Source organism: Streptomyces sp. NPDC048352 (genome assembly GCF_040651895.1).
Lineage (GTDB): Bacteria > Actinomycetota > Actinomycetes > Streptomycetales > Streptomycetaceae > Streptomyces.
Genome location: NZ_JBEZKZ010000001.1, coordinates 198,410 through 244,639 on the forward strand (window position 1 = coordinate 198,410; position 46,230 = coordinate 244,639).

Annotated in this window: 46 protein-coding genes (1 of these 46 running past the window's edge); 24 read left to right on the plus strand and 22 right to left on the minus strand. The window is 72.9% G+C overall.

Going from position 1 to position 46,230, the window contains the following annotated elements:
• From AB0D45_RS00945 to AB0D45_RS00960, 4 genes are all read left to right on the plus strand, one after another.
• Positions 1-255, plus strand: the 3' end of a protein-coding gene (locus AB0D45_RS00945; protein ID WP_362454666.1) for a histidine kinase. Its footprint begins 1,326 nt before the window's first position; 255 of the gene's 1,581 nt are visible here — the last part of the coding sequence; the start codon falls outside the window, past its left edge; it ends in the stop codon at positions 253-255.
• Positions 252-929 (plus strand): response regulator transcription factor, encoded by a 678-nt coding sequence (locus tag AB0D45_RS00950; RefSeq protein ID WP_362454668.1) that lies wholly within the window; start codon positions 252-254, stop codon positions 927-929. The genes AB0D45_RS00945 and AB0D45_RS00950 overlap by 4 nt, the downstream gene beginning before the upstream one ends.
• 276 nt (positions 930-1,205) lie before the next feature.
• The gene (locus AB0D45_RS00955) at positions 1,206-1,982 is read left to right on the plus strand and encodes an ABC transporter ATP-binding protein (protein ID WP_362454670.1); all 777 of its coding nucleotides are present in this window, start codon (positions 1,206-1,208) and stop codon (positions 1,980-1,982) included.
• A 49-nt stretch (positions 1,983-2,031) separates the two neighbouring features.
• Positions 2,032-4,599 (plus strand): FtsX-like permease family protein, encoded by a 2,568-nt coding sequence (locus AB0D45_RS00960; protein ID WP_362454672.1) that lies wholly within the window; start codon positions 2,032-2,034, stop codon positions 4,597-4,599.
• A 128-nt stretch (positions 4,600-4,727) separates the two neighbouring features.
• Here the strand turns inward: AB0D45_RS00960 and AB0D45_RS00965 are convergent, their stop codons facing one another.
• The 3 genes from AB0D45_RS00965 to AB0D45_RS00975 all read right to left on the minus strand — a co-directional run bounded on the left by AB0D45_RS00965 (position 4,728) and on the right by AB0D45_RS00975 (position 7,001).
• The gene (locus tag AB0D45_RS00965) at positions 4,728-5,576 is read right to left on the minus strand and encodes a hypothetical protein (protein ID WP_362454674.1); all 849 of its coding nucleotides are present in this window, start codon (positions 5,574-5,576) and stop codon (positions 4,728-4,730) included.
• 98 nt (positions 5,577-5,674) lie between these two features.
• On the minus strand, positions 5,675-6,346 hold the full coding sequence (locus tag AB0D45_RS00970; RefSeq protein WP_362454676.1) for a hypothetical protein: 672 nt from the start codon (positions 6,344-6,346) through the stop codon (positions 5,675-5,677).
• Positions 6,347-6,545: 199 nt separating this feature from the next.
• On the minus strand, positions 6,546-7,001 hold the full coding sequence (locus AB0D45_RS00975) for a MarR family transcriptional regulator (RefSeq protein ID WP_362454755.1): 456 nt from the start codon (positions 6,999-7,001) through the stop codon (positions 6,546-6,548).
• A gap of 220 nt (positions 7,002-7,221) precedes the next feature.
• Here AB0D45_RS00975 and AB0D45_RS00980 point away from each other — a divergent pair, with 220 nt between their 5' ends.
• Positions 7,222-8,352 carry an NADH:flavin oxidoreductase gene (locus AB0D45_RS00980; RefSeq protein ID WP_362454677.1) on the plus strand — a complete coding sequence of 377 codons (1,131 nt, stop codon included), beginning with the start codon at positions 7,222-7,224 and terminating at the stop codon, positions 8,350-8,352.
• 150 nt (positions 8,353-8,502) lie between these two features.
• Here the strand turns inward: AB0D45_RS00980 and AB0D45_RS00985 are convergent, their stop codons facing one another.
• Positions 8,503-9,066, minus strand: a complete 564-nt coding sequence (locus AB0D45_RS00985; protein WP_362454679.1) for a hypothetical protein — start codon at positions 9,064-9,066, stop codon at positions 8,503-8,505.
• A gap of 125 nt (positions 9,067-9,191) precedes the next feature.
• Here AB0D45_RS00985 and AB0D45_RS00990 point away from each other — a divergent pair, with 125 nt between their 5' ends.
• The gene (locus AB0D45_RS00990; RefSeq protein WP_362454681.1) at positions 9,192-9,728 is read left to right on the plus strand and encodes a class I SAM-dependent methyltransferase; all 537 of its coding nucleotides are present in this window, start codon (positions 9,192-9,194) and stop codon (positions 9,726-9,728) included.
• Between the two features lie 157 nt (positions 9,729-9,885).
• Positions 9,886-10,845, plus strand: a complete 960-nt coding sequence (locus tag AB0D45_RS00995; protein WP_362454683.1) for a helix-turn-helix transcriptional regulator — start codon at positions 9,886-9,888, stop codon at positions 10,843-10,845.
• A gap of 54 nt (positions 10,846-10,899) precedes the next feature.
• On the opposite strand, the gene AB0D45_RS01000 is transcribed toward AB0D45_RS00995, so the two are convergent.
• From AB0D45_RS01000 to AB0D45_RS01025, 6 genes are all read right to left on the minus strand, one after another.
• Positions 10,900-11,205 carry an STAS domain-containing protein gene (locus AB0D45_RS01000; protein WP_361605808.1) on the minus strand — a complete coding sequence of 102 codons (306 nt, stop codon included), beginning with the start codon at positions 11,203-11,205 and terminating at the stop codon, positions 10,900-10,902.
• 120 nt (positions 11,206-11,325) lie between these two features.
• Positions 11,326-12,513 (minus strand): phospholipase D-like domain-containing protein, encoded by a 1,188-nt coding sequence (locus tag AB0D45_RS01005; protein WP_362454685.1) that lies wholly within the window; start codon positions 12,511-12,513, stop codon positions 11,326-11,328.
• Positions 12,514-12,679: 166 nt separating this feature from the next.
• On the minus strand, positions 12,680-13,837 hold the full coding sequence (locus AB0D45_RS01010) for an acyltransferase (protein ID WP_362454687.1): 1,158 nt from the start codon (positions 13,835-13,837) through the stop codon (positions 12,680-12,682).
• Positions 13,838-14,026: 189 nt separating this feature from the next.
• Positions 14,027-14,536 carry a RidA family protein gene (locus AB0D45_RS01015; protein WP_361605799.1) on the minus strand — a complete coding sequence of 170 codons (510 nt, stop codon included), beginning with the start codon at positions 14,534-14,536 and terminating at the stop codon, positions 14,027-14,029.
• On the minus strand, positions 14,533-16,647 hold the full coding sequence (locus AB0D45_RS01020) for a SpoIIE family protein phosphatase (RefSeq protein ID WP_362454757.1): 2,115 nt from the start codon (positions 16,645-16,647) through the stop codon (positions 14,533-14,535). Before AB0D45_RS01020 ends, AB0D45_RS01015 begins: the two co-directional genes overlap by 4 nt.
• Positions 16,648-17,152: 505 nt before the next feature.
• Positions 17,153-17,836 carry a maleylpyruvate isomerase N-terminal domain-containing protein gene (locus tag AB0D45_RS01025; protein WP_362454689.1) on the minus strand — a complete coding sequence of 228 codons (684 nt, stop codon included), beginning with the start codon at positions 17,834-17,836 and terminating at the stop codon, positions 17,153-17,155.
• Between the two features lie 317 nt (positions 17,837-18,153).
• Between AB0D45_RS01025 and AB0D45_RS01030 the strand changes: the two genes are divergently transcribed.
• The 4 genes from AB0D45_RS01030 (at position 18,154) to AB0D45_RS01045 (ending at position 21,946) form a co-directional block, all read left to right on the plus strand.
• The gene (locus AB0D45_RS01030; protein ID WP_362454691.1) at positions 18,154-19,128 is read left to right on the plus strand and encodes a cytochrome c oxidase subunit II; all 975 of its coding nucleotides are present in this window, start codon (positions 18,154-18,156) and stop codon (positions 19,126-19,128) included.
• A 284-nt stretch (positions 19,129-19,412) separates the two neighbouring features.
• Entirely contained in the window at positions 19,413-20,609 is a 1,197-nt protein-coding gene (locus AB0D45_RS01035) for a hypothetical protein (RefSeq protein ID WP_362454759.1), read from the plus strand.
• 53 nt (positions 20,610-20,662) lie between these two features.
• Positions 20,663-21,256 (plus strand): hemerythrin domain-containing protein, encoded by a 594-nt coding sequence (locus AB0D45_RS01040; RefSeq protein ID WP_362454693.1) that lies wholly within the window; start codon positions 20,663-20,665, stop codon positions 21,254-21,256.
• A gap of 168 nt (positions 21,257-21,424) precedes the next feature.
• Entirely contained in the window at positions 21,425-21,946 is a 522-nt protein-coding gene (locus tag AB0D45_RS01045) for a DUF6328 family protein (protein WP_362454694.1), read from the plus strand.
• On the opposite strand, the gene AB0D45_RS01050 is transcribed toward AB0D45_RS01045, so the two are convergent.
• Positions 21,902-22,093 (minus strand): hypothetical protein, encoded by a 192-nt coding sequence (locus AB0D45_RS01050; RefSeq protein WP_362454696.1) that lies wholly within the window; start codon positions 22,091-22,093, stop codon positions 21,902-21,904. The genes AB0D45_RS01045 and AB0D45_RS01050 overlap by 45 nt on opposite strands.
• A gap of 386 nt (positions 22,094-22,479) precedes the next feature.
• On the opposite strand from AB0D45_RS01050, the gene AB0D45_RS01055 reads away from it, so the two are divergent.
• From AB0D45_RS01055 to AB0D45_RS01065, 3 genes are all read left to right on the plus strand, one after another.
• Entirely contained in the window at positions 22,480-22,854 is a 375-nt protein-coding gene (locus tag AB0D45_RS01055; protein WP_362454697.1) for an STAS domain-containing protein, read from the plus strand.
• 100 nt (positions 22,855-22,954) lie between these two features.
• Complete coding sequence (locus AB0D45_RS01060) at positions 22,955-23,509, plus strand: phosphatase PAP2 family protein (RefSeq protein ID WP_362454699.1); 555 nt, start codon at positions 22,955-22,957, stop codon at positions 23,507-23,509.
• A 318-nt stretch (positions 23,510-23,827) separates the two neighbouring features.
• Positions 23,828-24,934, plus strand: coding sequence for a DUF1360 domain-containing protein (locus AB0D45_RS01065; RefSeq protein WP_362454701.1), 1,107 nt, complete (start codon positions 23,828-23,830; stop codon positions 24,932-24,934).
• 8 nt (positions 24,935-24,942) lie between these two features.
• Here AB0D45_RS01065 and AB0D45_RS01070 read toward each other — a convergent pair whose 3' ends face one another.
• The 3 genes from AB0D45_RS01070 to AB0D45_RS01080 form a co-directional block, all read right to left on the minus strand.
• Entirely contained in the window at positions 24,943-25,290 is a 348-nt protein-coding gene (locus AB0D45_RS01070; protein WP_361609688.1) for a hypothetical protein, read from the minus strand.
• A gap of 4 nt (positions 25,291-25,294) precedes the next feature.
• Positions 25,295-27,034, minus strand: a complete 1,740-nt coding sequence (gene ctaD / locus AB0D45_RS01075; protein WP_362454703.1) for a cytochrome c oxidase subunit I — start codon at positions 27,032-27,034, stop codon at positions 25,295-25,297.
• 208 nt (positions 27,035-27,242) lie between these two features.
• Positions 27,243-28,589: a serine/threonine-protein kinase gene (locus tag AB0D45_RS01080; protein ID WP_362454705.1), complete on the minus strand. Its 1,347-nt coding sequence runs from the start codon at positions 28,587-28,589 to the stop codon at positions 27,243-27,245.
• A gap of 236 nt (positions 28,590-28,825) precedes the next feature.
• On the opposite strand from AB0D45_RS01080, the gene AB0D45_RS01085 reads away from it, so the two are divergent.
• A complete protein-coding gene (locus tag AB0D45_RS01085) occupies positions 28,826-29,995 on the plus strand; it encodes a glutamate--cysteine ligase (protein WP_362454707.1) in 1,170 nt (389 codons plus the stop codon).
• A gap of 14 nt (positions 29,996-30,009) precedes the next feature.
• Here the strand turns inward: AB0D45_RS01085 and AB0D45_RS01090 are convergent, their stop codons facing one another.
• Both AB0D45_RS01090 and AB0D45_RS01095 read right to left on the minus strand, forming a co-directional pair.
• Positions 30,010-30,912, minus strand: coding sequence for a PaaX family transcriptional regulator C-terminal domain-containing protein (locus AB0D45_RS01090; RefSeq protein ID WP_362454708.1), 903 nt, complete (start codon positions 30,910-30,912; stop codon positions 30,010-30,012).
• The gene (locus tag AB0D45_RS01095; RefSeq protein ID WP_362454710.1) at positions 30,909-31,553 is read right to left on the minus strand and encodes a GNAT family N-acetyltransferase; all 645 of its coding nucleotides are present in this window, start codon (positions 31,551-31,553) and stop codon (positions 30,909-30,911) included. The genes AB0D45_RS01090 and AB0D45_RS01095 overlap by 4 nt, the downstream gene beginning before the upstream one ends.
• Positions 31,554-31,663: 110 nt before the next feature.
• Between AB0D45_RS01095 and AB0D45_RS01100 the strand changes: the two genes are divergently transcribed.
• The 3 genes from AB0D45_RS01100 (at position 31,664) to AB0D45_RS01110 (ending at position 35,007) form a co-directional block, all read left to right on the plus strand.
• Entirely contained in the window at positions 31,664-32,728 is a 1,065-nt protein-coding gene (locus AB0D45_RS01100) for an alpha/beta hydrolase (RefSeq protein WP_362454711.1), read from the plus strand.
• Positions 32,729-32,839: 111 nt separating this feature from the next.
• Positions 32,840-33,634 carry a DUF4239 domain-containing protein gene (locus tag AB0D45_RS01105; RefSeq protein WP_362454713.1) on the plus strand — a complete coding sequence of 265 codons (795 nt, stop codon included), beginning with the start codon at positions 32,840-32,842 and terminating at the stop codon, positions 33,632-33,634.
• A 119-nt stretch (positions 33,635-33,753) separates the two neighbouring features.
• Positions 33,754-35,007 carry an NAD(P)/FAD-dependent oxidoreductase gene (locus AB0D45_RS01110; RefSeq protein WP_362454714.1) on the plus strand — a complete coding sequence of 418 codons (1,254 nt, stop codon included), beginning with the start codon at positions 33,754-33,756 and terminating at the stop codon, positions 35,005-35,007.
• A gap of 9 nt (positions 35,008-35,016) precedes the next feature.
• Here AB0D45_RS01110 and AB0D45_RS01115 read toward each other — a convergent pair whose 3' ends face one another.
• Entirely contained in the window at positions 35,017-35,736 is a 720-nt protein-coding gene (locus tag AB0D45_RS01115; RefSeq protein ID WP_362454716.1) for an NAD(P)-binding domain-containing protein, read from the minus strand.
• 93 nt (positions 35,737-35,829) lie between these two features.
• On the opposite strand from AB0D45_RS01115, the gene AB0D45_RS01120 reads away from it, so the two are divergent.
• The 4 genes from AB0D45_RS01120 to AB0D45_RS01135 all read left to right on the plus strand — a co-directional run bounded on the left by AB0D45_RS01120 (position 35,830) and on the right by AB0D45_RS01135 (position 39,771).
• Entirely contained in the window at positions 35,830-36,786 is a 957-nt protein-coding gene (locus AB0D45_RS01120) for a WYL domain-containing protein (RefSeq protein WP_362454718.1), read from the plus strand.
• Between the two features lie 293 nt (positions 36,787-37,079).
• Positions 37,080-37,739 (plus strand): ECF RNA polymerase sigma factor SigK, encoded by a 660-nt coding sequence (sigK, locus tag AB0D45_RS01125; RefSeq protein WP_362454720.1) that lies wholly within the window; start codon positions 37,080-37,082, stop codon positions 37,737-37,739.
• Positions 37,736-38,485 (plus strand): anti-sigma factor, encoded by a 750-nt coding sequence (locus AB0D45_RS01130; RefSeq protein ID WP_362454722.1) that lies wholly within the window; start codon positions 37,736-37,738, stop codon positions 38,483-38,485. The genes sigK and AB0D45_RS01130 overlap by 4 nt, the downstream gene beginning before the upstream one ends.
• Positions 38,486-38,649: 164 nt before the next feature.
• Positions 38,650-39,771: an aromatic acid exporter family protein gene (locus AB0D45_RS01135; RefSeq protein ID WP_362454723.1), complete on the plus strand. Its 1,122-nt coding sequence runs from the start codon at positions 38,650-38,652 to the stop codon at positions 39,769-39,771.
• A 14-nt stretch (positions 39,772-39,785) separates the two neighbouring features.
• On the opposite strand, the gene AB0D45_RS01140 is transcribed toward AB0D45_RS01135, so the two are convergent.
• The 3 genes from AB0D45_RS01140 to AB0D45_RS01150 all read right to left on the minus strand — a co-directional run bounded on the left by AB0D45_RS01140 (position 39,786) and on the right by AB0D45_RS01150 (position 41,156).
• The gene (locus tag AB0D45_RS01140; protein WP_362454725.1) at positions 39,786-39,932 is read right to left on the minus strand and encodes a hypothetical protein; all 147 of its coding nucleotides are present in this window, start codon (positions 39,930-39,932) and stop codon (positions 39,786-39,788) included.
• 12 nt (positions 39,933-39,944) lie between these two features.
• Positions 39,945-40,196, minus strand: coding sequence for a hypothetical protein (locus AB0D45_RS01145; RefSeq protein ID WP_362454727.1), 252 nt, complete (start codon positions 40,194-40,196; stop codon positions 39,945-39,947).
• Positions 40,197-40,301: 105 nt separating this feature from the next.
• Complete coding sequence (locus AB0D45_RS01150) at positions 40,302-41,156, minus strand: helix-turn-helix transcriptional regulator (RefSeq protein ID WP_362454728.1); 855 nt, start codon at positions 41,154-41,156, stop codon at positions 40,302-40,304.
• 138 nt (positions 41,157-41,294) lie between these two features.
• Between AB0D45_RS01150 and AB0D45_RS01155 the strand changes: the two genes are divergently transcribed.
• Positions 41,295-42,074 carry an NAD(P)H-dependent oxidoreductase gene (locus tag AB0D45_RS01155; RefSeq protein WP_362454730.1) on the plus strand — a complete coding sequence of 260 codons (780 nt, stop codon included), beginning with the start codon at positions 41,295-41,297 and terminating at the stop codon, positions 42,072-42,074.
• A 94-nt stretch (positions 42,075-42,168) separates the two neighbouring features.
• On the opposite strand, the gene AB0D45_RS01160 is transcribed toward AB0D45_RS01155, so the two are convergent.
• Positions 42,169-43,170, minus strand: a complete 1,002-nt coding sequence (locus AB0D45_RS01160; protein ID WP_361610770.1) for a LuxR C-terminal-related transcriptional regulator — start codon at positions 43,168-43,170, stop codon at positions 42,169-42,171.
• A 168-nt stretch (positions 43,171-43,338) separates the two neighbouring features.
• On the opposite strand from AB0D45_RS01160, the gene AB0D45_RS01165 reads away from it, so the two are divergent.
• Positions 43,339-43,542 (plus strand): hypothetical protein, encoded by a 204-nt coding sequence (locus tag AB0D45_RS01165; RefSeq protein WP_361610771.1) that lies wholly within the window; start codon positions 43,339-43,341, stop codon positions 43,540-43,542.
• Positions 43,543-43,637: 95 nt separating this feature from the next.
• On the opposite strand, the gene AB0D45_RS01170 is transcribed toward AB0D45_RS01165, so the two are convergent.
• The gene (locus AB0D45_RS01170; protein ID WP_362454733.1) at positions 43,638-45,974 is read right to left on the minus strand and encodes a bifunctional serine/threonine-protein kinase/ABC transporter substrate-binding protein; all 2,337 of its coding nucleotides are present in this window, start codon (positions 45,972-45,974) and stop codon (positions 43,638-43,640) included.
• Positions 45,975-46,230 lie beyond the last annotated feature (256 nt).

Sequence of the window (46,230 nt, forward strand, 5' to 3'; positions counted from 1 at the left end):
CCGCGCCTGGGGATGACGTACCAGGAGTTGAAGGGGGTCTTCGACAGTCCGGCCGTGCGGGCCGCGGCGACCGGGCATGAACCGCCGCGTCCGGTGGGCGCGGCGGGGTGTGTCTACCCGGCGGCCGGGCCCGGCCCCCGCCCCGGTGCCTTCGCCGTCACCCGCTACTGCTTCGACGCTGCGCAGCGTCTCATCTCCATCGACCGCTTCACCGTCGCGTCCGTACGGGACGCACCGCCCTGGGAGACCCCGTGAACCAGTCCACCGAGCCGATCCGTGTCCTGCTCGCCGATGACGAGGCGATGATCCGGCACGGGGTCCGGCTGATCCTGCGCCACGCGGAGGGCATCGAGGTGGTCGCCGAAGCCGCCGACGGACGCGCGGCGGTCGAGGAGGCCGCCGCGCACCGCCCTGACGTGGCCCTGGTCGACATCCGGATGCCGGTGTGCGACGGGCTGGCCGCGATCGCGCCGCTGCTCGCCCTCGATCCGGCGCCCCGCGTGGTGATGCTGACGACCTTCGGTGACGACGACAACGTCGTGCGGGCGCTGCGGGAGGGCGCCGCCGGGTTCCTGCTGAAGGACGAGGGGCCGCAGGAGCTGATCAGCGCGGTGAGGGCGGCCGCCGCGGGGGACGCCGTACTCTCGCCGGGCGTGACCGGGGCGGTGATCTCCCGGATGCTGCGCTCCGATGCCTCGCAGGACACGGGGGCCGTGGTCGCGGACGAGCGGATCGGCCGGCTCACCGGCCGGGAGCGGGAGGTCCTGGCGATGCTGGGCCAGGGGCTCTCGAACCAGGACGTCGCCGGGCGGCTCGGTATCGGGGTCGGCACGGTGAAGACCCATGTGGGCGCCATCCTGGACAAGACCGGTACGGCGAGCCGGGTCCAGGCCGCGCTGCTGGCCCACCGGGCCGGTCTGGCTTCCTGACGGGATCCCGCAGGCAGGCGGCCCACCCGCTGCGTCTCAGGCGGGAGCGGGTCCCGGACGCCGGCGGCACGCCTGCCGCGTCTCCGCCCCGGGAGGGAGCCCCCGCGGCCGGGTCCCTGACCTTCGGCAGAGCGGAGCCGGGGCGGGCCGGTCCTTCGGCAGAGGCCGACTCCCGCCCGTAGGACGATGTCTGCGCAGTTCAGGGCCGTGAGGATGGATGCGTCCCCCCGGCCCGCGGCGTTTGTCGCGGGCCGTCGCACCCCACGCGGAGTCCCCATGCGAGCTGCTTTCCCCTCCCCCGGCACCCCTCCCACGGAGCCGGCCGCACGTGCGTCCGGCCTGACCAAGACGTACGGGAAGGGGGAGACCCGGGTCACCGCGCTGGACGCGGTGTCCGTGGAGTTCGCGCGGGGCCGGTTCACGGCCGTGATGGGTCCCTCCGGCTCCGGCAAGTCCACGTTGATGCACTGCATGGCCGGCTTGGACCCGGTCAGCTCGGGCTCGGCCCGGATCGGCGGTGTCGAACTGTCCACCCTGAACGACCGGCAGCTCACCGAGCTGCGACGGGAGAAGATCGGCTTCGTCTTCCAGGGTTTCAACCTGCTGTCCACCCTGACCGCGCTGGAGAACATCCTGCTGCCGCTGCGGTTGGCCGGCCGCCGTCCCGAAGCGGCGTGGCTGGACACCGTCGTCGACACGGTGGGGCTCGCGGGCCGGCTCGCGCACCGCCCGTCCCAGCTCTCCGGCGGCCAGCAGCAGCGGGTCGCGGTGGCCCGTGCCCTGCTGTCCCGCCCGGAGATCGTCTTCGCCGACGAGCCGACCGGCAACCTCGACTCCCGGTCCGGAGCGGAGGTGCTGGGCTTCCTGCGCGACTCGGTGCGCGAACTGGGCCAGACCGTCGTGATGGTGACGCACGATCCGGTGGCCGCCGCCCATGCGGACCGGGTGGTGTTCCTCGCGGACGGCCGGCTGGTGGACGAGCTGCACGACCCGACCGCCGACGCCGTACTCGACCGGATGCTCGCGTTCGAAGCCCCGGGCCGCACCACCTGACGGTCTTCCCGGCCCGCCGTTCACCTCCCGCACTCCTCGAAAGCCCACCATGCTGCGAACAGCCCTGCGCAACGTCCTCGCGCACAAGGCCCGACTGACCATGACCGTGCTCGCGGTCTGTCTCGGGGTCGCGTTCATCACCGGCTCCCTGGTCTTCGCCGACTCCACCACTGCCGCCTTCCGCGCCTCCATGTCACAGGACTACGCGGACATCGACGTGAGCGTGACGCCGACATCCCGCCCGGGCGCCGAGGAGGCCGAGCAGTACGCCGCGCTCGACGACGTGCTCGTGCGGAAGCTGTCCGCCGTCGCCGGTGTCGCCTCCGTCCGCCCGGCCGCGGACGGTTCGGTCACCCTGGCCGCCAAGGACGGCACACCGATGCGGGCCACGAGCATGATGGGCAGGTTCGGTGTCGCCTACGTTCCCGGCCCCGACGGCAAGGACGGCCGCCACCCGCTGACGGCGGGGCGCGCCCCCCGCGACAGCGGTGAGGTCGCCCTCGACCGCGGGACCGCGGCCGCAGGCGGCTACGTGCTCGGCGACACCGTCACGCTCGCCAAGGACGGACCGGTCCTCAGGATGCGGCTGGTGGGCCTGGTGTCCACCGATGACAGCCGGGTCAACGCCGGCGGCACCCTGGCGGTCTTCGACAGGGGCACGGCCCAGCGGCTCTTCGCCGCGCCGGGGCACTACAACCGGATCGACCTGACCGCCACGGCCGGCACCGGTCAGCCCCTGCTGTCCCAGCGGGTCACCGCGGTGCTGCCGGCCGACCGCGCCGAGGCCACGACCGGCGCCGCGCAAGCCGCGCAGCAGGCCGTCTTCGCCAACAGCAAGATCCACAGCTACGAGCGGCTGCCCGTGCTCTTCGCCGTGGTCTCGCTGTTCATCGGCACGCTGCTCATCGTCAACACGTTCACCATGCTCGTGGCACGGCGCAGCCGTGAGATCGCGTTGCTGCGTGCCGTCGGCGCCACCCGCCGCCAGGTGGTCCTCTCCGTCCTCGCCGAGGCGGCCCTGGTCGGGCTCGCCGCGTCCGCGCTCGGATTCGCGGCGGGCCTCGGGGTGGCCGCGGTGCTGCCGGACGTCCTGGGCACCTCCGGCGACCTGCTGCCGGGGGGACCGCTGGTGATCAGCCCGGCCGCTGTCCTCGCCCCGCTCGTCGTGGGCGTCGGCGTCACCGTGTCGGCCGCCTGGCTGCCGTCGCGGCGCGCGGCGCGGATCGCTCCCGTCGAGGCGATGCGCACGGCCGAGCAGGCGCCGTCCGCCGTGGCGTCCCGCGTCCGTGCGGGCGCCGGGCTGGTCCTGGTCGCCGTCGGCGTGGGGCTGCTGTTCTCGCTCGGCGGCGCCGACAGTGCCACCGACGAGAACCTGCGGACCGCGATGTCCGGCGCCGGCCTGCTCGTACTCGGCCTCGTCCTGGCGGCACCGCTGCTCGCCGGCCCGGTGGTGCGCTTCCTGGGCCGGTTCACCACCCGTTTCGGCGTGGCGGGCGACCTCGCCCGCGAGAACACCCTGCGCGACCCGCGCCGTACCGCCGCCACGGCCGCCACCCTGCTGCTCAGCACCGCGCTGGTCACCGGGCTCGCCGTCATCGACCAGTCCACGAGCCGGGCCCTCCATGCCCAGGCCGCCGCCGGTCTGAGCGCCGACTACGTCATCAGCGCGCGCGACACCACCACGGCCATCGCCGCCGCCGACGTCCGGCGCGTCGCGGACGTGCCCGGCGTACGGACCGCCTCGGCCGTGGCGGACTCCACCATCAGCGCCGGCGGCCGCGTCCAGACCATCTCGGGGGTCGACCCGGAAACCGTGGACGACGTGATGGAGCTGCACTTCGTCAGCGGTTCCGCCGAAGCCCTGCGCCCGGGGCACATCGCCGTCTCGCAGAGCTTCGCCCGGGACCAGCACGTCACCACCGGCGACCGGATCCGGGCGGCCATCGGCCCCGGAGCCGGTGACCACGACGAGTCCTACACCGTCGTCGGCGTCTACCGGGACAACCCCACCGCCCAGGACGCCATCGGCTACCGCACCGACGTGCAGGAGCGCGGCTTCCTGCACGACTCCGTGCAGCGCGTCCTGGTCCGCACCACCGGCGGGGCGGTCTCCGCGGACCTGGAGAAGCGCCTGCGCGCCGCCGTGAGCGACAGCCCGCTGCTGAAGGTCCAAAACCGTGCGGAGCTCGTCGAGGAGCAGGCCGGCGTCGCCGGCGACCTGATGACCATGGTGTTCGGCCTGCTCGCCATCGGCGTACTGATCTCCGGGCTCGGCATGGTCAACACCCTGGCCATGTCGGTCTCGGAGCGCACCCGTGAGATCGGCGTCCTGCGGGCCATCGGCATGGACCGCTCCGGCGTCCGCCGCATGATCTGCCTGGAAGCCGTCTGCGTCGCCGCCTTCGGCACCCTGCTCGGGCTGCTGGGCGGCCTGTTCGGGGCGTGGAAGGTCAGCGGACTGGCCAACGGTGCGATCCCGCAGTACTCCTTCTCCCTGCCCTGGGGCACCCTCGCCTGCGTGGTCCTGCTCTCCCTGTGCGCCGGCGCCGCCGCGGCCGCCCTGCCCGCCCGCCGCGCGGCGGCCCTCGGCCCCCTGCGCGCCGTCACGGACAGCTGAGAGCCGACTCCGCGATGGGTTCACCGGCCCCGCCTCTGGGCGACCAGCGCCGGGACCGGCAACGAGCGACGGCCGCCACCCGTTTCCGGGTGACGGCCGTCCCGTGGGCACTCGGCGACGAGCGCCGATCAGCCCTGCGCCTTGTTCGCCTCCTTGAACGCCGCCGTGATGTCGGCCGTCTCGGCGGCGGGCGGGGCGGCGATCTCCTTGGCCGCGCCGAAGGAGAGGAAGTCCATGGAGATGGCGGTGCTCCCGAAGACCTGGCTCAGGCGGGCCGGCATGCCCTTCTCGTCCACCCACACGTCGGTCACGAGCTCGGTGCCCGCACCGCCCAGGGCTTCGTACGCCGCCCCTGCGGTCTGCTTGTCCAGCTTCTCCACGGGGATGGTGGCCTTGTAGTGGACGGAGGGCTTCCCGTTCACGTCCTCCTTGCCCACCTTGTTGACGCCCTTCGCCCACTTGAGGGTCTTCAGGCCGGCGGTGGGGTCGTTGTTCGGGCCGTTCATCGCGGCCGCGCCCTTGTCGCCCAGCACGGCCGAGGCGTCGACCTTCAGCCAGGTCTTCCCCTCGAACGGGCCGGACTCCGCCCGGTCGACCTGGTAGTAGTAGGCGCCCTGGACCAGGCGGTAGGTGACCGTGCCGTCCTTGACCAGTTCCTCCATCTGCACGTCCTTGGCCGGGAGCTCGGCCTCCATGGCCACGCCGTTGCCCCACGAGTAGACACCGGTCATCACCGTGGGCCGGCCGCCCGTCTCGGCCATGGACACCGTCATCTTGACCTCGGCCGAGCCGGCCTGCGACGCCGCGTCGGATGCCTTGGTCAGGGCCGCCAGCATCGCGTCGGCGGTGTCCGCCGCCTCCTGCTTCACGGCCTTGGCCGTGTCGGCGGCCTGCTTGCCCGACAACGAACAGCCCACGAGACCCGTGGACATGACCCCTACCGCCGCCGCGCTCGCGACGGCCTTGCCCAGCTTCATTTCCCCACCCCTGCCTGTGCTGATGACCGGAGAAATCTACCCGCTGGAATCGAACTCGTGCGCACATTTCCCGTACGACCGGAGGGCGTGGCTCGCCGTCAGAGCGCCGACGGACCGCCGCACTTCGGACGGGGGCTGGCGAACACAGTCCGCACGGCCTCCGCCACCCGGTCGAGGAACTCAGCCGGAAGTTCCTTCGAGGTCCACGGGGACCAGCCGTCCAGGCCGTCGGGGAACTGCTCGGCGACCCGCTCTGCTTCCTCGGCGGCCTGGGACGGGCTGGGGCCCGGAACCCGCAGGGCCGCCACCGTCCAGCCGGTCAGCTCGTACACCTCGATGTACTGGTACCACTCGGCGTCGTCCCAGCCGAGTCTGTCGGCCCGGGCCCAAGCCCCCTTCAGCACCTCCACCACCGCATCCGCCGCCCGCTGTGGAGCGTCGCCCGTCGCCGCCCGGGCGGCCTGTTCGGCGTGCCCGAGCATGTCCAGCGTGGCCTGGAAGCGGAATCTCGCGAAGACGTCGAGGTGCTCGCCGATCGTGCTGCGGAATGCTCTGCCCCGGCCGTGGCCGTACGAGACGTCCCTCCACGGCCGCAGCGAAGGCGGCCAGGCCCCGTTCGGGCCGGTACGCCTGGTCCCGGCACCGATCACGGCGTCGAACCAGCCCTGGTGGTAGGCATCGCACGCAACGGCGATCGCCCGCACGTCGGCGTCCCTCGCCTGCCCCTCCGGGTCCAACCGGCCCCAGAGCCCCGTGAGCGCGCGTTCCACGGCGGTCCTCACCGCGCGGTGGGGATCGTCGTCCTGGAAGCGCGCCGCCCAGGGCAGCAGCGCCCGGTGGCAGGCGGACCAAGGATCCCGATCATGTGACGCCGCCCCAACCTAGCCCAGCGCTCTTCTGCGACTCCGGCCGCTCCGGACGGAGGCGCAGGATCGGCTCGAACGCGGGCGCTTCCTGCGGTGCGGGGGTCTACGGGGCCGGCGGGCGGCAGGCGGCGCGGGCGTCGTCTTCCTCCGTGCGCGGCCAGTGGCGTCCTTCGAGGGCCTCGGCGCTGCGGTTGAGCCGGACCAGGACGTCCTCCAGCTCCTGCACCTCCTCGGGGGACCAGCCGGCGACCACCCGGGCCAGACAGGAGCGGTTGGCCTCACGGTCTGCGGCGAGCCGGCGCGCGCCTTCGGCGGTGATGCGCAGCTTGCGGGCCATGCCGCCGTCCGGGTCCGCGACGCGCTCGGCCAGTCCGCAGCGCAGCAGTGCGGCTGTCTGGCGGTTCACGGTCGAGGTGTCGAGCCCGAAGGCCTCCGCCAACTGCCCGATGGACATGGGGCCCTGGGTGTCGATCCGGCTGAGCAGCAGGTACGCCGACCGCTCCAGGCGTTCGGGGTCGCGCTCGCGCAGGGCGAGCACCTGGTGCCGCGAGAGCAGCATCAGCTCCCGCTCCAGTTTCTCCAGCACTGCGTCTCCCGCTCCTCTCGGCGCTCCATTATCGCGGACCGGTCGAACCCGTGTGCCGCGGACCTCGGGACGAGTGGCCCGCGGGCGGCTCCCACAGGGGCCGGAGCGCCGCAATATGCATGATACACAACGTGTGTATGATGCACTTCTCGTTGTCACCCGACGAGCCCCAGCCTCACACCGGAGGACCCGCATGACCGTCACCACGTCCACCGCCTCCCGCGCGGCCGAGATCCTGTCCCGGCCCGTCACGCTGAACGGCCTCACCGTCCCCAACCGCATCGCGATGGCGCCGATGACGCGGATGTTCTCCCCCGGCGGCGTGCCCGGCGAGGACGTGCAGGCGTACTACGCGAGCCGGGCCGGTGCGGGGGTGGGCCTGATCGTCACCGAGGGCACCTACGTCGGGCACGAGTCCGCGGGGCAGAGCGACCGGGTGCCCCGGTTCCACGGCGAGGACCAGCTGGCGGGGTGGGCGAAGGTCGCCGCGGCCGTCCACGAGGCGGGCGGCACGATCGTTCCCCAGCTGTGGCACATAGGCATGGTGCGCAAGCAGGGCGAGGCGCCGTACGCCGACGCGCCCGCGGTCGGCCCCTCCGGCATCCGCGTCGACGGCACCGAGGGCACCGGCAAGGCGATGACCAGCGCCGACCTCGACGACGTCATCGGCGCGTTCGCCGACGCCGCCGCGGAGGCCGAGCGGATCGGCTTCGACGGCGTCGAACTCCACGGCGCCCACGGCTACCTGCTCGACCAGTTCCTGTGGGAGCGGACCAACCGCCGCACCGACGCGTACGGCGGGGACGCGGTGGCCCGTACGAAGTTCGCCGCGGAGATCGTGGCGGCCGTCCGCGAGCGCGTCGCGGCCGACTTCCCGGTGATCTTCCGCTACTCGCAGTGGAAGCAGGAGGCCTACGACGCCCGGCTCGCGCAGACCCCGGACGAGCTGGAGGCGATCCTGGCCCCGCTGGCGGCGGCGGGCGTCGACGCGTTCCACGCCTCCACCCGGCGCTACTGGATCCCGGAGTTCGAGGGCTCCGACCTGAACCTGGCGGGCTGGACCAAGAAGCTCACCGGCCGGCCGACCATCACCGTCGGCTCGGTCGGCCTCGACGGCGACTTCCTCCGCGCCTTCGCCGGCGAGGGCGCGGCGCTCGGTGACATCGACAACCTCCTGGACCGCATGGAGCGCGACGAGTTCGACATGGTCGCCGTCGGCCGGGCGTTGCTCCAGGACCCGCAGTGGGCGGCGAAGGTCCTCGGCAACCGCTTCGACGAACTGAAGCCGTACGACGCGGCGGCACTCAAGTCGCTCAGCCGCTAGCCGCCAGCGGTGGGGGAACCCCCGTGACGTCGGTCCGCGACGCCACGGGGCCCCCGCGCTCCGACAAACCCCACTCGCGACGGCCTCGGCGTATTGCTACGACGGCAGCCGGGTGCGCGCAGGCGCCGGCCGGCCGATGCTGCCTCCGCGTCAGAGGTTCAGCAAAGGAGACGTCAGGAGCGCGTCGGCCCCCGAGACCACGACGAAGCACAGAACCGCCACCTCTCCGCGCTCCAGCCTCTCGCTCTCCCAGCAGTCGGCGCCTCGCGAGCGCGCCACCACACGTTCCTCACCACCGGCGCCCCGGACGAGGCAGCGGTGGAGGCGACGCGCGGTGAAGGACAGGGTCTGCCCGTCGCCGAGGGCGAAGTGGATGCCGCGGCGACGCGCAAGAAACGACCTGCCCTCGGCCCGGGCCGTGAAGGGAACACCCTCGAGTGTCCCGTGGACGCCGAGGCGCATCCTGGTCCGCAAGGCGTACCACGGTGCCGCGGCGTCCTGGATCTCCAGAACCGTGTCCCCGCCGAAGACGAGCTGCCACCGCTCCCACTGCTCGGCTTTCGCAGCAGGGCTCAGCCGCCTGCCGGGCCCCCGGAAGAGGGTGCAGTCGCCGTACACCGTCGGGATGACGGCGTACGGCGCGTGCCGGGGCGCCGGCTGGATCCAGGACAGCGCCGGCGCGCGCCAGGACGGTCGGATACGGGACTCGGGCACGGCAGACCCCCTTCGGCGACGCCGATCATAGGCACCCGCGTCGGGGAACGCATGACCCGTGCGGCTTCCCTCCCCGGGACGGAGGGTAGCCATCCGGCTCAAGCCACCTCTCGCCAAGGAGCTCGGTGACCGCCACGACACCGGCCGCCTACTGGGAGCCGCTCTGGGCGGATGGCCGCCGCTACCGTCCGCTGACGGGACCCGAGACCGACTTCCTCCAGAAGCACCTCGGCCCCGGTCGTGGTCGGCCCGCCCTCGACATCGGATGCGGGGACGGTGCTCTCGCACGGTACCTCCACCACCGGCTCGGCTACCGCGTCACCGGCCTCGACTGCGCCCCCAGTGCCATCGCCGCCGCCCGGGGCACCGGGCCGGGGGCCGGGCCGGCCTGGCGGCTGACGGACTTCACCGCCGACGACCTCGCCGCCCTGCCGGAGCCCGCCTACGCGGCCGTGACCTGCCGCCTGGCCTACCTGTGGGTGGACGACAAGCCCGCCTGTCTCGACCGGGTACGACGCGTACTGGCGCCCGGCGGTGTCTTCTCGGTCGTCACCGAAGTCGCCGGTCGGCGCAAGAACGCGGGCCCCCTGAGGAACCTCGCGATCAGCGCCGTACGGGTCGCCGACATCGACGTGCCCCGCTGTTACGCCCTGCGTCCCTGACCGCCTCCTCATCGACCCGGTGTCCCCCGGCGGGGCCGGGCACGGGGGCGAGATCATTTATGCTGCCCGCCGGAGAGCTGCGTACGGGCATCCCCGGCCCGGGCGCGCAGCGGGCGTCGTCGATCGGATCCGGGTACGGGTGGGGAAGGAGCCGAAGGTGGCGCGGGAAGTGGCGCGGACTTGTTTCGCCACGCGGGACCAGGAGGAGGCGAGGGGGTTCCTGGACCGTGCCTACGGGACGAGTCTGCGGGCTCGCGGTGAGCTGGCGGGCCGGTCCCTGCGCCATGAGCGGGTATCGGTCGGGGCGCTGGCGTGGGAGGAGCTCGTCGTGCCGGGCGAGTTGTCGTACGCCTGTGATCCGTTGGACCGCATCGTGTTCTCCATGCCCACCGAGGGGCTCCTCGATCTGGAGATCGCGGGGCAGGCGAACCGGGCGGGCCGCGGCGGCATCGTCCTGAACACACCCGGCGCCTCGTTCCGGGGCTCGTCGAGCGACCTGACCACCGAGGCGATCACGCTCGACCCCACGGCCGTCGAGAAGGTCGCGCTCATGCCCCTCGACGAGCACAAGGGAAAGGTCGGCTTCACCGGTACCAGGCCCGTGAACACCGGGGAGGCCCGCCGGTGGCTGGCAACCACCGCCTACGTGCGCGACGTCCTCACCGGCCCGGGCGCGGTGACCCCTCTGGTGGCGGGCGAGCTGGCGCGACTCGTCGCGGCGACCGCCCTGGCGGCCTTCCCGCACCATCGCGGTTTCCCGGCCCGGGCGGCCGACCGGAACGATGCCACCGGCGACACCTTCCGCCGCGTGCTCGAATTCATCGAGGACAACGCCCACCGCGACATCTCCATCGCCGACATCGCCGCGTCCGTCCCGATCACGCCCCGGGCGGTGCAGTACGCCTTCGCCCGGCACGCGAACACCACGCCCCTCGCGCACCTGCGCCGGGTACGCCTGGCCCGCGCGCACGCCGAACTCAGGGCTGCCGACCCGCTCACCACGACCGTCACCGCCATCGCGGCGAAATGGGGCTTCGCCCACCCCGGCCGGTTCGCCACGCTCCACCGCACGACCTACGGGGTCGCCCCCTCGACCCTCCTGCGACAGGCCGTGTGAACGAGCAGGCCGCCGCCCCCCGCTGACGCCCGCCCGCAGCGCACCGTCCGGTGATCAGGCCGTCCGCCGGCTGTTGTCGCGTACCTCGAACAGGGCGAGCGCGCCGGTCATTTCCAGGAGGCGCACCAGCTGGTGCGGCAGCGGCCCCTCAAGCAGCAGCGGGCGCGTGTTCCGCAGGTGGATCAGCAGGTTGAGGAAGGAGGAGTCGGCGAACTCCACCCCCGAGACGTCGAGCACCAGGCGCGTCGCGCCACCAGCCTCCCGTTCGCAGGCCGCCTCCAGTCTCCCGATCGTGTCCAGGTCGAACTCCCCCGAGCACACGACCACGCACACACCGTCCGCCTCAGGCCGGACCGTCACCCGCGGCGACTCCATACAGACCTCCCACCCGCGTCGTACCTCGGCGCAGACCGCCCATCACCTGCGACCGTACATCGTCGGGGCGGACCGGCGCCCCGCGCGCCCGAAGACACGTACGCCCTACAGGAACCGGCGGATGGGCAGCACCGCGGCCTCCCGGGCGCGTTGCAGGGCCGCCCGGCGCTTCCAACGGCCCGGGTCGATGGTCTCGCTGCGTTCGAGGTCGGCGTCGAAGTCACGGTCGAGGCCGGCGGTGAAGTCCTCGTCCAGGACCGCGAGCATGACCTCCTCGTCGTGGTCCATGGACCGCCGGTTGAAGTTGGTGGAGCCGATCAGCGACGCCAGCCCGTCCACCGTCATGATCTTGGCGTGCATCATGGTCGGCTGGTACTGGCGGATCGACACGCCCGCCTCCAGGAGGCGGGCGTAATGGTATTGGCCGGCCAGCTGGCAGGCCCGCTGGTCCGTGTAGGGGCCGGGGAGCAGGATCTCGACCGTCACTCCGCGCCGCGCCGTCGCGCACAGCAGGTCCACGAAGTAGGTGTCGGGAGCGAAGTAGGCGGTGGCGAGGCGGAAGCGGTGCTCGGCGGAGGTGAGCATGACGCGGATGAGTGTCTGCATGTCCTGCCAGCCGAAGCTGGCCGAGCCGCGCACCACTTGCACGACGGAGGAGCCGGGCTGCTCGTGTTCGGTGAAGCGGTCGCGGTCGTCGTAGAGCTCGTCGTGGCACTCGGCCCAGTTCTGGGCGAAGGCCGCCGCGATGCCGTCCACGGCCGGACCGCGCACCTTGACGTGGGTGTCCCGCCACTCGTGGGGGTTGCGCGCGTTGCCGCACCACTCGGCGGCGATGCCGACACCGCCGGTGAAGGCCGTGTGCTCGTCGACGACGAGCGCCTTGCGATGGCAGCGGTGGTTCTGCTTCAGGGGCGACAACCACAAGGGTTTGCGGAACCAGGCCACCTGGACACCGGCGGCGTCCATGTCGTCCAGGAGTTCCGGCTCGATCTCCCTCGCACCGAAGCCGTCCAGCAGCAGCCGTACCCGCACTCCGGCGCGGGCGCGCTCGGCGAGGGCGGCGGCGAAGTCGCAGGCTATGTCACCGCGCCAGTACACGAACGTCATCATGTCTATCGTGTGCTCGGCGTCCCGTATCGCGCCCAGCATCGCCGGGAAGATCTCATCGCCGTTGCGCAGGGCGGTGAGGTCGTTGCCCTCCGTCGCGGCTACGCCGATCAGCCGCTCCAGGCGGCGACGCAGCCGCTGGATGCCGGCCGAACGGTCGCCGCGGTGCTGTTCCGCGAGATGCATGCAGATTCCTTGTCGCCGGCTGTTGCGCGTGGTGGGACCGGAGATCCCGGGGTGGCACCGGCCGGCCCTCACATCGACGGGCCGGCCCCGGCAAGCGTACTGACGCCTCGCGCGGCCCCGGACGGCCGTCCCCCGGAGCCGTCCGTCAAGGGAGCCGCCGTCCGGCCTAGGGTCCGGCGGGGATGCGTTCCGCCTCGGGCGCACCGGGCTGGGCGGGCAGCCGGTCGAGCGGGGGCCGGGCCGGGGTTCCCGTCCGGATGTCCTGTAGCCCGCGGCGCAGTGCGGCACCGAGCCGCCGGCCCAGCGGGCGCTCGACGACCCGGTGGACGGTCCAGGCGAGCACCAGCACGCCCGCGGTGGTGGCGAGGACGAGGGGCACGGGGGCGATGCGGCCGCGGAAGTGGTGGATGGCCGTCAGCCCCACCATCATGTGGATCAGGTAGAGCGGGTAGGTGACCGCGCCGGCGTGCCGGAGCCAGCGCCACCGAATGCCGTCCAGGGCACCGAGCCCGAGGGCCGCCATGACGGCGAAGCCCAGCAGGATGATCACGTGGGCGGGCCAGGAGGGCGTCTGCGCGGTGGCGGCCTGTCCGAGGCTGGAGACCATGCGGGCGTGCACGTAGTGCTGCGCGAGGAGGAACTGCACGCCGACGACGGCCCACAGGACGGCGTTCGGCCCGAAGCGGCGCATCAGGTGGAAGGCCATGCCGGCGATGAAGTAAGGGGACGCGGACGGCATCGCGAAGAAGGACAGCACCCCGCTGTCGGCGGTGGGTGCCACCACCCCGGCGAGTGTCCAGACCCCGCAGAACAGCACGCAGTTGCGGTAGGTCACCCCGCGCAGGGCCATGAGTGCGAACAGGACGTAGAACTTGAGTTCCACGAAGAGCGTCCAGTACGCGTCGTCGATGTCCGGGACCCCGAGGCCGCCCTGGAGCATCGACAGGTTCACCACGACGTCGGTGAACCCCGCGATCGGGCGCACCTCGGGCCAGGTGAACAGCACCAGTGAGGTCAGGGCCACCGCCGCCCAGTAGGCGGGGAAGAGCCGGGCGACCCGGGACACCGCGAAGTCGCCCACGCTGCGGCCCCAGGCGCTCATGCAGATGACGAACCCGCTGACGAGGAAGAAGATCTCGACGCCGAGCCAGCCGTAGACCGCCAATCGACGGGCGACGGGGAAGACCCCGGCGGTCGGCTCGCCCCAGGCGCCGGCGAGGACCACGTAGTGGTAGAAGAGCACGGCCAGCGCGGCCAGGACCCGTATGCCGTCGAGGACGGCCAGGCGCCGCTGGGGCGCCGCTCCCGTTCTGCCCGTACTCATCACTCGCCCGCCCCGTTGCCCGTACCACTGTTCGATTACCGCCGCGCAAAGATCAGCGGAACTGTACTAGCGGACCCGCGGACGGCCCCCCTCTTCCCTGACACGCGCCGGCGGACCCCCGAGGGGGCGGGGACCCGCCGCCTCGGGGGTCCCCGGTGGTCCTCGCCGCAGGGACAGGAGTCCGCTCGGTCAGGAGCGCGGTGAGACCTGGACGATGGCTTCGATCTCCACGAGCTGCTCGGGGACCGACATGTCGGAGACGCCGACGATGGTGTCGGTCGTGCGGTGGTTGCCGACGTACTCCTTGTGCAGCCTGGCGGCCGTGTCGAAGTTCTGGCGCAGGTCCTTGGTGAAGATCTTCATGCTGATGATCTGGCTGCGCGGGACCCGGTAGTGCGCGAGGACCTTGTCCAGGTTGTCGAACGAGGTGCGCACCTGCTTCTCGAAGTCGCCGGCGCCGACGAAGTTCCCGGCCGCGTCGTGGGACACCTGCCCGGAGATGTAGATCGTGTCCCCGGCCCTGATGCCCTGCGAGTACCCGTAGGACTCCTCCCACGGCACCCCGAAGGTGAAGTGGTCCCATCCGCGGCGGGCCTGGTCCTGCGCGCTGGCTCCCTGCGGTCCCGTGAAGGTGATCATCGCCGCCACGATCGCGGCCACCACCGCGCCGATGCCGAAGCTGCGCCTTGACTTGGTCATTCCTCGTGTCCTTTCGTCCCCAGCGGAGCCGTGCAGCCTTGACGCTGACACGACAGAGGCGAGGACTCCTCGAACGGGGATCGAGCGGACGTCACCCGGATGAGGAGCAGGGCGATGTCGTCGTGGCGGGGTGCGGATCGCTCGGCGTGCTGGAGGAGGGCTTCGGCCACGGCGTTCAGGTCCTCGGGCTGCGCGGCGTCCAGTTGGCCGGCGAGCGCGGCGGTGGCGTGGTCGATGTCGGTACCGGGGCTTTCCACGAGTCCGTCGGTGTAGAGGGCGAGAAGGGCGCCGGGCGGGAACGGGATGTCGGTGGTGGGGTAGTCGGCGTCCGGATCGATGCCCAACAGCAGCCCGGGAGACAGGGGGACGGTGCGGGTCCGGCCGTCGGGGTGGCGCAGCAGCGCAGGGGGGTGTCCCGCGGTGGCCAGCTGGGCGCGGTGGTGGGTGAGGTCGAGGCGGGCGATGAGGCAGCTGACGAAGACGCCGGGGCTGAGGTCGACGAGGAGGCGGTTCGTGCGGGCGAGGATGTCGCCGGGAGAAGCGCCGGCGGTGACGTGGGCGTGGACGGCGGTGCGGACCTGGCCCATGAGGGCGGCGGCGGTGGTGTTGTGGCCCTGGACGTCGCCGATCACCGCGACGGCCGTCGTGGGCGTGGAGCGGATGAGGTCGTAGAAGTCGCCGCCGATGTCCATGCCGTGGCCGGCGGGCTTGTAGCGGGCGGCCGTGTCCAGGCCCGGGACGTGCGGCAGGGTGCGGGGCAGCAGGGCGGTCTGCAGGGTGTGGGCGAGGGCGTGCTTGGCGTCATAGAGGCGGGCGCGGTCCAGGGCCTGGGCGATCAGCCCGGCCAGTGAGGTGAGCAGGGCCCGCTCGGCAGGCGGGAACGCGCGGGGCAGGTCGTAGCCCAGGACCATCGATCCGACGGGGCGGCCTGACACGGTCAGGGGCAGGAACGCCCAGGAGGCCATCCGGTCCAGGTGGACAGCCGGCGGGTGCGCCCGCTTGAGGTCGGCGAAGGTGGGGAAGAAGCCGGGCGCACCGGTGGTGACGGCGTGCACCGCCGGGATGTCGGAGGTCAGGGACGCCGCGTCGAAGTGAGCCATCAGTTCGGCGCTGTAGCCGCGGTCCCCGGTGATCCGCAGGCGTCCGTCCTCCACGGTCATCAGGGCCAGGGCCTTGGGGCCGAAGGCCGGCACGATCTGGTCGGCGGCCAGTTCGACCACGTCCTTGACGCCGGCGGCCTCCGCGAGGGCAGTGGCGACGTGCGTCAGGTGGTACAGCGCCGCCGCGCCGACGGGCTCGGCGGAGGACGGATGTCCCGGCGCGGCCGCGGGACCGGCGGCTGCTTCGGCGGCGGGAGAGATGTGGACACTGATGCCGGTGTCGTCCGGGTAGAGCTGGAACGAGAGCCGTGTGCCGGGTGGGCGGGTGGCGGTGAAGGACGTCGGCTGGCGGGCGACCACCGCTGCCCGGTAGCGGTCTTCGAACACCGGGTCCCGCAGCCACGGGAGCACCTCCCAGGGACGTCTGCCGAGCAAGGAGGCGGACGCGGCCCCGACCAGCTCGGTGCCGGCCGGGTTGATGAAGGTGAGCCGCCCGTCCAGGTCGAGAGCGCAGCAGCCCACGGGGAGGCGCCGGGTGAACCCCAGGGCGGCCAGGGCCTGCACCGGATCGGCTTCCCGGGGGTCCGGCGGCGGCAGCCGGCGCGGTTCGTCCGGGATCCGCAGGGGACGGCCGCTGTCGGCAGCCTGCCTGAGGAAGGCCGCCGCACGACGGCAGCCGGCGGTGATCGTCTGCTCTTCGGCCGGGCTCAGGTGCGGTGGGTGCCAGACGGGCCACAGCAGCACCACCCCGCCGTAGGCAGTGGTGCCGGAGGCGATCGGGGCTGCGGCGAGCATGAAGTCGTACGGCAGGACGATGCCGAGGCGGGGGTAACGGCGGGCGACGTCCTCCTGGTGGCCGAGCCAGACCAGTCGCCGGTGGCGGACGGCGTCCGCCACCGGAATCGTGGCGTCGAGGGGGATGCGGGCCCACGGAGCGGCGATGCGCCGGGACACACCCGAGATCAGTACGAGGTGCAGGACCCGCTCCCCCGGCGCCAGCAGGTACACCATCCCGACGGAGGCACCCGTGTCCCTCAGGATCTCGCCCAGCACGTCATCCGGTGGATCCGCACCCGGGCCGGGCCCGCCTCCGGGGGAGGGAACGTGCGCCTGGCCGGTCATGCGTGCCGTCCGGCCCCCGCAGCGCCGCGGGTGCCTGTGACGCGTCCCCGGGCCGCCTCGGCGCCGGCGCCCAGCGCCGTCGCGGTCCGTGCCCGGCCGGCCCCGGTCCTCCGGTCCGCCGGCACCGCTGCCCGCGCCGGCTGTCCGGCCGGGTCCGGCACGCCGGCCACCGCCGCGGCGCGCTGTCGTGGCCGCGTACCGCACCCGTCGCACCGCACGTCGCCCATATACGGACGATAAGCCTGCCGTGCGGTGACGGCACGTTCCTCCGCCCCGGTGCGGCGGGCGGCGGGACGCGCCGTGTCGGCTGCCGGGTCGCGGCTCGCCGGTGCCGCTTCGTGCCGCGCGGCTGCCTTCGGTTCGTGCGGTCGGCCGTAGGTCCGTCGTCCCGCCGTCAGCCCAGTGTCAGCCACCGGATGCCGAGCCGTTCGACCTCGGCGGTCTCCGCCGCCCCGAGCGGCTCGCGCCCGGTGGCCTTGCGCAGGAACGTGACCCGGTCCCAGCCGAGTGCGGCGGGCACGGCCATCCGGTCCGGGCCGAGCAGCAGCTCCAGGACGGCGTCCGCGGCCTGCGGGGTCAGCCACGGCTCGCGCCCCAGCCCCTCGGCGAGGTCCAGGCCGTGGACGGCGACCTCCACGACCCGGGTGAGCAGGAACTGCGACAGGAGCATCGCATCCCCGTGCCGAGTACGCACCACGCGGGTCTCGGGCTCGGCACGGCACAGCCGGTCCACCAGCTGCCAGGTCTCGGCGAAGTCCTCGGCGAGCGCGGCACCGTCGGCCCGCCCGGCCGCGTGGCCCTGCGCCAGGGCGATGCGGGCCGTGTTGGTCTCCGGGGCGAAACGGTCGTCGGGCCGGTAGTACTCCACTGCGGACACCTCGGCGCGGTCCGGCGACGGAGCGTCCAGCATGTCCGGCAACCAGGCGATCACCACGCACACATGGCCCAACAGCTCTCGTACGGACCACGGTTCACACCGTGTCGGGAGATCCCACTGGGCATCCGGGAGGCCTGTGACCGCCCGGGAGAGTTCTTCGGCTTCGCAGCGGAACGCCTCCAGCACCTGGCTCTGATTCATGATGATCAAGCTATCAACCCACCCCGCCATCCGGGGCGTGGGGCCGGGGAGCCGTGGGAGGCCGGCGGCCGCGATGTCCGTGACGGCCGAACGGGTGAGCGCGGCGCGGCGCGGACCCGCGCAGGGCTGGTTCCCCGCGGTTCGTCCCGACAATGGTCGCTGCGCTGCCGTTGGCGGGGCCGTCCGGGGAATCGTGTCCGGCCTGCCTCCCACGACCTGCCGCACCGCGGTCCCCACCTCGTGTCCGGTTCAGGTCAGCGACGGCGAGGACACCGCCGTCGTCCGACCGGTGTCCGGACAGGCTTTCAGGAGGCGCAGTGGAGGGCAACGGCTGGACCCGCGCACGGCGGGCCGCGAAGCGGCGGAGAGCGGGGCAGGTGCTCCTGGCGTGTCTGGTCCTGTCGACGACTTCGGGCTGTGAATACACGTGGCAGAGCTTCCCGCGTCTGGGGATGCCGACCCCCGTCACGGAAGAAGCGCCCAGGATCCTGTCCTTGTGGCAGGGTTCCTGGGCGGCGGCGCTCCTCGTGGGGCTGCTCGTGTGGGGGCTGATCATCTGGGCGGTGATCTTCCACCGGCGCACCAGGACCAAGGTCGAGATCCCCCCGCAGACCCGGTACAACATGCCCATCGAGGCCCTGTACACGGTGGTCCCCCTGATCATCGTCTCGGTGCTCTTCTATTTCACCGCCCGTGACGAGGCCAAGCTCCTGAGCCTCTCCGCCAAGCCGGCCCACACCATCAACGTGGTCGGCTTCCAGTGGAGCTGGGGTTTCAACTACATCGAGGACGTGGACGGCAGCGCCGGCACCGGCGACGCGAAGGCCGACCGCGCCCTGCACGTCATCCCGGCCAGGTTCAGCAACGCCTTCCCCGAGGGCGCCGAGGGTGTCTACGACGTCGGTGTCCCCGGAACGCGCAACCCGCAGACGGGCAATCCGGGGCCCACCCTCTGGCTTCCGAAGGGGGAGAAGGTCCGCTTCGTCTTGACCTCCAGGGACGTCATCCACTCCTTCTGGGTGCTGCCGTTCCTGATGAAGCAGGACGTGTTCCCAGGGCACAACGTCAACGTCTTCGAGGTGACGCCCAGCCGGGAGGGCACCTTCAGGGGCAAGTGCGCGGAGCTGTGCGGCGTCGACCACTCGCGCATGCTCCTCAACGCCAAGGTCGTCTCCCCGGCACGGTACCGGCAGCACCTCGCGGAGCTGGCGGCCGCGGGCAAGCGCGGCTTCATCCCTGCGGGCATCGACGTCGCCGAACCGGTCAAGAACTCCGAGCCGCGCAAGCTGTGAAGTGACGACGCCCTCCGGCCGCGCCGCCCGAGCAGTCGGGCCGGCGCGCCGGAGGGCGTCGTCCCGCGCGTGCCGCTCGGCTGAAAGGGTGGGGTTGCCGGACCCGCGGCCGGTCCGGCGCCGCACGGGCGGGTGGCTGCTGAAGGCTGGAGGAGGCCCGGGAAGGCCTTCTGCCTGGATCACGGCTTTCGTGCAGCCGTCCGGCGGCATGCGATCCCGGGTCCGCCACCGTCCCCGGGGCATCGTGCCCGGGACCAGGAACCGCTCGGAAGCCGGTGACCGTCATGACCTTCAACCCGCTCGAACAGCGCGGTATCCCCCTGGACCGCCAGCTGCGCAGCTGGCGTGAGCTGAACGTCTCCCCGATCGACCCGGACGCGAGCGACCCGTACACCCGGTGCCGCATCATCGCGATGAACGGCATCGAGGTGGAGGCCATCCTCTTCAGCCACGACCTCGCGCGCAACTGTGTGGATCCCGAGGTGAAGCGGCAACTGGCCGGCACCCGTTACATCGAGGCGCAGCAGCAGAAGGTCGTGAACTGGCTGCTGCCCGGGGTGTCGTCGGTGCTGGAGACGACGATCGCGTACGAGCAGGTCGCGGTCGACCTGACGTCGTGGGTGGCGCGCATGGAACCCGACCCCTATCTGCGGCAGGCGTACGAGTTCGGGGTGCTGGAGGACTTCGACCACCTGTACCGGTACGCGAACCTGTACGAGATGATCGAGCACCGCAAGGCCGAGGCGATCGTGGACGGCCTGACCGAGGTGATGCCGGGGCGCCCGACCCGGATGCACCACCGCAATCCGGCGGACAACGTGCGCGATGCCTACGACAAGGCGGCCACCGATCCGCTGTCGAAGCTCCACGCGCTGACGATCCTGTCGGCCGAGCAGCAGACGATGAACTTCTACATGAACACCGGTCCCACCTATATGGAACCGATCGCCCGTCAGCTCTACCAGGAGATCGGCCTCATCGAGGAAGAGCACGTCACCCACTACGAGTCGTTGGTGGATCCAGGTGAGACGTGGTGGGAGCAGCTGGTCACCCACGAGTACAACGAGTGCTACCTCTACCACTCCTTCATGGAGCAGGAGAGCCACCCCAAGGTGAAGGCCGTGTGGGAGCTGCACCTGAACATGGAGCTGGAGCACCTGCGGCTCGCGTGCGACATGATGCGGCGCCACGACGGGCGCGATCCCGAGGAGATCCTCGCGCCGGAGCTGCCCGACGTGCTCACCTTCGAGCCGAACAAGGCCTACCTGCGCGAGCTCCTGGCCACGCAGATGGACCTGACCACGCTGGGTGCCGGCTACGTGCGGGAGGCGCACGAACGGTTCGAGGACATGCAGGCGCGGATCCACGACGGGGAGGCGCCGCCCAGCGACCGGGTCATCGAACAGCACCAGGAGATGTTCGGACGGGACTACCGCGTGGAGACCGAGGGGCCGCATCCCGACCCGTCGCAGCGCGCGTGAGCCGACCGAAGACCCGGGTGCCGCCGGCACCTTCGCACTCGCAGGAGGATCGTGTGCAGGACGACGAGAAGCAGGTGGGTGACCCTGCGGCCGGGGAGGACGTGGTGGCTCTCCTGGTACGCCAGCACGGGCAGATCCACACCCTCTTCGACGAAGTACGGCTGAGCCGGGGCGAGGCCCGCAAGGACGCCTTCGACCGCCTGGTGCGGCTCCTGGCCGTCCACGAGACGGCGGAGGAGGAGGTCGTCCATCCCCACGCCCGCAGGGTCTTCGACGGTGGTGAGGACGTCGTGCAGGAGCGGCTCGCCGAAGAGAACGCGGCCAAGGAGCTCCTGGCGCGCCTCGACGGCATGGACACCGGGGACCCGAAGTTCATGCCGGCGCTGCTTTCCCTGCGCGATGCCGTCCTCGCGCACGCCCGTGCCGAGGAACGCTACGAATTCGCGCAGCTGCGCCGCAGCAGCTCCCGAGCCCGGCTGATGACCATGGCCAAGGCGGTCAAGGCCGCCGAGAAGATGGCACCGACCCACCCGCATCCGGGGGTGGAGAGCGCTTCGGCCAACATGGTGCTGGGCCCCGTGGCCGCCCTGGTGGACCGGACCCGCGACGCCATCCGAGGAGCCATGGCCAAGGACACGGACGCCTGAGGAAGCCCCCGCCCCCGCAGGCCGGCTGCGGGGGCGGAAGTTACGGGGCAGGTGACGCGGGTAGGCGCGAGTCGGGGGCATGGAAAGCCTCAGGAGGTGACCGACCATGGTCACGGATGACCTGGCTCGTGCGCTCGGCGGCGCCCCGTGATCGCCCGGGCGTCGAACGTGGGGCAGCGTCGGGAAACGTGCGACGAGCGGGCCGACCGCCTCTGGGTGGAGCTGATGCACGAGGCGCGGACCGTCCTCACGGCCGTGCAGTTGCTGCTGGCCTTCCTGCTGGCCGTCGTGTTCACCCCCGCCTACGGCCGGCTGAACGACACCGACCGGTTGCTCTACCTGGTCTGCGTGCTGTGCGGGGCCGCTGCCATGGCGGCGCTGACCGGCCCGGTGGCACTGCACCGGCTCGTCACCGGGCTGGAGCTGAAACCCGAAGCGGTCGCCTGGGCATCCCGCCTCGTCGCGGTCGGCCTGGCGCTGCTCCTCGGGATGACCTCCCTGGGCCTCCTGGTGGTCCTGCGCCAGATCACCGGTGCGGCCCCGGCCGTCGTCCTGGACGCGACCCTGGTGCTCTGGTGCGTCGCGTGCTGGATCGCTCCCGCCCTCGTGCTACGGCACAGGCACCGCGCGCGTCCCGGAGCCCCGTCATCCGCCACCGGCGACCGGCTTGCGGCGCGCCGCCGCGGGTGACGCGGAGGCACCGTCGTCCTTGTGCACGCCTTCCATCAGGTCGAACATCTGGTCGATGACCCTGTGGAATTCCTTCCACGGCGTCGGGCGGTCCTTGCCGCCGGCGGGGGTTTCCGTCGGGCGTGCGCCCGCTCGTTGCGAGGCCATGCTCCACCTCTTGAGCTCCTCAGCCGGCTCTGTGCCGGTTCCCGTCACGCGTGATCGCTGCGTGGCCAGTGCGTCTTCCCCTGCTCGAGGGATTCATGCGGAGCAGGCCGGGCGGTGGCCCTCGGCCGCCTCCCCCTCGGCGACCGCCTCACCGGCACGGATGCCGGGCCCGTGTGCCGTGCGGCCCCCACCAGCGCTTATGCCCCCGCCCCGGGTGCGGGGCGTAGGGTGGGAACTGCCGTTGGCGACCACCGCGCTGCCGCATCCCCTCGGACGAGAGGGCGCTCCGGGTACGGACCTCCTCAACCGCACGGCCCGCACGAGGGACCGTGCACTCCTTCCCCGCCCACGGGAGCAGGAGGGCTCCACCCGACCCGGAGGCTGGCATGTTCCAGATGCTCTACGCCGCGCATCCCGCCGACGCCCGGCACCCCGCGCACGCTCTTGCCCAGGCGAGCGCGCGCCCGCTCGACACACCGCCGGGAACGGTGCTGGTCCGGGTCAGCGGGGAGCTGGACCTGGACACCGTCCACGTCCTGCGCACCGCCCTCACCGCCTACCAGGCCCAGCGGACCATCGTCGACCTCAGCCGCGTCACGTTCGCCGACAGCAGTCTCTTCCACACCCTGCACGACCACCGCGACCAGCGCCTGGTCCTCACCGGCCCCTGCACCCGCCAGCTCGCCGAAGTCCTCGCGCTGACCGGCGCCACCGACCTCTTCCCCCTCGCTCCCGACTCCGAGGCCGCCCAGGCGATGTGACCGGGACTCGGCCCCGCTCACGGCTTCATGGGGCGGGTGTCGGCGGGCCCTGCCCGGGTAGGCCACGGTGGGGAAAGCGCCCGAGCACGTGGAGGATGCCATGGGGGTTCTGGCCGTGCTGCGAGGTGGTGACCACCGGCTGACCCGGCGCGTCGCCACCTGGGACCTGCCCGGTGTACGCAGGTTCCTGCCCGCGGTCGAGGAAGCGGCCGAGCACACGAAGCTGTGGTGGGCGGCGGCCGTCGTCATGGCGGCGGGCGGCGGGTGGCGCGGCCGCAAGGCGGCGGCCGCCGGGATCGCCGGTATGGCGATCGCCGAGGTGCTGTCCAACGGCGTCGCGAAACAGCTGGTCAAACGGCCCCGGCCGCCCGCTGAGTGGTTCCCGGACGATGATGTCCAGGACCGGCCCGACAGTTCCTCCTTCCCCTCCGGCCACACGGCCGCCGCTGTGGCGTTCACCGCGGCCGTGGCGTCCTGCTGGCCGTGGGCGGGGGCGGTGTGTGCCGTGCCCGCGGCGCTGGTGGCTGTCGAGCGGGTCCACCGCGGTGCTCATTACCCCTCGGACGTCGCGGCCGGCGCTGCGATCGGTGGCGCTGCCGGCGCCGTGGTCCGGATGGCTCCCCGCCTCCTGGCCCGCCGCTGGGGGCCGGCCTGACCCCCCTGCGGGGGTCCCTGCGCCCGTGCGGATCCGTCGGCCCGCACGGTCCGGGACGGCCGCGACCGACGGTCGAGCGCGACGGGGGTGACGGTCTGCCCCGTCCTCACATGAGGCGGCCGGGAGGGGGCATGCGCCGCCCATGAACCGCTATTTCCCCGTGCGGCACGCACGGTCCGACCCGTTCTCCTCGCGACGCCCGGTGGGCGGGACGGCATCGTCGGTGCCCCGGGGCCGACGGCTGCCCGTCTCCTTCCAGGAGGAGAAATGACGCGGGCGGCGGCTGTGGCCCGTGTCCTCGCCTATGCAGTCGCACGCGTGCGGCGTCGTCCCGCCCTCCACCCCGACGGGCTGGTGATCAGCGGTACGGTCGATGTCACTCCCCCGGGAGGGAAGGTGTGGGCGGTTCCCCTCCTCGACGAGCCCGGGCGGTACGAAGCGGTCGTGCGGTGGTCCCGCGCGGCCGGTCTGCCCAGCCCGCTGCCCGACGGGATGGGGCTCGCCGTACGGGTCCTGGACGCGGGCGGCGGACGGCCGTTCGACGTGCTGCTGACCTCCAGCGGGACCGCCCGGCTGACCCGCCACCTGCCCCTGCCGCGACGGCATGCCACCGCCCCGTACAGCACCCTCACGAGCTACCGCTTCCCCGACCGGGAGCGGGTCATCGTCGCGTTGCCCGTGGCGGGCGAGCGGCGGCTGCCCGCCGATCTCCGCGCACTCGCCGCCTCGTTGAAGGAGGGGCCGGTCCGGTACCGGCTGTGCGCCGCCGCTGCCGGTGAGGCCTGGCGCCCGTTCGCCACCCTGACGCTGCGAGCCGGCCCCGAGCCGGCGCCGCAGGCGCCCCTCGCGTTCGATCCCTACGTCAACTGCCTGGCGGACCTGCCTCCCGGCCGCGCTCTGCGGGCGTTGCGCGAGGCCGCCTACGACGGTTCACGGCGGGGCCGCGCGGCGGTCCCGCAGGGGGAGCCCGCGCCGAGGCACGGGCTCACGCTCGCGGCCTTCGCGGCCTACTCCGGCGGCTGGGCCCTCCTGGTACGGCGCCGCGGCCACCCCGGCGAGGGCCCCGTCGCACTGCCGGAGCTGCTGGTGACGGCGGCGGCGACCTTCCGGCTGACCCGCCTGCTCGGCAAGGCCAAGGTCACCCGCCCCCTGCGCGCCCCCTTCACCGAGGTGGAGGAGGAAGGGGCGCCGGCAGAACTGAACGAGGTGCCCAAGGCCGGCCACCCCACCGTCGGCGCACTGCTGACCTGCCCCTTCTGCCTGGGCGTGTGGGTCGCGACCGCTCTCACCGCAGCGCGCATGGTCTGGCCGCGGGCCACCTCGGCAGCGGTGCGCACGCTGGCCGCGGTCGCCGTTTCCGACGCCCTCCACCTGGGCTACACCGCTCTCGTCGACGCCGCGGAGGCGGACGAGCCCTCGGCCTGAGCAGGCCCCTACGGTCTGGTCAGGAGCAGGGCGAGGACGCTGCCCGCGGCCAGGGGCGCCAGGACCAGCCAGAAGAACAGGAGGCGGTTGCGGAGGGTGCCGTAGCGGGCCTCGTACTCGGCTTCCAGTTCCCGGCTGCGCGTCACGATCGCGGTCATGGCGTCCTTGTGGAGCCGCAAGTGGTGTGCGGCGACCATGCGTGCGACCTCCTCCTGTTCCGCGCGCCCCAGCCACGTCAGGCGGCGCGCCAGGGCTTCGGCCTGCGTCTGCGCTTCGTGGAGGGCCGCCCGGCTCATCAGGTAGCCCTCGAGCCGGGCCAGGCCCGCGGCCGTGTCCCGCGGTGAGGGGCGTTCCACGGGGCTACCTGGGCTTGCGGCCGTCGGGGCCGACGTCGCGGGGCGGGGAGAGGGCCTGGTCCTGGTCGACGACGTCGCGCCGGCCCTCGTTCTCGCTGCGTTCGAGGGCGGCGATCTCGGGGTGGTGGAGGTCGAAGGCGGGGGATTCGGAGCGGATGCGCGGCATCGTCAGGAAGTTGTGGCGCGGGGGCGGGCAGGAGGTGGCCCACTCCAGGGAGCGTCCGTACCCCCAGGGGTCGTCGACGGTGATCCGGGGGGCGTCCTTGGCCGTCTTCCACACATTGTAGAGGAAGGGCAGCGTGGACAGTCCCAGGAGGAAGGCGCCGATGGAGGAGAGCGTGTTCAGGGCGGTGAAGCCGTCGGCGGCGAGGTAGTCGGCGTAGCGGCGGGGCATGCCTTCCGCTCCGAGCCAGTGCTGGACGAGGAAGGTGGTGTGGAAGCCGATGAACAGCGTCCAGAAGTGGATCTTCCCGAGGCGTTCGTCGAGCATGGTGCCGGTCATCTTCGGCCACCAGAAGTAGAAGCCGGCGAACATCGCGAAGACGACCGTGCCGAAGACCACGTAGTGGAAGTGCGCGACGACGAAGTACGAGTCCGTGACGTGGAAGTCCATGGGGGGCGAGGCCAGGATGATGCCGGTCAGTCCGCCGAAGAGGAACGTGACCAGGAACCCGATCGACCACAGCATCGGCGTCTCGAAGGAGATGGACCCCTTCCACATGGTGCCGATCCAGTTGAAGAACTTGACGCCGGTCGGCACGGCGATCAGGAAGGTCAAGAAGGAGAAGAACGGGAGGAGGACGGCGCCGGTGGCGAACATGTGGTGCGCCCACACCGTCAGGGAGAGCCCGGAGATCGCGATGGTCGCGCCGATCAGGCCGAGGTAGCCGAAGAGGGGTTTGCGGGAGAAGACCGGGAAGATCTCGGTCACGATCCCGAAGAACGGCAGGGCGATGATGTAGACCTCGGGGTGCCCGAAGAACCAGAACAGGTGCTGCCACAGCAGCGCTCCGCCGTTGGACGGGTCGAAGACGTGCGCGTCGAAGCGCCGGTCGGCCTCCAGCGCCAGCAGCGCCGCCGCCAGCACGGGGAAGGCGAACAGGACCAGGACGGACGTCAACAGGATGTTCCAGGTGAACACCGGCATCCGGAACATCGTCATGCCGGGCGCGCGCATGCAGATGATCGTGGTCGCGAAGTTGACGGAGCCGAGGATGGTGCCGAAGCCGGACAGCGCCAACCCCATGATCCACATGTCGCCGCCGACGTAGGGGGTCCGTTCGCCGCCGGAGAGCGGGGCGTAGGCGGTCCAGCCGAAGTCGGCGGCGCCCTGGGGGGTGAGCAGGCTCGCCACCACGATGAGGCCGCCGAAGAGGAACAGCCAGAAGGACAGCATGTTCAGCCGGGGGAACGCCACGTCGGGGGCGCCGATCTGGAGGGGCATGATGGCGTTGGCGAAGCCGGCGAAGGTGGGGGTCGCGAAGAACAGCAGCATGATCGTGCCGTGCAGGGTGAAGACCTGGTTGTACTGCTCGCTCGAGACGATCTGCATCCCCGGCCGCGCCAGCTCGGCGCGCAGGAGCAGCGCCAGGACGCCGCCGATCAGGAAGAACCCGAAGGACGCGATCAGGTAGAGGTGTCCGATCTTCTTGTGGTCCGTCGTCGTCAACCACGTGACGATCACCTGCCCGGGCGTCCGCCCGGGCATCGGTACGGGAGCGATCGGTTCGGTCGTCGTCTCCATGCGTGGCCTTTTCCGGCGAAGGGGCGCGGCGGGCGTGCCGGCACCGGGAACCGGCGCCTCGCACACCTCGTGCCTGTCTACCGGCCGCAGCCGTCCGGTGGCCGCTGACCCGCGGGCGCGTACAGGTGAACCGCTCCGTCATGCCCCGCCGCGCGGGCACGGGGCGTCAGGCTCCTTGCATGCCGAGGCGGTCCGGAGGCCCCTTCGGTCAGTTCGGCCGCCCCTTCTCCTTCTTGCCCTTCGCCTTTCCGCGGTTGTCCTTGGTCCCGGCCGGCTTCGTTCCCGCCGGCTGGTCGTCGGCCCCTGGCGGGGCGGGAGGATCGCCGTGGGTGGAGGACGGCCCGGGTTCCGGGGTCGTGGACCGCGCCGGGGCCCCCGCGTCGCGGATGTCGGACGCCGAGGGCGGCGGGGGTGCCGGCGGCGTGAGCCGGGGGGCTGCCGCCTCGGTGCCCGGTGACGGGGTCAGGCTGTGGACGGTCTTCGAGGCGGGAGGTGCCTTGTCGCCTCCCGGAAGGCCGCCTGTCAGGAGCGCGCAGGCGCCCGCGACACTCACCGCCGCGAGCCCCATGGCGGCCGCACGCCGCCGGGTGGCGGGCCTGCGCCACGCTGGTGCGGCCGCTCGCGCGGTCGGTACGGCGGAACGTGCGGCCGCGAGGGGCGGTGAGGGCCTGCGGTGCGTCGAGGTGCCGGTGTCCGCCGTGTCGACAAGGGCGGCGCGGGGTGCCGGTGGGCGCGCGATGTCCTGGAGGCGCAGGTGGGCACGGGCGGCGTCGGGGCGCGCCTGCGGGTCCTGTTCGGTCATCGCCTTCAGCAGTCTGCCGAGGCCGCCCGGCAGGCCGTCGGGCAGCCGGGGCGGGCGGAGCAGGTGCGCGGTGCCGACCTCGACGGGGGTCCCCTGGTACTCGCGGCGGCCGGTGAGCGCTTCGATCAGGGTCAGGCCCAGGGCGTAGATGTCGCTGGCCGGACTCGCGCCCTGGCCGAGGAACTGCTCGGGGGCCATGTAGGCGAGGGTGCCGACCAGGGTGTCGGGCGCGCTGTGGGACCGGTCGTGCACGGTCCTGGACAGCCCGAAATCGGCCAGGTGGGGGCAATCACCCTCGGGGAGGAGGACGTTGGAGGGTTTCACGTCGTGGTGGATGATCCCGTGGGCGTGGACGTGGTCGAGTGCCGAGGCGAGGTCCGCGCCGAGCCGTGTCACCTGGACGGGGCTGAGCGGGCCGGCGTCCATGCGGGTGCGCAAGGTGACGCCCCGGATCAACTCGGTCACCATGAAGGCGCCTTGTCCGTGACGGCCGGCGTCGTAGACGGTGACGAGGGCGCGGTGGGAGAGCCGAGCCAGGGTGCGGGCTTCGTCGCAGAAGCGGTCGGCGGTGACGGTGTCCGTGCCGGCGCGGAACACCTTGACGGCGACCTCACGGCCCAACACCTCGTCGACGCCGCGGAAGACGTCAGCGGTACCGCCGGATCCGATGAGGGCCTGGAGGCGGTAGCGGCCGCCCAGCAGGGCGTCGTGGCCGGGCTGTGCTCCGTACGCGGGGACGGGCCGGGCCGGCATGCGGGATCCTCTCCACTCGCGGACAGTTCCCCCGCGTGTGCCCCGTCAGGACCGGCGTTACGCAGCTCCGCGCCCAACGGCCGTCGCCGCGAGGGGCCGGGGAGAGGCGTGAGGGTGCACGGCGGTGGCGCCGGCGGGGCCGCAGGCCGTGGCGGGGGATGCGGGTACGCGCCTCACCTGGGCTTCTTCCGGCCAATTCCCTGGTTGCCGTTACCGTAAGTGACACACTGGTCGCCATGAAGAGCGAGCAGCGGACATCCGCCCCCGCCCCCTCACCGGCGGTCCACGCCCCCTCCTCCCCTCGCACCGGTGCCGTGCCCGCGGTGCGGGTGGGCGTGGAGGAGGAGTACCTCGTCATCGACCCCGTGTCCCGGCAGCTCAGCACCCGGGCGGACAAGGTCGTCGCCGAAGCGGCCGCGGAACTCGGCGACCGGGCCACCACCGAACTGACCCGTTACCAGGTCGAGGTCCGGACCCACCCCCACACCAGCCTCACCGCCCTCGACGAGGACCTGCGCCACACCCGCCGCGCCGTCGCCCGCGCCGCCGCCCGCCTGGGACTGCGCGTCATCTCCAGCGGAACACCCGTCCTGGGGCAGCACACTCCCCCGCCGCTGGCAGCCGGACAGCGCTACGCGCAGAGCCTGGCCACCTTCCGCGCCCTGGACCACGAACAGACCGTGTGCGCCTGCCACGTCCACGTCGAGGTCCCCGACCTCACCACCGCGCTCGCCGTCAGCAACCACCTGCGGCCCTGGCTGCCGGCCCTCATCGCCCTGAGCGGCAACTCGCCCTACTGGGACGGCCGGGACACCGGTTACGACAGCTGGCGCACCCTGAGCTGGGGCCGCTGGCCGGTGGCCGGGCCTCCGCCCTATTTCGAATCCGCCGGCCACTACGAGGACCTCGTCGGCCGGCTCGTCACGAGCGGCACCGTCCTGGACCGCGCTGGCGTCTACTGGGACATCCGCCCCTCCCACCACGTGCCGACCCTGGAAGTCCGCGTCGCCGACGCCGCCCCCACGGTGGACGACACCCTCGTGCTGGCCGGCGCCGTCAAAGGCCTCGCCGCCGCTGCCCTCACCGCCGTACGCGACGGACGGCCCGGGCCGCGGCCGGAGGCGGAGATGCTGCGGGCCGCCTACTGGCGCGCCGCGCGCGACGGCGTACGGGGCCAGAGCATCGACCTTCCCTCCGGCCGGCTCCGGCCCGCCTCCCGCTGCCTCGACGAGCTGTGGAGCAGCGCCCTGCCCGCCCTGGGCCCCGGCGACCTCACCACCGTCCGAGCGGCCCGCCAGCGCCTGGCCGGACAGGGCAACGGCGCCGACCGCCAACGCGCCGCCTACCGCCGGCTCCACAGCCACCTCGACGTCGTCGACCACCTCGTCCGGCAGACCACCAGCTGACCCCGCCCTCGCGGTCAGCCGCGCCGCGGGGCGGTTCCTCCCGTCTGCGCGGCGCGCTCTGCCGCTTCGCGGGTGATGTCGGCGTAGAGGCGGAAGAGGGCCGGACGGGCTTCGTCGCCGTCCCGTTCGTGGAGGGCCGCCCAGCTGAGGGCGATGAGCTCCCGCGCCTCGGTGCCGGGCCACGGCCGGGGCAGGAGCTCCGGAGGCAGCAGCGGGTCGGGCTCCATGGCGCGGGTGAGTTCGGCGGCCAGCTCGACCGCGAGGGTGAGGAGGGCCGACGGGGAGAGGGCCGTGGCGTCGGTGAGCCGGGCGAGGCGGGGCCGGGTGAGGCGGCTCAGGCGGTGGTAGCGGTCGGCGACCTCCCGCAAGGGCCACAGGAGGGAGGCGAGCGCGGCAGGCTCCCGGGCGTCGCCCCTGCGCAGGTCCGTCGTGGTCAGCAGGGTGAGCGCGCCATGGGCGCCGAGGCGGTGGGCCGCTTCCTCGACGTACGGTTCCCAGGCGTTGGCGCACACGTAGAGCCCGCCCTGGAGCGCGGCGCCTCCCAGGTGTACGAGCGTCTCGCGCAGGGAGTCCCGGACCGTACGCGCCGATTCGGGGACCGCGAAGGCGGCCAGGTGCCAGACGCCGTCCCAGGGGGCGAGCCCGGCGTCCTGCCGGAAGGCGTGCCGGACGAAGTCGGCGTTGGGGGCGAGGGTGCGCATGGTGTCCGCCGTCGCGTGCAGCTGCGCCTTGCGGCCACGGCCCTGATGGGTGAACCGGCCGTCGGCCACGAGGCGTTTGATGCACAGCCGCACCTGCTGGTCGCTCATGCCCAGCGTGTTGGCGACGGCGTACAGCTCCTGCGCGTCGACGGTGGCGTCCTCGCGGATCAGCGCATGGACGAGCATGCGGGTGGGGATCTCGATGTGCTCGGTCATGGTGTGCGCGTTTCTCTCGGCCCGTTCGCCCCGACGGGGCGGTGCATGGTGGTCACCGCGCCGAACCCCAGCAGCCGGCGCAGGTAGGGCGTGGGCTCGGTGCGCACCGCGGTGAAGCCGCGCCGCTCGTACAGCTCTCTCGCGCGCGGGTTGGTGTCGATGACGTCCAGTCTGATCTGGCGGCAGCCCTGCTCCGCCGCGACGGCGGCCACTTCCTCGATGAGCGCACTGCCGACGCCGCGGCCGCGCAGGCCCGCTTCCACGGCTATCCCGTCCATGACGAGCTGCCCGGGGGCCGGGTGGCGTTCGAACAGGGCGAGGACGAGGAGGCGGTGCAGCCCTCGCAGGTGGCCGTAGGCGTTCAGGACGGCGGAGGCCGATCCCCCGGTGAGGGCCCGGCCGCCGAGCTGGTAACCGGCGAGGCCGACGAGCCGTCCGTCGAGGACCGCGCAGACCGCCCGGTCGGCGTTGAGGTGGGAGGCGAGGAAGGCCACCGCCTTGTCCGGCGGATTCAGGGCGGGGCCGAGCTTGCGCCCGAAAGCGCCCCAGTACAGCTCCGCGGCCCGCCGCTCCGCTCCGGCCGGGATCCCCCGCCGGACCACCACGGGGCCGGTACCGCTGCCCGGCACGTCCGCTGCCATGTCGTACTCCCCTCTTCGCAACCCTCATCTCGAACTATCATCGCATCTACGATCGTATGCGTAGTGATAGTTTTCTACGAGGCACGTCCCCGAACAGAGGCGGTCAGCTGATGTGTCCCAAGGTCCGGTCCCGACGGCGCGGTCTCCGCATCACCCTGTGGTTACTCGTCGCGCTCCTGTTCACGGCCGCCGGCCTCGTGGGGGTGGTGCTGTGGCAGAACTCCTACGACGTGACCGAGCGACGGGTTTCGATCCGCCACGGCGGCCACACCCTCAACGGCGTACTCGCCACGCCCCGGGACGGTCGCGGACAGCACGGCCTGATCGTGTACGTCCACGGCGACGGCCCCATCGGAGCCACGCACGACGGCGGGTACCGGCCCATGTGGGAGGCGAACGCCAAGGCCGGCTACGCCTCCCTGTCCTGGGACAAACCCGGCGTCGCCGGCGCACCCGGCGACTGGCTCTCCCAGTCCATGGACGACCGGGCCGACGAGGCGGCCGCCGCCATCGCCTGGGCGCGCGCCCGCCCGGACGTCGACCCCGCCCGGATCGGGCTCTGGGGCGCGAGCCAGGCGGGATGGGTCCTGCCGAAGGTCGCCGCCAGGACACCCGTGAGCTTCGTCATCGCCGTGTCGCCCGCGGTCAACTGGCTCCGGCAGGGCCGCTACAACCTCCTCGCGGAGCTGCGGGCCGACGGCGCTTCGGCAGCCCGTGTCGAGGCCGAGACCGCCAGGAGCGAGACCACCCGCCGCCTGCTGGAACGCCGGGCGCCCTTCGAGGAGTACGCGAGGGCCACGGGCGGTGACGTGCGGGGCATGACCGCCCGTCGGTGGGGCTTCATCTCCCGGAACTACACCGCGGACGCCACGCGGGACCTCCCGGTCCTGCGCGGCGTACCCGTGCTGCTGGTCCTCGCGGGCCATGACGTCAACGTCGACACCGCCGACACCGAGCGCGTCTACCGCGGGGTGCTGGAGACGGGCGGCGCCTTGACGGTCGAGCACTACCCGGACGGGAACCACTCACTGGTCAAGCAGTCCATCGGGGAGTCGGAACTCACGACCGCCCTCGTGGCGCTCTTCCGCCCCCGCTCCCTCTTCGCGGACGGGTTCCTGGCCGACCAGCGCCGGTTCCTCGCCGAACCCGGCCGCGGCGGCACCACCCCTCCCTGACGCTCCGGCGGGGCGGCGCCGGCACGCGGGCCCCCCGGAGGAGACCGGGCCGGTCGCGGGCCGATGCGCGGAAGGCCGCTCTCTTCTCCGGGGGTCGTCGTTGGACAGGGCATGATCCTCTGGCTGTTGAACCACCTCAGCACGTTCTCCCTCGGCCTCCTCCTCGTCGGAGGCTTCGTCGCCCTCGCCCTCGGCGGCAGCGTGGCCGCCCGCCGCCGCTTCCCCCACCTCGCGGGCGGCGAGCACAACGAGATGGTCGGTGTCGCCCTCGGGATGTTCGGTGCGATCTACGGCATCATCCTCGCCTTCGTCGTGGTCACCCTCTGGACGCAACTGGAGACCACCCAGAACGTCGTCGCGAGCGAGGCCACCGACCTGGCCCTCGTCGTCCGCAGCGCCGAGGCCTTCCCGCCCGCCGAGCGCGCCCGCGTGGAGCGGGCGGTCGGGAACTACGTGCACGCCGTCGTCGAAGTCCAGTGGCCCCTCATGCGCGAGGGCGAGCCGAGCTACGAGGCGACCGCCGCCCAGACGCACGCGATGTACACCGCGCTCCAGGCCTACGAACCGGTCGGCAAGCGCAGCGAGACCTTCTACGCGGAGGCGGCCACCCGTCTCAACAACGTCGCCGGACAGCGCCGGGCGCGGGTCACCATGGCCGAGACCTCCCTGCCGGGACTGCTCCAGGTGCTCGTCTACGGAGGGGCGTTGGTCATCCTCCCGCTGACCTTCCTGTTCGGCCTGCGCAGCCTGAGGATGCAGCTGCTCTTCGTGTCGGCGGTGGCCGGGCTGATCGGCTTCAGCCTGCTGCTGGTGATGGTGCTGGACCGCCCCTTCGCGGGGGAGCTCAGCGTGAGCCCCGCCCCGTACAAGGAGGCGGCCCTGGCCCAGTTCTGGCCGGCCCGGTAGCCGTCGGACGCGACGGCCGCGCGGACCACGGCTCGCCCGCCGTGCGCCCGGCGGCCAGAGGTTCGCCGTGTCCTCGACCGCAGGTGATCGTTTGCACACCGATGACGAAACCGACCGACATGACCCGAGCAGCCGTGGTCGACGCTCCGCCCGTGGTGGTCATCGGGGCGGGGCCGAGCGGCCTGGCCGTGGCGGCCATGCTGCACCGGGCGGCCGTGCCGGCGCTCGTGCTCGAACGCGGCGACCGGGTGGGGGTGCGCTGGGCCGAGCGCTATGACCACCTCGAACTGCACACCGCGCGTGGTGGTTCCCACCTGCCGGGACTGGCGCTGCCCCGCAGCTCCGGCCCCTGGGTGGCACGGGACGACTTCGTCGCGTATCTGGAGCGCTACCGGGCACTCCACGGGCTACGGGTGCGCGTGGGGACGGTGGTGCACCGCATCGAGCCGGGCGCGGCCGGAGCGGCGGCACGGTGGCGGGTGCACACCAGCGGTGGCGTGCTCGCGGCGCGGGCGGTGGTGGTGGCGACCGGGCGCTGCAACCTCCCCCGGATCCCGGACTGGCCCGGGCGGGACGCGTACGGCGGCAGGCTCCTGCATGCGGCCGACTACCGCAGTCCCGCGCCCTACCGCGGAAGGGCCGTGCTGGTCGTCGGCGCCGGGAACAGCGGCACGGAGATCGCGAGCGTCCTGGCGGCCGAGGGGGCCGAGAAGGTGTGGCTGGCCGTTCGCACCCCGCCGAACATCCTGCCGCGCGGCTCCAGCCGCTGGCACCTGGCCGGCCGGCTGACGGAGTTCCTGCCGCCGGCCTGGCGGGACCGGTCCGCGCTGCTGACCCAGCGGTGCGCGGTGCCGGACCTCACGTCCTTCGGGATCCCGCGGCCCCGGACCGGGCCCTTCTCCCGTAACGCGCGGGAGGGGAACAACCCCGTGCTCGACCACGGGTTCGTGGCGGCGGTGCGCTCCGGCGGGGTCGAGCCCGTGGCAGCGGTGGCCGGTTTCGCCGGGGTGCGGGTGCGCCTGGCGGACGGCTCCGTCCTGGTGCCCGACACCGTGATCGCCGCGACCGGTTACCGGACCGGGCTCGCGGAACTCCTGCCCGGTGTCGACGTCCTGGACGGGTCGGGGCGTCCGGTGGTCCACGGGGCGCAGACGAGTGCAGCCGCTCCGCACCTGTACTTCGCCGGCTTCACCAATCCGCTGAGCGGCGCGCTGTACCAGGCGGGTGTCGAGGCACGGGCCATCAGCCGGGCGCTCGCCGGCCGGACCGCGTTCGTCCCGGGGCAGCGCCGTGCCCCCCGGGACCAGGACGCCCTCGCCCCCCTCCGGCTCCCGATGGGCGGAGCCACCGCCGGCGGGGCCGAGGGCACGTAGCGGGCCGGGTCAGCGGACCACCTTGAGGCCGAAGTGGCCGCCGAACTGCTGTCCGAGGCCGAAGCCGATGGCGGAGTGCAGGTGCGCGTACATCTCCATGCCCCGGGCGCACACCAGGGGGCCGAGGTCGAGGACGTCGCTCCAGCCGTAGGACTCCAGCAGATCGGCGGTCTGCTGCTTGGCGTCCGCGTGGTCGCCGGCGACGAACATGGTGTGGTCGCCGCCGCCGACGGCGGCCGGATGGACGACGGTGGCCTGCTCCTGGGTGACGAAGCTCTTGACGACCTTCGTCGCCGGCAGGGCGCGCTGGATCTGCTCGGCGAGGCTGTCGGTGTCGCACGGCTCCAGCTTCGGCATGACGCCCCACGGCGTGGGCCAGGGGTGCTCGCTCCGGTGCTGGTAGACGTAGGGGACGGCGTAGTCGATCAGCGTCTTGCCGGCGAGCCCGTCCGCGATGGCGGTCAGGGTGGCGACGGCGTTGCGGCCGTCGATGCCGCCGATGACCAGACCGTCGGCGGCGGCCGCCGCGTCACCGAAGGTCAGCAGGGTGGTGCCCGGGTGGTCGGCCAGCCACTGGCCGTAGGGCGCGTTGCCCATCATGTCCGGCTCGGTGCGGGCGAGCGTGGCCTGCGGGTCGCGGGTGCCCACGAACACCTCGTGGCCGAGCTCGAGCAGCTTGGCCGTGTGCGCCCGGGCGCCGCCACCCGTACCGAGGACTGCGATCTTCATGGGGATACCTCCCGTTTTGCCGTGATTGGACAGCTCCACCGTAGGACCCTTTCAGGACAGGAAATGTCCTTTGACCCGGTCATAGTGGGAGCCATGACCAGTGACATGACGGCCCGCATGCTGCGACTGCTGTCCCTGCTGCAGACACGCCGCGAGTGGTCCGGCGCCGACCTCGCCGACCGCCTGGAGGTGACCGTCCGGACCGTCCGCCGCGACATCGACCGCCTGCGCGACCTGGGCTACCCCGTCGACAGCGCCCGGGGCCACGCCGGCGGCTACCGACTGGCCGCCGGAACCGACCTGCCACCGCTCCTGCTCGACGACGGGGAAGCCGTCGCCATCGCCGTCGCGCTGCGCACCGCGGCCGGAGGCCTGACCGGTATCGAGGAGACCGCCCTGCGCGCACTGGCCAAACTCGAACAGGTCCTGCCCCGGCGCCTCCGCCCCCAGGTCACCGCCCTCCAGCACGCGGTCGCCGGGATCGCCTGGGAGGACCGCGGCCCCCGCGCCGATCCCGCCCTGCTGGCCACCCTCGCCCTCGCCTGCCGCGACCACGAAATCATCACCTTCGACTACACCACCCGCACCGCCACGACCGCTCCGCGCCGCGTCGAACCGCAGCACATCGTCGCCTCCGGCGACCTGTGGTACCTGCTGGCCCACGACACCGCCAGGGACGACTGGCGCATCTTCCGCCTCGACCGGATCACCGGGCCGGCCCTCACCGGACACCGCGCCCCTGCCCGCGACCTGCCCGGCGGCAGTCCCGCCGCCTTCGTCGCCGCCCGGCTGTCCGCCGCCCCCACCCGCCACCGCGCCGTCGCCACCGTCCACGCCCCCGCCGACCGCGTCGCGCGCAGCCGCCACCTGGCCACCCGTATCCGCCCCGTCGACTCGGCCACCTGTCTCGTCGACGCCTCGGACGACTCCCTCACCCGCATCGCCCAGACCTTGGCGGGCCTCACCGCCGACTACACCCTCGACGCCGACCGGGACGTCCTCGACCATCTGCGCGGTGCCGCCCGCCGCATCCTGCACGCCGCCGGCTGACCCGGCCGTAAAGTCAGGCAAGGACGGGGCAAAAGGCCCGCAGCGCGACCATGGTCGTGTATCCGGTGCGCCGAGCCGGGAACGCCTGCCCCCTCACCCGACCCTTCACCGCCGCCCGGGCCGCCGGCTGGGCCGCACGCCCCGCCCCTCCCCCTCGAACGGCGTCGTCACCGGCGGCGAAGATGACGAAGCACCCGCCCATCCGCACGCCCGTCCGCTACGAAGAACGTCCGAAGCACCCTCGGGGTCCATCCGGCCCCGCTCCAGCGACCAGGACGAAGGACCGGCATGCGATGGACGCCCCTCCCCCCAACGGCCGCCCCCGGCCGCCCCTGCGCCTCCTCGCCACCCCCGGAGTCCGCCCGGTGAACCGACCACTGCCCTTCGGCACCGGCCCCGCCCCGGAGCACGGCGACCTCGCCGAGGTCATGAGGAACGTCGCCCACGGCGACAAACAGGCCTTCGCCGTGCTCTACGACGCCCTCGCGCCCCTGGTCTTCGGAATCGTCACCAAGGTCGTACGCGACCGCGCCCAGTCCGAGGAGGTCGCCCAGGAGGTCATGATCGACCTGTGGCGGCAGGCTGCCCGCTACCGGCCCGAGGCGGGCAGCGTCAGGACGTGGGCGGCGACGATCGCCCACCGGCGGGCGGTGGACCGGGTCCGCTCCGCCCAGGCGGCCGCCGACCGTGAGCAGGCCCAGGCCGCGCGCGAGCACACCACCGCCTTCGACGAGGTCGCCGAACAGGTCGAGACCCGCCTGGACAGCGAACAGGTCCGCCGCTGCCTAGGCGGCCTCACCGAACTCCAGCGCCAGGCCGTGACCCTGGCCTACTACCGGGGGCTGACCTACCGTGAAGTCGCCGAAGCCCTGCGCACACCGCTTCCGACCATCAAGACACGCATGCGCGACGGCCTGATCCGGCTCCGCGACTGCATGGGGGTGAACACGTGAAACACCACGCATCCGACGCCCACACCCTCGCGGCCGCCCACGCCCTCGGCGCTCTGGCCCCCGACGAGAGCGAGGCCTTCGCACGCCACATGCAGGAGTGCGAGGCGTGCCGGCAGGAGGCCGCCGGGTTCGAGGCGACCGCGGCCCGACTGGCTGCGGCGGCCTCGCAGACACCGCCCGCGGCCCTGAAGCCCAGGGTGATGGCCGCCGTCGACGAGGTGCGTCAGCTGCCCCCGCACGTCCCCGCCGCCGCGCCCGCCGCCACCCGCGTCGGCGCCCTGCGCCGCAGGGCCGTTCCGCTCGCCCTCGCCGCCACCGTGGCCGCCGCCCTGTTCGGCGGCGGCGCGATGTGGCAGCTGCGGCACGGGCAGGAACTGGAGCAGCGCGCCCGCCAGGCAGAACAGCGCCTGGACGCGGTCAGCAGCATCCTCGCAGCGCCCGACGCCCGGACGGTACACGGCCGGGCCGCGAACGGGGCCCTGACCACCGTCGTCGCCTCCGACCGGCAGAACCAGGCCGTATTCACCGCGCGCAACCTGCCCGCCCCAGCCGCGGGGAAGACGTACCAGTTGTGGCTCGCCCACGGCGGCACGATGCACCCGGCCGGTCTCGTCCACGGCGACGGCACCGTCCTCGTCGACGGCGACCCGGCCGGCGCGACCGCGATCGGCCTCACCCTCGAACCCGCCGCCGGTTCCCCCCGGCCCACCACCGCCCCCCTCCTCCTGCTGGCCCTCCCCACCTGACCCCGCGGTTTACCCCGGCTCCCACCGGTCAGACGGGACAAGGAGATCAGCGACGGCGCACGGGCGCGGCCGGGCCTCGGGCACCCCGCCCTCCAGGCCGCCTCCCGGCGCCCGGCGAGGCGGGAGCGGCGAGGGTGCAGCGGTGTGACCACGTGTGGAGGACGATGACGGGTACGGTGCGGGAGGCGGGCCGGTACGTGCGGCGCGCCGTGCGGGCCCCGGGCAGCGAGCGCGACGACGTGGTGCTCCACCTGAAGACCGTTGCGGCGGCGATGACCGCGTGGGTCCTGGCCCGCCACCTCCTGCCGCCGGCGGTATCCACGTTCGCCCCGTTCACCGCGCTGGTGGCGCTGCAGGCCACGGTGTACCGCTCCCTGCGGGACTGCGCGCAGTACCTCTTCGCGATGGCGGTCGGGGCGGCCCTGGCGGCGACCCTGGCGGCCGTCGCGGGCATCCACGGCTGGTCCTTCGGACTCCTGACGCTCCTGGCCCTGGCCGTCGGACGCTTCGGCAGTCTGGGCTCGCACGGCACGCAGGTCGCCATCGTGGGTTTCTTCGCCTTCTCCTCCGGCCACGGCAGGATCGACTACATCGGGCAACTCGTCGCGTCGGTCGGCATCGGTGCCGCCTGCGGGATCGTCGCGCACCTCGTCCTCGCACCCGCGCGGCACACCCTGCGCCGGCAGGAAGCGGTCGCCGCCCTCTTCACCCGCATCGAGCGGGGCGTCGGCGACCTGGCCGACGCGTTCGAGACCGACGCGCCGGACGCGGACCGGGTGCGCCGACTGCGCGGCGACTGGCGCGGGCTGTCCGCGGACGCCGACCGCATCCGCCAGGCCGTGGACGCGGAGCTCGAGAACAGCCGCCTCAATCCGCGCCGCAGCATCGACGGCGCCCGCGAAGCCCTGCTGCGGGCGCGGAAGGCGCTCGACGTCGCCCAGCGCTGCCTGGACCACCTGCGCTCCGCCGGCCGCAGCCTCGACCACGCCCTCTCCGGCGGCGAGCGGGAAGCCCTGCCCCCTGAGTTCCGGCGCGCCTACACGGCGTTGCTGCGCACGGTGGCCACTGCGATGGACGCCATCGGTGAGAGCACGCGTACCGATCCCGGCCCCCTGCGGGCGGCCCTCGACCGGGCATCCGCCGAACTCGCCCGGGCCCAGGAGCAGGCCGCGGCCTCCGCGGACCAGCCGGCCGTGACGGCTCTCCAGGGCACCCTCGTGACCGACGCGGGCCGTCTGCTGGAGGAACTCCGCGAGGGCTGCGGGGAACTGGAGCGGGCGGCCTGAGGTACGTCCGCCGCCTAGGCGAAGGGGTCGCGGGGCAGGTGGCCGGGGTGCGTGAGGGCCCGTTCGTAGGCGGCGCGGTCGAAGACGTAGGTGACGTCGATGCGGGCGTACAGCGGCCCGCACTCCCACACCCCGCTCCCCCGGGGGGGCAGGCGGGTCACGCTGCCCGTGCCTCAGCTCCGGGACGGCAGCCGGCGGAGTTCGAGCAGAGCCACCGCGATCTTCACGCCGGTCGAGACCGTCAGGGCCTGGAGGAACGGCATGCCCGTGAGCCACAGGGCCACCATCATGACCGTCAGAACCAGGAACGCGGGAAGCAGGTTGGTCCGCGTGACCACGGCCTTCAGGTGGCCGGTCATCCTCCGGCGCTGATCCACCGCGCCGATCGGACGCGCGGTGAGGCCTTCCTCCTCGGCTTGCGGCATCGGCTGCTGCCCTTCCCTCGTACCCGTCTCCGGCAACGAGCCTCGGGCGCGCCGCGGCGGACCGCCACCGCTGCAACCCGCCCCGCCTCCGTCCGGCGTACAGGTTCACCTCACCGGGTCAGCCGACGCCTCCGGTGCGAGACGTGCCTCCTCGCCGCCCGTGCCCAGGCCCGCCAGGAGGCGCAGGGCGTCCGCGGAGGGGCTGCCGGGGGCCGCGGAGAGCACCAGCAGCTCCCTTCCCGACGCGTCCGGCAGTGCGAAGTTCTCCTGGTGCAGTTCCAGCAGCCCGACCAGCGGGTGCCGGTAGGCCTTGCGTCCGTGGGTGCGGGCGCGTACGTCCGCGCGGGCCCACAGGCGGCGGAAGCGCTCGCTGCCCATGGACAGTTCGCCGATGAGGGAGGCCAGGCGCGGGTCCTCGGGGTAGGTGCCGGCGGCCAGGCGCAGGTGCCCGACCACGTCGAGGGTGCACGTCTCCCAGTCCGCGTAGAGGCCGCGCTCGCTCTCCTCGAGGAAGATGTGCCGGGCCGTGTTGAGGCCCGGTAGCGGCCGGCCGAAGAGGAGTCCGGCGAGGCGGTTCCCGGCGAGCACGTCGAGGCGGTGGTCCATGATGAGCGCCGGTGCGTCGGCGACCAGGCCGAGGACGCGCAGCAGTTCCGGCCGGACCCGCCCGGCCGGCGCCTTCGCGCGGCGCCGGCGCTGCCGGGCGAGCCGGCACAGGTGCCCGCGTTCGGTCTCGTCGAGGCCGAGGACCCGGGCGAGCGCGTCGAGGACCTGGTCGGAGGGCTGGGTCGCCCGGCCCTGCTCCAGGCGTACGTAGTAGTCGACGCTGACTCCGGACAGGTGCGCGACCTCTTCGCGGCGCAGCCCCGCCACTCGGCGGCGGCTGTCGGTGGGGACTCCGACGGCAGCCGGGTCGACCCGGGAGCGCCGGGACCGCAGGAACCCCGCAAGATCGTCCATGCCCCCAGTATGGCCTCGGTCCCGCACGCGAGGGTGGTACTGCCAGTACCAGGAAGTCCGGTCCGACGGAAGCGGCGCCCCTGAACGCCGGGCGCCGCGGGGCCCAGGATCGTGGGCATCCGATCCGAAGGAGTTCCCGTGAAGACGCTGATCGTCCATGCCCACCCGGAGCCGCGGTCGCTCAACGGCTCGCTGAAGGACCTCGCGGTGTCCACGCTGGAGGGCGCCGGGCACGAGGTCCGGGTGAGCGATCTGTACGCCATGAACTGGAAGGCGGCCGTGGACGCCGCGGACTACGGTCCCGAGGCCTCGGATCCGCTGAACGTGCCCCTGGACTCGGGCCGGGCCTTCGACGCCGGGACGCTCACCGCGGACGTCCGCGCCGAGCAGGAGAAGCTGTTGTGGTCGGACACGGTCATCTTCCAGTTCCCGCTGTGGTGGTACTCGATGCCCGCGATCCTCAAGGGCTGGGTGGACCGGGTGTTCACCTACCGCTTCGCGTACGGCGTCGGCGAGCACAGCGCCACCCGGTACGGCGAGCGCTTCGGCGAAGGCACCCTGGCCGGCAGGAGGGCGCTGCTGTCGGTGACCGCCGGCGGTCCGGAGTCGCATTACGCGGCTCGCGGGATCAACGGTCCCATCGACGACCTGCTGTTCCCGATCCACCACGGGATCCTGTACTACCCGGGCATCGAGGTGCTGCCGCCGTTCGTGCTGTACGGCACCGACCGGATGACCGCGGAGGCCTACGCCGACGTCGCCAAGGCCTGGGAGCAGCGGCTGCTCACCCTGGAGTCGACCGAGCCGATCGCGTTCCGGCGGCAGAACCACGGCGACTACGAGATCCCCTCCCTGCACCTGAAGGAGGGACTGGAGCCCGCGGGCCGCACCGGCTTCGGCCTGCACGTACGCGGCTGACCCCGCCCGCGGGCAGGGCCTTTCGCCTCGCACGGCGTCGTGCGGCGTCGTGCGGCGTCGTGCGGCGGAACGGTCGGGGGCGGCTCGGCGGCCGTTACGGGAGCAGTCGCTCCGGGGACGTCGCCCACCAGAACGTCAGCTGGGGCACGGTCTCCAGGCCCAGTGCCTCGCGCAGCTTCGAGACGTGGGCCGTCACGGTGCGCTCGCTGAGCCCGAGCTTCTCCCCGATCTGCCGGTGGCTCCTGCCGGCCACGATGCCCCGTACGATCGTCCGCTGGAGCTTCGAGGTCTTGGGGGCGTCCTCCTGGCCCGCGCTTCCCTCGCCTTCGCGGGGCAGCCACGGGTCGGCCCGCTCCCACTGCTGGCGGAAGTGCGCGGCCAGCAGGGCGCACACCCCGCGGTCCTGGGTGTACCAGGCGGCTGACTGCTGGACGGTGCCGTCCTCGCCGTAGACCTCGAAGAAGGCGTGCTTGCGGTCCACGACGATTAACCGCAGGAAGTCGTCCCCGAGGGTGCGCACCTGGGCGCCGGCCCGCGTCATGGTGGCGACCCAGTCGCGCTGCGTGGGGTTGGTCCGTCCGCTGACCCGGTAGATCGTCCGTACGCTCACGCCGCGCCGGGCGGCTTGCAGGTCCCGCGGCAGGGCTCCCTTGAGGACCTGCGGTTTACGGTGCCCGGGCTGCGCGGTGAGGATCTCGAACTCGGCGGACTGGATGGTGCGTATGGTCTCCGCGTTGACCTCGGGGACCGTGCGGAGCAGGAGCGTCCCCTCCGGGCCGGGGCTGTGGTGGTACCGCTGCTGCTCGGCTTCGAGCTCCCGTACGTGGGCGGGGATGCCGGCGAGGGCTTCGGTGACGCCGGTGAGCGCCTTGAGGACGGCCTCGGTGAGCTGCGTCTCCAGGTAGCGGGGCGGGGCGGGGACGTAGGTGCCGTGCTCGTGGGTGTTCGCGAAGAGGATGTCGCGGGCGAGGAGGGAGGCGAGGCCCGGCTCGTCGTCGGGCAGCTCTTCGCCCCGCAGGGCCCTGCGGTAGGTGCGCAGCTCCACCTCGGTCAACCGGGAGGTCTCGGGGGCAGCGGATATTTCCCGTTCCGTCATCAAATCCGTCTTCCTCTTGCTGAACTGCGGGTGGACGCAGTATCCCGAAGGTTGATCGCGTCCCGCACTCGATACAGGCTTGCCCGTGTGCCACAGGGCCCGTGGCGCAGTTGAGGCCCTGCTGCCCGCATCGTCCGCGGGGGTCGGGCCGGCCTAGGGAGGAACACCTTGACACCGATCAACACCCGGTCAACCGTCACCGCCGTGCTGTTCGCGATCCTCGCGGTCATCGGACTCAGTGGTGTCGCCGGCAACGAACCGGCCGGCACCAATTGGGGAATCGCAGCCATGGGAGAGGTGGAGCAGCAGGCCGACGCCCGCGTCCTGTCTGCCGGTCCGCTGATCCAGACGTCGGACTCCGACTGGGGATGATCCTCCCGCGCTGAGGCGCACAGCACCCGGTACGGCGGTCACCCCGCCTTCGCCGGGTGCTCCGCCGTTTCCGGGCCGCTCGGCCCGGTGCGGCGTCAGCGGGTGGCCGGGCCGCTCGTCACGGTCGCCCAGCTGCCGCCCTTCACCGCGTACACCGTCAGCCGGCGGTTGACCGGGTCGCCGTTCCGGTCGAAGGCGACGCGGCCCATGACCCCGTCGAAGTCCAGCCGTGCCACGGCCGGTGGCAGTTCCGTCCGGGCGTCGGCGGGGAGGGTGCCGTCATGGGCCGTCACGACGGCCTTCACCGCCTCGATGAGCGCCCATGTGGCGTCGTACGCGTACGGGCCGTACCAGCCGGCCGCTTCCGGGTAGCCGGCCTTGCGGTACCGGGTGAGGAAGTCCTGCCCGGCCGCCGTCTCCTCGGCGGCCGCGCCGATGTTGGTCGCGAGATCGCCCTCGGCCTTCGGGTTCATCGTGAGGTACTGCTGGTCGAAGATGCCGTCACCCCCCATCAGGGGGGCGGTCACCCCCGCCTGTTCGAGCTGCTGCGAGAGCGGTGCCGCGGTGTCGTAGTAGCCGCCGAAGTAGACGGCGTCGGCTCCCGAGGACCGCACCCGTTCGGCGAGGCCCTCGAAGGCGCGTTCCGCGGGATCGACCTGCTCGGTGCCGACGACGGTCCCGCCGAGCTTCGTGAACTCGGCCGTGAGGCCGGAGGCGAGTGCGGTGCCGTGTGGGCTCGCGTCGTCCACCACGTACACCTTGGTCTTCTTCGCCTCGCCGTGCAGGTACCGGGCGGCGAACGGCCCCTGGTCCACGTCCGTCGCGACGGTCCGGAAGTAGGTGGAGTGGGGACGCGACGGGCTGCCGGCGGCCCAGTCGGGGCCGAGCGTCAGCACGGGGTCGGTGTTGCCCGGCGACACGACGGCCATGTCCGCCTGGGCGAGCGGCGCCACCAGGGTCTTGGCGACACCGGAGTTGAGCGGGCCGACCACCCCCAGGACCTTCTTGTCGGACACGAACCGGGCGGCGTTGGACGCGCCCCTGGCGGGGTCGGCCCCGTCGTCCAGGGCCTTGATCTCGAACGTCACACCGGGGACGTGCCCGGTCTCGTTGGCGGTCCTGGCCGCCAGCTCGGCCGAGTTCCTCATCCCGGCGCCCATGGCGGACAGCCCGCCGCTGAGCGGTGCGTCCACCCCGATCACCACCGTGGCGGAGGAGGCCGCCGACCCGCCGCCGGCCGCCCCGCCCCCGTGAGGCGCGTCCCCGTCCTGGGTGAGGGTCCAGGTCAGGACGGAGCCCGTGGCGAGCGTGGCGAGCACCGAGGCCAGGACCACGGAGCGCCGGGTGAGCCGGCGCCCCCGGGAGGACGCCCTCTCGCCGCCCTCCCTCCCGTGGGCGGAGCCGCGCGTGACCGGCTCCTCGGCCGGTGGCGGGGGCACGGGCGGGGCGGTCGGCCGCTCCGGTACGGGGCGCTGCCCGGCACCCGCGCCGGACCCGGAGTCGAGGACCGTCGGGGTCTGCGGTGACGGCGTCGGGGAAGCCGGCTCGGGTACGGGGTCGGGTCCCTGCCCCTGCCCGGGCTCGGCGGATGCGGGGGGCACGGTCGTGAAGGACCGCAGGACCGCCGCCAGCATCTCGGCCGCCTCGGCGGCGGCGACGCGCTGCGCGGGGTCCTTGGTGAGGAGCGCGTCCAGCACCGGTGCGAGCGGGCCGGCGTGGACCGTCGGCCGGGGCGGCCGGGTGAAGACGGCCACGGCGAGGGCGTGGAGCCCGTCCGCCTCGAACGGCGGGTGTCCCTCGACGGCGTGGTAGAGGGTCGCGCCGAGCGCCCACAGGTCGTTGGCGGGGGTGGGGCGCTTGCCCTCCAGCTGCTCCGGCGGCATGTAGTGCGGCGTGCCGATGACGGTCCCGCTGTGGCTCAGCCTGGTCGTGGCGTCCGCGAGGTGGGCGATGCCGAAGTCGGTCAGGACGACGCGGTCCTTGGTCAGGAGCACGTTGTCCGGCTTGATGTCGCGGTGGACGATCCGCGCCCGGTGCGCCTCGGCCAGCGCGTCGAGCACGGCGGCGCCGATCTCGGCCACCCGCTGCACGGGCAGCCGCCCGGTGCTGCGGATGGCGGCGGCCAGTGACTGCCCGCGGACCAGCTCCATGACGATGACGGGGGCGCCCTGGTGCTCCACGACGTCGTGGATGGTGATGATCCCGGGGTGGCTGAGAGTGACCGCCGCGCGCGCCTCGCCGATGAACCGCCGGAGCAGCGCGGCGCGGTCCCCGTCGTCCATGCCCGGCGGGAAGAGGATCTCCTTGACCGCGACCTCACGTCCGAAGAGATGCTGGTCGAGGCCGCGCCACACCCGGCCCATACCGCCCTGGCCGATGCGCTCCACCAGCTGGTACCGGCCGGCGATGAGTTCGGGATTCTGCTCGGTCACGCGCACACTCTAGGTCCTGCTGAGCCGATCAGGTGACGCGCGTACGGCGTGAACCCGCCCCTGCCGCATCCCCGTCGGAGCCCGGCGTTCCGACACTCCCCTGAGCCCCGCCGCGGGCGCCGGCGGGGCTAGGGGGTGTCCGCAAAGTCCCGCCTGCCCTGCGACGCCTGGCACCGCACCTCGCGGCGTTGTCGGGCCCGCCCGAGTACGTCCCGGAAGCGGGGGGCCCGCCCCCGTGGGGTGGACGGCACCCCAC

Excerpts from the sequence above, each read along its gene's own strand:
- AB0D45_RS00965 (WP_362454674.1), bottom strand. The coding sequence starts at position 5,576 with ATGAAGCTGGGCAAGGCCGTCGCGAGCGCGGCGGCGGTAGGGGTCATG.
- AB0D45_RS01055 (WP_362454697.1), top strand. The coding sequence starts at position 22,480 with ATGTTCCAGATGCTCTACGCCGCGCATCCCGCCGACGCCCGGCACCCC.
- AB0D45_RS01010 (WP_362454687.1), bottom strand. The coding sequence starts at position 13,837 with ATGAGTACGGGCAGAACGGGAGCGGCGCCCCAGCGGCGCCTGGCCGTC.
- AB0D45_RS01090 (WP_362454708.1), bottom strand. The coding sequence starts at position 30,912 with ATGACCGAGCACATCGAGATCCCCACCCGCATGCTCGTCCATGCGCTG.
- AB0D45_RS01005 (WP_362454685.1), bottom strand. The coding sequence starts at position 12,513 with ATGCATCTCGCGGAACAGCACCGCGGCGACCGTTCGGCCGGCATCCAG.
- AB0D45_RS01035 (WP_362454759.1), top strand. The coding sequence starts at position 19,413 with ATGACCTTCAACCCGCTCGAACAGCGCGGTATCCCCCTGGACCGCCAG.
- AB0D45_RS01015 (WP_361605799.1), bottom strand. The coding sequence starts at position 14,536 with ATGACCAAGTCAAGGCGCAGCTTCGGCATCGGCGCGGTGGTGGCCGCG.
- AB0D45_RS00955 (WP_362454670.1), top strand. The coding sequence starts at position 1,206 with ATGCGAGCTGCTTTCCCCTCCCCCGGCACCCCTCCCACGGAGCCGGCC.
- sigK (WP_362454720.1), top strand. The coding sequence starts at position 37,080 with ATGGACGCCCCTCCCCCCAACGGCCGCCCCCGGCCGCCCCTGCGCCTC.
- AB0D45_RS01105 (WP_362454713.1), top strand. The coding sequence starts at position 32,840 with ATGATCCTCTGGCTGTTGAACCACCTCAGCACGTTCTCCCTCGGCCTC.
- ctaD (WP_362454703.1), bottom strand. The coding sequence starts at position 27,034 with ATGGAGACGACGACCGAACCGATCGCTCCCGTACCGATGCCCGGGCGG.
- AB0D45_RS01145 (WP_362454727.1), bottom strand. The coding sequence starts at position 40,196 with ATGCCGCAAGCCGAGGAGGAAGGCCTCACCGCGCGTCCGATCGGCGCG.
- AB0D45_RS00980 (WP_362454677.1), top strand. The coding sequence starts at position 7,222 with ATGACCGTCACCACGTCCACCGCCTCCCGCGCGGCCGAGATCCTGTCC.
- AB0D45_RS01110 (WP_362454714.1), top strand. The coding sequence starts at position 33,754 with ATGACCCGAGCAGCCGTGGTCGACGCTCCGCCCGTGGTGGTCATCGGG.
- AB0D45_RS01050 (WP_362454696.1), bottom strand. The coding sequence starts at position 22,093 with ATGGCCTCGCAACGAGCGGGCGCACGCCCGACGGAAACCCCCGCCGGC.
- AB0D45_RS01080 (WP_362454705.1), bottom strand. The coding sequence starts at position 28,589 with ATGCCGGCCCGGCCCGTCCCCGCGTACGGAGCACAGCCCGGCCACGAC.
- AB0D45_RS01100 (WP_362454711.1), top strand. The coding sequence starts at position 31,664 with ATGTGTCCCAAGGTCCGGTCCCGACGGCGCGGTCTCCGCATCACCCTG.
- AB0D45_RS01160 (WP_361610770.1), bottom strand. The coding sequence starts at position 43,170 with ATGACGGAACGGGAAATATCCGCTGCCCCCGAGACCTCCCGGTTGACC.
- AB0D45_RS01115 (WP_362454716.1), bottom strand. The coding sequence starts at position 35,736 with ATGAAGATCGCAGTCCTCGGTACGGGTGGCGGCGCCCGGGCGCACACG.
- AB0D45_RS01120 (WP_362454718.1), top strand. The coding sequence starts at position 35,830 with ATGACCAGTGACATGACGGCCCGCATGCTGCGACTGCTGTCCCTGCTG.
- AB0D45_RS01025 (WP_362454689.1), bottom strand. The coding sequence starts at position 17,836 with ATGAATCAGAGCCAGGTGCTGGAGGCGTTCCGCTGCGAAGCCGAAGAA.
- AB0D45_RS01020 (WP_362454757.1), bottom strand. The coding sequence starts at position 16,647 with ATGGTGTACCTGCTGGCGCCGGGGGAGCGGGTCCTGCACCTCGTACTG.
- AB0D45_RS00960 (WP_362454672.1), top strand. The coding sequence starts at position 2,032 with ATGCTGCGAACAGCCCTGCGCAACGTCCTCGCGCACAAGGCCCGACTG.
- AB0D45_RS01085 (WP_362454707.1), top strand. The coding sequence starts at position 28,826 with ATGAAGAGCGAGCAGCGGACATCCGCCCCCGCCCCCTCACCGGCGGTC.
- AB0D45_RS01095 (WP_362454710.1), bottom strand. The coding sequence starts at position 31,553 with ATGGCAGCGGACGTGCCGGGCAGCGGTACCGGCCCCGTGGTGGTCCGG.
- AB0D45_RS00975 (WP_362454755.1), bottom strand. The coding sequence starts at position 7,001 with ATGCTGCTCTCGCGGCACCAGGTGCTCGCCCTGCGCGAGCGCGACCCC.
- AB0D45_RS01150 (WP_362454728.1), bottom strand. The coding sequence starts at position 41,156 with ATGGACGATCTTGCGGGGTTCCTGCGGTCCCGGCGCTCCCGGGTCGAC.
- AB0D45_RS01060 (WP_362454699.1), top strand. The coding sequence starts at position 22,955 with ATGGGGGTTCTGGCCGTGCTGCGAGGTGGTGACCACCGGCTGACCCGG.
- AB0D45_RS01135 (WP_362454723.1), top strand. The coding sequence starts at position 38,650 with ATGACGGGTACGGTGCGGGAGGCGGGCCGGTACGTGCGGCGCGCCGTG.